Consider the following 57671-nt stretch of genomic DNA (forward strand, 5'->3'; position numbering starts at 1 on the left):
ATGCGCGCCCGACGGCTTTAAGTCGATCAGCACCGGCACCTCGCGGCCGAGCTTGTCGAAGGCTTCCAGCTCGATGCGATGCGCGGTGCGGTTGGCGATCGCCGTCAGATGAATGAGGCCGTTGGTCGACCCGCCGATCGCCTGCAGCACCACCTGCGCGTTTCTGAAAGAGGCCTTGGTCAAGAGTTCGCTGGGCTTTGGACCTTTCGCCTTCGCCATTTCGGCAGCGACCCTGCCGCTGGCTTCCGCCAGGCGAAAACGCTCGGCATGCGGGGCGGGAATCGTCGCGCTCATCGGCAGCGACAGGCCGAGCGCTTCGGTGATGCAGGCCATGGTGCTGGCGGTGCCCATCACCATGCAGGTGCCCACGGAAGGTGCGAGCCGGCTGTTGACCGCTTCGATCTCGACCTCGTCGATCTCACCGGCGCGGTGTTTGCCCCACAGTCTTCGGCAATCGGTGCAGGCCCCCAGCACCTCGCCCTTGTGGTGTCCGACCACCATCGGTCCCACCGGGATCACGACCGTCGGCAAATCGGCCGAGACCGCGGCCATGATCTGCGCCGGCAGGGTCTTGTCGCAGCCACCGATCACGATCACCGCGTCCATTGGCTGGGCGCGGATCATCTCCTCGGTATCCATCGCCATCAGATTGCGCAGATACATCGAGGTCGGGTGCGAAAAACTTTCCGCGATCGAGATGGTCGGGAACACCATCGGCATCGCGCCCGACAGCATCACGCCGCGCTTCACCGCTTCGATGATCTGGGGCACGTTGCCGTGGCAGGGATTGTAGTCGCTGTAGGTGTTGGTGATGCCGACAATCGGCCGGTTCAGCGCGTCATCCGAATAGCCCATCGCCTTGATGAAGGCCTTGCGCAGGAACAGCGAAAATCCGGCATCGCCATAACTCGTCAGTCCCTTGCGCAGTCCATCGGCCATCGTGGAAATATCCTTGCAATCCGGCGTCCCACTTATGAGGTCCGCGGCATTATTGTCAATATCTCATCATCTGGCCTCAAAATAGTATAAATCGACCTCGAAACCAGTCGTATTATTGACAATGAATTTCATGCGTGCTGATTTTACGTCATGACCCGATCCGAACGCCCATGAGCAAGCCGCTCCGCATTGGCCTGATCGGCGCCGGCATGGTGAGCCGTCATCACCTGATCGCGTGGGCCGACATCCCGGATTCTGCGCGCGTGGTCGCGATCGCCGATCCCTCCCGCGAAAATGCCGCGCGGCGCGCGGATGAATTTTCGATTTCAAAAATCTATGCCGACGCCGAAGCGATGCTGGCGACGAGCGAACTCGACGCCGTCGATATCGCAGCCCCCCGCCAGTTCCACGTGCCGCTGGTGCGGCTGGCGGCGAAACGGGGCTTGCCGGTGCTCTGCCAGAAGCCGCTCGCGCCCAATTTGCAGCAAGCGATCGACCTCGCCGCGGACGTCAAAAGCCAGACCCGGCTGATGGTTCACGAGAACTGGCGGTTCCGCGGCTATTATCGCGACGCCGCCGCGTGGCTGCGCGAGGGCCGCATCGGCGATGTCAAGCAGGCGCAACTTACCCTGCTCACCTCGGGCGTATTGCCGGGAGCGGATGGATTGCGCCCGGCGCTGCAGCGGCAACCCTTCATGCGCGGGGAAAAGCGCATGCTGGTCGCCGAGGTTCTGATCCATCACCTCGACACCCTGCGCATGCTGCTCGGGCCGTTGCGGGTCACCGCGGCGGGCCTCAGCCGAACTTACTCCGAGATGGCCGGAGAAGACGGCGCGGTGATCCAGATGAAGACCGAGGGCGGCGGCAGCGTCACCGTCTTCGCCAGCTTCGCCGCGCATGGGTTTCCCGCAGCCCAGGTCGACCGGCTCGACATTCTCGGAGCAACCGGCTCGATCCGGCTCGATGGGCCGCATCTCGTCTGCGCGGGCGCCTCGCCCGCCGAGAAGCATTACGATCTCGCCGTCGAATATCAGGGCTCATACAACCGGACCATCGCGCATTTCGTCCAGTCGCTCGCCAACAACACCCCGTTCGAGACCGCGCCGGAGGACAACATCGAGACCCTGCGCCTGGTCGAGGATTGCTACCGGCTCTCCGGCTGGGAGGCGGCACGATGAAGCCGCAGACCGCCTTGCCCGAAACGAACGCCCCCACGCGCGAAGAAGAACAGGCCGAGGTGATCCGAAGGCTGGAAGAGGACATCATCTTCGGCCGCCTGGCGCCGGGCGCGCGTCTGGTCGAGGACACGCTGATGAGCCGCTACGGCGCCAGCCGGCATTTCGTGCGCCAGGCGCTGTTTCAACTCGAGCGCCAGGGCATCGTGCTGCGCGAAAAGAATATCGGCGCCACCGTGCGGTTCTATTCCGCCGAAGAAGTACGGCAGATCTACGAGGTGCGGGAAATGCTGACGCGGCAGGCGGCGCTGATGATCGCCCTGCCCGCGCCCGCGGGTTTGATCGAACAGCTGACCGAGCTGCAGCGGCGATATTGCGCCAAGGCCGACGCGCGGGATCTGCGCGGCATCCATGAAGCCAACGACGCCTTCCACGTCGCGCTGTTTTCGGCCTGCGGCAATCCCTATCTGGTGCGCTCGCTGCAGGACTACATGAACCTGACGCTGCCGATGCGCGCCAAGAATCTCGCCGACAGGGAAGGCCTGGCGTTGTCACGCCGCCAGCATGAATTGATGATCGAATTGCTCAAGGGCCGCGACAGCTGGGCGCTGGCGCAGCTCTGCGTCGATCACATGCAATTCAGCAAGGCGGATTACCTCGGGCGGATCGCTGGAGAAAAGAGCGCCGAGTAAGGCACGTCATTCCGGGGCGATGCAAAGCATCGAACCCGGAATCTCGAGGTAATAAAGAATCGCAAAACAATATCGAGATTCCGGGTTCACGCTGACGCGCGCCCCGGAACGACGTGAATCATCACTTCAAATCAAAGATCCGGCTGCTGTCGCCGTCGAACTCCATGCCGCAGAACGCGCCGCCCTGGTAGAAATCACCGACCGGATCGGGCTTGAGCTTGGCCTGTTCGGCCATCGCGTGTTCGCGAAAGTCTTCGGCGCGCCCGGTCGGGCGATAGCCGAGGTCGTAGGCGCGGTGATTGTCCCACCATGCGCGCTCGTTATTGGACGCGCCGTAGAAAATCTCGAAATGGATGTCGGGATGCTCCAGTCCGATCCGGCACAGCTGCACCAGATCTTCCGGCTTCAGCCAGATCGCAAGCCGGCGATGATCCAGCGGCTTGTCGCCGAAATTGCCGATCCGGATGCAGGTTACCTTCATGCCGTGCTTGTCGGCATAGAGCGCGCCGACCGCTTCGCCGAACACCTTGCTCACGCCATAACGGCTGTCGGGCCGCGCCGTCACGTCGGTGCCGATCCGGTGATGGCGCGGATAGAATCCCATCGCATGGTTCGATGACGCGAAGATGATGCGTTTGACGCCCTTCTTGCGCGCCGCTTCGAACAGATTGTAGCCGCCGATGATATTGGACTGCAGGATGTTGTCCCACGGGCCCTCGACCGAATAGCCGCCAAAATGCAGGATGCCGTCGACGCCTTCGCAGATCGACTCGACCTGGGCGAGATCGGCCAGATCGGCCGCCTTGAATTTTTCGTTTTTGCCGAGATCGGCGGGCGCCTTGAGGTCGCTCAGCAGCAGGTCCGGATAGATCGGCGGCAGCAACTTGCGCAGGCTAGTGCCGATTCCCCCGGACGCGCCGGTCATCAGTATGCGTGGCATTTCATCCCTCGTTGTCGAAGCATTGCGCGGAGTATGACGCGGCGCGCGCAGTGCGGCAAGATGCGGTTCATTGTCATTGCGAGCCAACGGGTCGCGCGAACGCGCGCCCGATGACAGGCTCCGCGAAGCAATCCAGTATTAGGCTGGCAAGCTGGATTGCTTCGTCGCTACGCTCCTCGCAATGACGATGGAAATCGTGTTTGCTTGCCGCCGGAACGCACGGATGATAGCAAATGGTCCCGGCGAGGAACTCTCAGCAGCAACGAGAACAGAAAATGTCCGATAAATTCGCACGTCCCGGCTTTCAGCCGGCGACGCAATATCCCGATCCCGCAATCCATGCGCTCGATCCGCGCTTTGAAAAATACTGGCTGAAGCTCTCGGCGGTGGAGCGGCTGACCACGGGATTGCGCTGGGCCGAGGGTCCGGTGTGGTTCGGTGACGGGCGTTATCTGTTGTGCAGCGACATTCCGAACCAGCGCATCCTGAAATGGGAAGAGGAAACCGGCTCCGTCAGCATCTACCGCAAGCCGTCGAATTTCGCCAACGGCAACACCCGCGACCGCCAGGGACGCTTGGTCACCTGCGAGCATGGCGGGCGCCGCGTTGTGCGAACCGAATATGACGGTTCGATCACCGTGCTGATGGATTCGTTCGACGGCAAGCGGCTGAATTCGCCGAACGACGTCGTGGTGAAATCCGACGGCTCGATCTGGTTCACCGATCCGATTTTCGGACTGCTTGGCAATTACGAAGGTTACGTGGCGGAGTCCGAGATCGCCATGAACGTCTACCGGATCGACGGCCAGACCGGAAAGGCCACCATCGTTGCAGAGGGCATTCTCGGTCCGAACGGGCTGTGCTTCTCGCCGGACGAAAAGATCCTCTACATCATCGAATCGCGCGGCGTACCGACCCGCAAGATTCTCGCCTACGATGTCGCCGCCAGCGGCGACAGGATTTCGAACAAGCGCGTGCACGTCGACGCCGGCCCCGCCACGCCCGACGGCATGCGCTGCGACATCGACGGCAATCTGTGGTGCGGCTGGGGCATGGGCGATCCCGAGCTCGACGGCGTCGTGGTGTTTGCGCCCGACGGCGTGATGATCGGCCGCATCGCGCTGCCCGAACGCTGCGCCAACGTCTGCTTCGGCGGGCTGAAGCGCAACCGGCTGTTCATGGCCGCCAGCCAGTCGATCTATTCGCTCTATGTGAACACGCAGGGCACGCTGGGGGGATAATCGTCCCGCCGTCATTGCGAGCGAAGCGAAGCAATCCACAGACAATGGAAGTCTGGATTGCTTCGTCGCTAGCGCTCCTCGCAATGACGGCGATGTAATCCCCAAGACACAAAAACGCCGGAGCGGAAGGAATCCGCCCCGGCGTTCTCAACGTCTTCAGTCGCTTACGCGGCGTTGAAGCCGGCGACCGCTTTCACCTCGAGATATTCCTCCAGGCCGAACTTGCCCCACTCGCGGCCGTTGCCGGACTGCTTGTAGCCGCCGAACGGCGCGGTGCGGTCGTTCGGCACGCCCTGCAAATTGACGTTGCCGGCGCGGATCTTGCGGCCGACCCGGCGTGCGCTCTCGACCGTATCGGCGGAGACGTAACCGGCGAGCCCATACGGCGTGTCGTTGGCGATCCGCACGGCGTCGGCTTCATCCTTGGCGCCGAGAATGGTGAGCACGGGGCCGAAGATTTCCTCGCGCGCGATCGTCATGTCGTTGGTGACGTCGGCGAAGATGGTCGGGCGCACATAGAAGCCCTTGTTGACACCCTCAGGAAGGCCGGGACCGCCGGCAACCACCGTGGCGCCTTCCTCGATGCCTTTGTGGATCAAGGCCTGGATCTTGTCCCACTGGATGCGCGACACCACGGGGCCGATCGTGGTGCCCTCGGCGCGCGGATCGCCCGCCTTGGTCTTGTCGGCGACGCCCTTGGCGATGGCGGCGACTTCCTTCATCTTCGACAGCGGCACGATCATCCTCGATGGCGCGTTGCAGGACTGGCCGGAATTGTTGAACATGTGCATCACGCCGCCGGTGACCGCCTTGGTGAGGTCGGCGCCTTCGAGGATGACGTTCGGCGATTTGCCGCCGAGTTCCTGGCTGACGCGCTTGACGGTGGGTGCAGCGCGCTTGGCGACATCGATGCCGGCGCGGGTCGAGCCCGTAAACGAGATCATGTCGATACCCGGATGTTCGGCCATGGCGGCGCCGACTTCGGGGCCGAGCCCATTGATCAGGTTGAACACGCCCTTAGGCACGCCGGCTTCATGCAGGATCTCGGCGAAGATCAAGGCCGATGATGGCGTGAACTCCGAGGGCTTGAGGATCATGGTGCAGCCGGCGGCAAGCGCAGGCGCCACCTTGCAGGCGATCTGGTTCAGCGGCCAGTTCCACGGCGTGATCATGCCGACAACGCCGACGGGCTCGCGCAGCACCACCGCCGAACCAATGGGCTCCTCGAAATGGTAATTCTTCAGCACTTCCAGCGTCGACATGATGTGGCCGAGGCCGGCGCCGGCCTGCATCTTCTCGGCCATCGGCAATGGCGCGCCCATCTCGTCGGAGACGGCGGCGCCGATGTCCTTCATGCGGGTCTTGTAGACCTCGACGATCTTCGACAGCAGCGCGACACGCTCCTCGCGGGAGGTCTGCGAATAGGTCTCGAAGGCGCGCCTGGCCGCGGCCACAGCCTTGTCGACGTCGGCCTTGGAGCCGAGCGCAATCTCGTACATCGCCTCTTCGGTCGCCGGGTTGACGACCGGCGTGGATTTCTTGACGACGGGATCGACCCAGGCGCCGTCGATGTAGAATTGCATGCGGTTGACCATCGTAAACCTCTTGATTTCACGGGCAAATGGAGGGGGAACGGGGGCGTTCGGCAAGCATCCTTGCACGAAAGCCGCGGAAAATGAACCCGCCATATGCGGGATGCCGCATTGCGGCGGATGCGGCATATAAAGTCGGTGGTGTGACGGACGCAAGGTTGCCGCCGGGATTTTCGTTAGTTGTCGTCCCGGCGAGCGCCGGGACCCATAACCACCGGCGGTAATCGTTAAGGAAGTCGTCCCCCGGCGTGCAGGACAATGATCGCCGCGGCGTATGGGTCCCTGCTTTCGCAGGGACGACTACACCGCCATCTTGCGATGCCGCACCGGCGCGCCGGCGGTGAGGCTTTCGGCGGCGTCGATGATGGCGTTGGCATCGATGCCATAGTGCCGGTAGAGGTCATCGATCGTGCCGGTCTGGCCGAAATGCTCGACGCCGAGCGCTTCGACCCGGTGGCCGCGCACGCTGCCGAGCCAGCCCAGCGTGGCCGGGTGACCGTCGATCACGGTGACGATGCCGCAATCGCGCGGCAGCGGTGCCAGCAGTTTTTCGATGTGGCTGAGATGCGCCACGCCGCGGCGGTCGCGGCGCCCTTTTCGCGCCCCGGTCCATCCCGCATGCAGCCGGTCGGCCGACGTGATCGCCAACAGGCCGACGTCGCGGCGGCTCTCGCCCAACAGGCCGACGGCCTCGATCGCCTCGGGCGCCACCGCGCCGGTATAGGCGATCACCACTTCGGCGTTCGGCCCCGGCTTGCGCAGCCAGTAGGCGCCTTCGGTGATGCCGGCCTGCAGATCGGGCGTCATGATCCGCTGCGGCTGGTCGAGCGTGCGGGTAGATAACCTCAGATAAACCGAGCCGCCCTCGCCGCCTTCGCGTTGCATATGCTGGAAGCCGAAAGCCATGATGGCAGCGAGTTCGTCGACAAAGGCCGGCTCGAATGACGCCAGCCCATCCTGCGCCATGCCGATCAGGGGCGTCGCGATCGACTGGTGCGCGCCGCCTTCCGGCGCCAATGTGATGCCCGACGGCGTCGCCGCCACCATGAAGCGCGCGTCCTGATAGCAGGCGTAGTTGAGGGCATCGAGGCCGCGTTCGATGAAGGGATCGTATAACGTCGCCACCGGCAACAGGCGTTCGCCGTTGATGGCGTGCGACAGACCCAGCGCCGACATCAGGATGAACAGGTTCATCTCGGCGATGCCGAGCTCGATGTGCTGTCCCTTCGGCGAGGCATCCCAGTTGAAGGTCGACGGGATTTTTTCGCTGCGGAACAGATCGGCCTTTTCGGCGCGCGCGAACAGCCCGCGGCGGTTGACCCAGGCGCCAAGATTGGTCGACACCGTGACGTCGGGCGAAGCGGTCACGATGCGCGAGGCAAGCTCCGTATCGCCGCGCGCGAGTTCGTTCAGCACCAGCCCAAAGCCCTGCTGGGTCGACATTTGCGGCGACGGCGTGAACGCAAGCCGCTCGGGCACATCGATCACAGGCGCGGTCAGGCGGCGCCGGCCGTCGCGGTTGAACGGCGCCGCGCTGAGAAACGCCTCCAGCGCCGCGGGCATTTGAGAAAGTCCCTCGAACTTCTCCCACTCGTGACCGGGCCGGATGTTCTGCGTGCCGCGCCATTTTTCCATCTGGGCTGGCGTCATCAATCCCGCGTGGTTGTCCTTGTGGCCCTGGAACGGCAGGCCTATGCCCTTGATGGTGTAGGCGATGAAGCAGACCGGGCGATCGTGATCGATCGCCTCGAAGGCTTCGCACATGCTGGCCGTGTCGTGGCCACCGAGATTGGACATCAGCTCCAGCAATTCGTCGTCGCTGCGCCGCTCGATCAGTTGCGACACCGCGCCCTGGTCGCCGATCTCGTCGCGCAAATGCTTGCGGAACGCGGCCCCGCCCTGGAAACACAGCGCCGCATAGAGCTGATTCGGACAGGCATCGATCCACCTCTTCAGCGCCTCGCCGCCTGCTTCCGCGAATGCGGTTCGCATCAGCTTGCCGTATTTCACGATCACCACGTCCCAGCCGAAATTGCGGAACATGGATTCGAATTTCTCCCACAGCCCTTCGCGCACCACGGCATCGAGGCTTTGGCGGTTGTAATCGACCACCCACCAGGTGTTGCGCAGCCCGTGCTTCCAGCCCTCGAGCAGCGCCTCGAAGATATTGCCCTCATCCATCTCGGCGTCGCCGACCAGCGCGATCATGCGCCCCTCGGGGCGATCCTTGGCCCAGCCATGCGCCTTGACGTAGTCCTGCACCAGCGAGGCAAACAGCGTCTGCGCGACGCCGAGGCCGACCGAGCCGGTGGAGAAATCGACGTCGTCGGTGTCCTTGGTACGTGACGGATAGGACTGCGCGCCCTTGAAGCCGCGAAAATTCTCCAGCTTGTCGCGGGTCTGGTGCCCGAACAGATACTGGATGGCGTGAAACACCGGGCTCGCATGCGGCTTCACCGCGACGCGGTCCTGCGGCCGCAGCACCGAGAAATACAGCGCCGACATGATGGTGGCGAGCGAGGCCGAGGAGGCCTGATGGCCGCCGACCTTCAGACCGTCGACATTGGGCCGGATGTGGTTGGCGTGATGGATGGTCCACGACGACAGCCACAGCACTTTGCGCGCCAGCGCGGACAGCATCTCAAGACGTGCGGGTTCGGTCGCCATGGCGGTATTCCCTGCACCTGGATCAGGGCGGGATATTATCGCGGCAAGATTCGCTAAAAATCTCAAATTTTGGCGATATACCCTACAAAATTGGGATAAATTACCACCATAGAGCCCCACAAACAGAGTTTATCCCAATGCCTGTCCTTGACGCCATCGACCGCAAGATCCTCGGCCTGCTGCAAGCCGACAGCCGCACCACCATGGCCGAACTCGCCGACAAGGTCGGCCTGTCGGTCTCGCCCTGTCACCGCCGGGTGAAACTGCTGGAGGAGCGCGGCGTGATCACGCGCTATATCGCAACCGTCGACCAGAAATCGCTCGGCCTGCATGTCAGCGTGTTCATTTCGATCAAACTGGCGCGCCAGAAGGAAGAAGACCTCAACCGGTTTGCCCGCGCGATCTCGAAATGGGACGAGGTGCTGGAGTGCTATCTGATGACCGGCAATCGCGATTATCTCTTGCGCGTCGTCGCCGCCGACCTGTCATCGTATGAGGCATTCCTGAAGAACAAGCTGACGCGGCTCGACGGCATCGCCTCGATCGAGTCGAGCTTTGCGCTGAGCCAGGTGAAATATTCAATCGCGCTGCCGGTGTGACCCTCAGTCGCCCCCCGCGAAAGCGGCGAGACCAAAAATCAGAAGCGGTAGTTGAGACCGGCGCGCGCAATGCTGGCCTTGAGGTCGATGCTATGAAACATCGGTTGTGCCGGGAATTGTAGCAGGGCGCCGGTCGCCGATGCGGTGCCGAAATTAACATAGAGGTATTCGGCCTTGGCGCTCCATCGGCTCCACAGCGCTGCCTCGATGCCACCACCCAGTGTATATCCGGTCCTGCCATTGGAGAGCGACACGGCCTCGGTGGTGGGGTTGTTGTCGGCAAAAGAGAAACTGCCGTTCAGAGTTGTGAATGCAGCGCCCCCGGTCGCAAAGAACAGCCAATTGTTGGCGGCAACACCGACGCGCCCACGCGTGGTGGCGAGCCAGTTCGTTCCGGCTGAGGACATGACAAAGAAGCACTGATTGGGACAAGTTTTACTGGAATACGCTGCTGCCGTAGAAGTGCTGCCGCTCAAGTGGAAAGATTCGATATCGCCTTCAATGCCGAAGACGAAGTTGCCCGCCTGCCAGTTGTAGCCCGCCTCGAAGCCGCCGGTGAAACCGTTCGGCTTGATGCTCTGAACGCCGGCAGCATTCACGAGCGGCACGTTTTCGGGGAAAAAATAGCCGGCGGGACTGAACACCGTCGAGGTCGACGAGTTGGAACTTCCCCAGGCACCACCTGCGTTCACGCCAATGTACCCACCGGTCCAGGTGTAGGCCGGATCAGCGATTACCGGGGCTTTTGTGTAGGCGCGAGCCGGCAAGTCCGCCGCAGACGCTGCATCAAAGCCAGCAATTGCGATCGCCGCGGCGACCGCTGAAAAGACGAATTTAGCGTTGCTCATGATGCCTCTGAAATCGTTTTAAAATTGCGCAGAAACGGCCAGCCGCGGGCCATGAATGTAGCGATTGATCTGAGCCAGATTTTTTGGATCATTCTGCGCATCCAGACCGGTAAAGGCGTTGAAAAAGGCGTCCAGACGGTAGCTCAGGCTCGCCTTCACGTTCTGCGAGAACCAGTAGGACACGCCCACCTGAATGTCGGCGTTGAGCACCGTTGCAAATTTCTGCGCGGTGTTGACCACTGGTGGGGCGAGAGATAACCCTCCTGGGTTGGGAATGACCACCTCATTATCAAAGCTGGTTATGCTCTGAAAATTCTGCGTTCCAAACAGGGCCGCGACATCACCCAGATAGTCGAAAGTCCAGCCACGCAGCATTGGCACGGAACCTTCGACGCCGAAGCGAGGGCCGGCGCCGAGGAATTTGAGTTGTTGCGAAACATTGGTGTCGCCGCCGATAAAGAAATCATTTCCGCTACCGACGAGAGACTCGCTCACGGTTTCGCGTGAATTGGTCGTCGCGCGCAACTCGGCCATACGCATACCGAATTTGAATTGCATGGCATCGGCGCCCGATCCAATGACGTCACGTCCCAGCGCCAGATCCGCCAGCCAATGCGTCTCCTTGTGTGCAACGGATTCTGCATCTGTGAGGGTAACGGTAGACGGTGGCCCGCCGCCGGCGGAGAAGCTGTCCGAACTGGAGGAGCCGGAAATTACGCTTGTCCGTCCCTCACCGTAACGGAATTGGCCGCTCACGTGCCAAGGTGATCCGGCAAACCGGTAATCAAACCCGGTCGCGGCCTCCCAGCCGACCTTTGGCAAGAGTGGAAAAAACAGCAGCCTTGTATCGACCCCCGTTACAAACGATACCGTCGAGCGAGTATAAAAGCTGTCGATCGGATCGCCGCCGCTCCAGATCGCGCCGCCCTCTCCCCATACCCTGAACTGGCCGCGCTCCACAGGTGCGGCAACTTTCGCGTAGATCGGCAGGTCCGCCGCGTAAGCTTCACGAGGTTCCTGCCGCGTCGGGAGAAGGGCGGAGGGCGAGCGATTATTTGTAGTTGCGGTCTGTTTGACGAGGGTAGCGTTCTGTTCGCGCAGCTCCTTGACGCGGCGCAGTGCTTCATTTTCCTTCTTGATGGCGGCAATTTCCTTCTCAAGCACCTGAACCCGGGCCAGCGCCTCCTCCGCATTTTCGGCCCGTGCGCTGGTTTGCATCAGGAGCCCAACGGCGAGGCAGGTCGGTGCCAAAATTCCAAATTTGAGTCTTGAGGAAATCACACGGGTGGCGATGGCGAGGCCTCGCAGAGTGGCGCCGGATCCAGCGTGGCTCGCGAGCAACTGCGCGCGAGGAGCACCGGGATCGCGCACGACCGGGTCGCCCCCCGGGACCACAGCGAGATCGAATCCTCGGCGAATGCATCCTGATTCCATTGTGTCGCGCCCTGATCTTCTTGCGTTCTGTTTTCAGACTGTGTGGGACGAAGGCTTGCCGCACATCAGCCGTTCGGCCTACGCCGGGACCGACTTCATGCCATAACCGCCATTCTGGAGTTGCCGTCGGCAGTTTTCCGGGACGTGTTGCCTAATTGCTTCAGACGCGAGGTCGGTCGCGGTCGCGTCCGAAAGGCGGTGCGCGATTATGGCTCGTCGTCTGCTTCACGGTCGCGTTGAAGCATCAGACGGACCAGTTCGGCCTGGCGATGTGTTCCGGTCTTCTCGAAAATCCGGGCGAGATGGGTGCAGCCAGTGGATCGCGAGATATTTAATCGGTCCGCGGCCGTGGACTCAGGTCCATGATGTCTGCCGCGGCCAAGAATCAAATCAGCTGGGGCAGCACCAGAGTTTTCGTGTTCGGCTCGGGTATCGCAATCCAATTGTCGTTGCCCCATCCATGTGGCGAACCCAAAACCTTGAAGCATGACGGGTTGCCGCTTTGGAAGCCCACGACAAAAACGCTGCCGTCCTCACCAAGCTTGGAGGAAACAGGCCCCTTGAAACCCTTCAACAGCACCCAATCCGTGTTCGAAAGGTCGGGGTGCAAAGGTGTCCACTGCCGATAGAACACTCCGCGATCGGCATCCGACACGAAGACATGGAATCGATCTTCTTGCGGCGTGACGCTCAACGAGCCGGTGAAAGAGCCTCCGAGCGTTTGCCAGCCGGAAGGGCGAACGGCGTTTGCGCCTGAAGGGTCGAGCGTCAAATGACAAACCGCGCCCGACCGGTCGAAGCCGAATAGATGCGCCGAGCCGTCCCGGCTTCTGATCGCCAGCACATCGTGATCCCTGATTTCACCCAGGTTCTGCCAAACCGGTTTGGCGTCGGATTTTTCGGGCTGCTCCAGCCTTCCGTGCAAGAGCAACCCGTCCTCCCCACCGGCAAAGACATCGATACTTCCGGACGCAGAGCCCAACACCGTCAACGGCCCCGACAGCTGTTCGCCGACCAGTTGCCAGTTTGATTGTCCCAAGCCGGACCGGATAACCTTTCGATACGCGGTTAGATCGGGGCCCAAGGAAAACATGTGGGCGTGGCCCGGTGTTCCTCCAACCGCGACCGCGTGACCGACCGTCATTGACGTCGCAGAACCGATCACCGCGCGAAGCTGATCGGCGACGCGTCTGCGCCGCGCGGTCTCGGGATGATCCGTCACCTGAAAAATGATCCGGCCATGGATACCATAGCCAAATCGCACATTTATCGAGTTGAGGTTAAAGTCGATCGTTTGGGCGCTCTGTGTTGCAAATTGCCCAAGCTCGTGCGTCTGCACGATCCCGGTAATGATGGCCTGATCGTTATCGGCATAGGTGTTGCCGTCGGGCACGTCGGGCAGCAGGGTGTCCGGGCCCGGCCCATGGGCGAAGCCTTCAAAGCCGTCGAGGAAGGGAAAACTGGGAGAGTCCTCATCGTATCCAAGAATGGAAAATCTCAGAGAATCGGGAGCGAAATCCAGGTCGATGGTGGGAAAGGGTTGGTTGTAGGTACCACCGTCCAAAAAACGGTGGTCGGTCAGGAAGCGGGACAAGATGCCGTAATCATTGCCGCCGTCATAAACTTCGATATTGAAGTACATGTCTTCGTTGGCACGAGTGAGGATTGTCAGTGTATCGAAGAAGACATGAGCCGAGCGCGTCGCCGTAAAGAGGTCGCCGGTAACCTTGGCGAGACCAAGAGCCTGATCGAGGCCACCGGCGGCCTTTATGACAAACTCATAGTGAGTGAACGGCTCCAGGCCATCGAATTCGACTTTGTGCACCTGTTGCAACCCGTCAAAAATCGGAAATCGCACAAAGGTGGGGTTAGGCACCTGCTCCGCGATACGATCGGCCCTTGAGAGTTCGACGACCGGCACGGTCGCGAACGGCGTCGTGAACCGGATGACGGCGGTCGTGACACCCGGAATGGCGACGACATTGTCGATCCTCTGCATCGCCTTCGGAGGATCGATCGTAGGAATGATGTATGGGATCGACTGCGGCATAGCTGTCTCCTTAAGGCCGGATCATCCGAATATTTCGCCCCGCGCAGGCGAGCAGCAGCTGTTGCCGAATTGCTTGAGACGCGAGACCGTTGGAGCCCGCGCCCGAAAGGCGGCGCGCGATCACGGCTCGCCGCCTGCTTCACGGTTGCGTTGAAGAATCAGACGGACCAGTTCCGCCTGGCGATGTGTTCCGGTCTTCTCGAAAATCCGGGCAAGATGGGTGCGGCCGGTGGATCGCGAGATCTGTAACCGATCCGCGGCCGCCTGGATCCCCGCGCCAGCCACGATCTCGCCCGCGAAGGCCGCTTCCGCTGCCGTCAGACCAAAGCGCCGCTGAAGCCACGCGATCGGCGACCTGGTCTTGCGGTCAGGGTCAGTGACGAACAGGATCGCCACCGGACGTCCCGTCATCGAGAACAGAGGCACTTCGGAGCGAAGCGGCGCCACCTGCAACGAGATCGGAGACCGGTCTGGTCTACGCGACAGCCGCAGCGAACCGCCGGTACCTGCCTCGGCTCCGTGGCGCGCGCACCCGGCAACGAGCGCGTGCAGGAGCGCCGTGTCAGCGGCCGAATTGGCACAAAGGACGCCTTCCGTAACTCGCAGGCCGTCACCGGCCGCAAACAGGCGCTCGGCTTCCTGACTGGCGAATACCACGCCAACGCACTCATCGACGAGCAGCGCGCCTTGCTCCAGCCGGTTCAAGGCCTCGGCGGACGCCTCGCACCGCGTCTCAAGACCGGCGAGCCTGGTGTTAAGCTGCACTGCCCGTCGCAGGTGCGGCGAAAGAAGTTGAAAGAGTTGGATATGCTCGGGGTCGAACTCATCCTTTCGGTGTGTGGCGATAACGGTCTGCTGTCCTCGCTCGACGAGGGTAACCGCGTTGAGCATTGATCCGAGGCGCTGCGGCGCGAGGAAATCGTTGTAGAATTCGGTGCGGACAAGCTCGCTTTTCGGCATGATCATGGAGTCGGTCTGTATGGTGCCGGCCGGAGCCGAGGCCGCCCGTTGCCACAGCGGATTCACGCCGTGATAGTAGCTGCAGTAGCTTTCGTAATAGGCCGGCTCGCATTGAGGTGCGAGGCTCCAGGACTCGGCGGGGCTGGCGCCCTGTCGCGTCAGCACGGTGGAGTGTGAAGCGCATACGCTGGAAATCAAACGAAGGGCGTCCGGCCAACGGCTGAAATCGATTGCGGCATCATAGATCGCGTTGATCAAAGCAGCGAACGTACTCTCGTCAATCATGTTTCGGCCCGCTACACCGCAAGCGGGCGTGAGCCTGGCGCCTCCTCGATGGCGGTGCGCCGTGGATAAAGAACGACATTGGAACGCGATCGTCCGTTGCGCATGGCTTCGTGACAGGAGTGGTTCCGCCCCACCCATCAACGCTGCGCGGGGGGATTTCCATGTCGAACTCCAGGCAAAAACGTCAGCTATTGATCAATGGATCGATATGGTGCGATATAAAAGCCCCCAAATTCGACTAACAGTGTAAGCTTTTATGATACAAAAGCGGAGCGTGCGGAGGTCGCTGAACCTCAATCGGCTGGTTGTGTTCGCCGCTGTGGTCGAGGCCGGCTCCCTCACGGGGGCAGCGAAGCGATTGAGGCTGACCAAGACTGTTGTCAGCTCGCACCTCAAGAAACTGGAAGAGGAATTGGGGGTGACGCTGATCGGGCGCACCACCCGAAGAATGCGGCTCACCGACATTGGAAGAGAACTCCATGAGCGAACTCAAGGGCCTCTGATTGAATTGATGGCAGGGGCTGCTGCGGCGCGCGACCACGCGCGCGCGCCGCGCGGCTCGGTACGCGTGACGGCGCCCATCGATTATGGCTCGGAGATCCTGGCTCCGCTGCTGGTTCGCATCCAGCAGGAAAACCCCGGACTCGTGATCGATCTCATTTTGGATGACCATCCGCTGGATTTCATCGCAGAAGGCATCGACATCGCCATCCGCATCGGATGGGTGCTGCAGGATTCCAGTTATCGCACTGTCAGACTGGGAGCGTTCAAGACGTGGGTCGTTGCGCCGGCGTCCTGGGCCTCCTCAGCTCCCTCAATCAGGACGCCGACCGATCTTCTTGGCCGCCCGTTCATCGCCGGCTCGATGCTCAAGAGCCCCGCGCGCTGGGAATTTGGGAGCGCAGATGGCATCCATACAGCGCAAATCTTCGACATCACGATGTTCGCCAACACGAACGTGGCCGTCAGGGCCGCTGTCGAAAGCGGCGGAGGATTCACCATTCTTCCGGACTTCGCCGTTCGCTCCCGGCTGGAGAGCGGCAGCCTGATCCGGCTGCTCGACAATTGGAGCCTGCCATCAGGTGATATCCAGGCGATCATGCCCGCGGCGCGTCACCAGAGCGCCGTGGCGCGGATGTTGTTTTCGTCCCTGCAGACCCTGCTCCGCCAAGCTGCAAACTAGGTTCTCGTTGTCCCGTGATCTCCCGGCGCAGCTGCGCAACGCTCGGCTAGTCCCATGAGTGCCTGATTGCTCCGCCTGAGACCGGCTTATGCATTCGGGGATGGCTCAGCCTGAACCAAAAGCTGCGATCGCCGCACGCGCTCGCGGTGGGCGGTATAGAGGCCGCTGGCGACGATGAACATGGCGCCGGTCACGGTCCAGCCGTCAGGCACTTCGCCGAACACCAGAAAGCCGAGGATGCTGGCCCACAAAAGCTGGGTGTAGGAAAACGGCGCCAGCACCGAGGCGTCCGCATAGCGAAAGGCGAGCACGACGATCCACTGCCCCGCCGTCGACGCAACGCCGATGAAAATCCCGAACCAGATGTCGTGCCAGCTCGGCGCGACCCAGACCAACGGCACCAGCGCCGACAGAATGCAAACGCCCGCGATCGACGAATAGGTCATGGTGGTGGCGGCGCGCTCCCTGCCGCTCATCATCCGCGTCATGATCAGCGTGCAGGCCCAGGCCAGCGCCGACACCAGCGGGAAGAAAACGGCGGGATGAAACGCGCTGGTGCCCGGCCGCAGGATGATCAGCACGCCGATCAATCCGACGGCGGTCGCGAGCCAGCGGCGCAGGCCGACGCTCTCGCCGAGAAACATGATCGACAGCGCGGTGACGAACAGCGGCGAGACGAATCCGGTGGCGGAGGCTTCGGCGATGGGAAGAAACCGCAGGCCGGAAATGAACAGCAGCGACGACGACAACAGCGCCACGCCGCGCAGCAGCTGCAGGCCGGGCCGTTCGGTGCGCAAGGCAAACAGCGGCGAGCCCGGCAGCATCGCCGGAACCATGACCAATGCGAACACCAGAAACCTGATCCAGGCGATCTCGATCGAGGGCAGCGTCGCCGACAGATACTTCGCGGTGACATCGGAAGCCCCGAGAAACACCGTCGATGCCAGGATCAGCGCGATACCGCGAAACGGCCGATCGGCGCGCGCGGGCGCAGCACGGCCGGCCGACTTTTTCTCGGGCAAGGGCAATGACGTACTGTCCAGCCTGTGGGCTGCGGCGGGTGGGGTCACGGGTGAACTCGGGCGGAGGAAATGATCGAATCGGACGAGATGTCAAAAACGACAATCGCCTGAGATGAACAAGGCCGGAAAACAGGCAGCGGATATGCGCAAACAGAGCGTTTTCGAGCGAAAGCCTGCCCCGCACTTGATGCGGGGTGGAGAGCGGTTCGCGTCAGGAAAACGCGTCAGGACGAAAGACCGCGGCCGTGTTGCCGCAGCGCAGCTAAAGCATTGGCAGGCTTCGAGGTCTCGGCCCGCGCGGAAAGGCCTTATCGAGCGCTGCATTTTCCTCAATGCCCAGCACCAGCTCGCCGGCCGCGGCGTTGTCGGCGGCGTGCTCGGGCGTGGAGGCCTTGGGTATGGCAAACAGCCGGGGTTCACGGATCAGGAAACTCAAGGCGACCTGGCGTGGCGAAGCGCCATGGCGTTTTGCGATCATCTGCAAAAGCTCGCCGCCCTTGCTGCGCGGGTCCGGAAATTCGCTGTGACCGAACGGGGAATAGGCGACCACCGCGACGCCGTGTTTCGCACACCATGGAATCACCGCGTGCTCGATGGCGCGTTCCTGCAGATGATAGAGAACCTGGTTGCAGGCGATCCTGCCGTCGCCCGCGACGGCCAGCATCTCATCGAGATCGTCGGCATCGAAATTGCTGACGCCCCATGACCGGATTTTTCCGGCGTCTACCAGTTGCTCGAATGCCGCGACGGTTTCGGCCAAAAGATACGAGCCGCGCCAGTGCAACAGATAGCAATCGAGCCGGTCGGTCTTCAGCCGCGCCAGCGAGCGCTCGCACGCGGCAATGGTGTCGCGCCGCGAGGCGTTGCTCGGCAGCACCTTCGAGACCAGAAAAATCTCATCACGCTGCCCGGCGATGGCTTCGGCGATCACCAGCTCCGCATCGCCATACATTTCGGCGGTGTCGATGTGGCTCATGCCGAGATCGATGCCGCGGCGTAGCGCGGCGACCGCACTTCTGCGATCCCCGCGATCGATGTACCAGGTGCCCTGCCCGATCGCGGATACTTGCTTGCCGGTGCTGCCGAATTCCTTCTGCCTCAAGATTTCCTCGCAAACTTTGGAGGCCTGGAGAATACTTATCGTCATTGCGAGCGCAAGCGAAGCAATCATACATAGAGGACGCAATAACCGACGTCGATTGCCTCCCCGAACTGAACCGTCATTTCCTGCGACAAACGCGAAGCGTTTGCGCTAGGGAGCCAACGGGTCGCGCGAATGCGCGCCCGATGACAGGCTCCGCGACGAAGCAATCCATTCTTCGTGGTGAAATGGATTGCTTCGCTTCGCTCGCAATGACGGTTGAGAAACCAGTTCGACCTAGTTGGCCGTCGCCAGCTTTCGCTGTTCGCCGCCGTCGACGCCCGCCTGCGCGATCAGGAGCTTCAATTCGGGAATGCACGAACCGCAATTGGTGCCGGCCTTGAGACGCAAGCCGAGTTCCGCAGCGGAGCGTGCCCCCGACGCGATCGCGTCGCAAATCGTGTTGCGGCCGACGCCGAAACAGGCGCAGACGACGGGGCCGGCACTGGCCAACCCGTCCATCGATTTACCCGACAGCAGCATCCTTCGCTGATCGTCGCTGAGCGCACCCGCGGCGAACAGGTCTTTCACCACGTTCCAGTCGCCGGCATCCCGCGCCGGGCCCAGGAACAGGCAGGTTTCGATTCCGTCCGCGGCAAAGCATGCCGCGCGGTAAACGCCGCCGCCAAAATCCCTGTATTCGGCGAGATCCTCGCCCGCGACCGAACGCAACCAGCTTGACCATCCCATAAGGTCGGCGTTGTCGGCAAGCAGATAGCCGTGACCGGCGCCGACCGTCACGCGCGCCCACCACGCGTGATCCGGCAAGTTAAGCGGCGCGCGGGAGAGCGCAAAACCGCGAAAGACATATTCATAGGGCGTGATCGACGCCGGCGTCGCCTTGTTCTCGGGCTGGCCGGAATACGGATCGGTGAACGGCGCCACCAGCGCGCCGACCCGTGCGGAGGACGCCGTCGCCTCGCTCCAGTGGATCGGCGCGAACAGCATGCCGCGCTGCTGCCGTTCGCTGACCACGACCTTGAGAATGCATTGGCCGTAATCGGTGACGACGCGGGCGAAGCCGCCATCGACCACCCCGGTGATGGCCGCATCGTCGGGATGAACCTCGACGAACGGCTCGGGCAGATGCTGGCCCAGCCGGGGGCTGGTGCCGCTGCGGGTCATGGTGTGCCATTGGTCGCGGATACGGCCGGTGTTGAGCCGCAGCGGCCGTCCCGCCGTGGTTTCGGTTCGCAACGCGGGGACTTCGGGCGCGATGAAGCGCGCTCTGTGGTCGTTGGAAAAAAACCTGCCGTCAGCGAAGAAGCGCTGCTGCGGCTCGGTATCGCCAAGGCGGAGCGGCCACAGCACCGGAGCCATCGCCTCGAACGCGTCGTCCGACAGCAATTTCAACGCGCCGATATCGAAATCGCGGTCGCCATTGTTCTCAAACGCCGACAGCGCGGCATGCTCGCGAAACACCTCTGCCGCTGAATGGAAATCGAACGCCGCGCCGAAGCCGAGACGTTTCGCCACCTCGCCGACGATCCACCAGTCCGGCCTGGTTTCTCCCGGCGGCGTCAGGAACGCACGCTGCCGCGAAATGCGCCGCTCCGAATTGGTCACGGTTCCGGATTTCTCTCCCCAGGCCTGCGCGGGCAACAGCACATGGGCGCCGGCATTGACGGTGTCGTTGGAAATAACGTTCTCCGAGACCACGAACAACTCGAGGTTCTTCAGCGCGGCGCGCGCGGCATCCGCATCCGGCAGCGACACCGCCGGGTTGGTGCCCATCACCCACAACGCCTTGATCTCGCCGCGCGCGATCGCCTCGAACAGCTGGACCGCTTTCAGCCCCTCATGGGTCGCGATGCGCGGCGCTTTCCAGAACCGGCGGACGCGGTCGATGTCCGGTGGCGTGAAACCCATATGTGCCGCGAGTTGGTTGGCGAGCCCGCCGACCTCGCGCCCGCCCATCGCATTGGGCTGGCCGGTGAGCGAGAAAGGCGACGCCCCCGGCTTGCCGATCCGCCCGGTGGCGAGGTGGCAATTGAGGATGGCGTTGACCTTGTCGGTGCCCTGCGCCGACTGGTTGACGCCTTGCGAATACAAGGTGACGACGCGTGGCGTATCGCCAAACATCCGGAAAAACGCCGCGACATCCGGCTCGGAGAGACCGGTAGCCAGCGCGGTTGCGGCCGTGCTGCCGGCGATGCTCCGCGCCCGCGCCAGCGCTTCGTCGAATCCGCCGGTATGGTTGTCGATGTAGCCGCGATCCAGCGCGCCGGTATCGGCGAGATGGACCAGCAACCCTGCGAACAGCGCGGTGTCGGTGCCGGGCCTCAGGCCCAGGAACAGATCGGCATCACCGGCGGTATCGGTCCGGCGCGGGTCGATCACCACGATACGCGCACCACGCCGCTGCTTGTTGGCGAGCATGCGCTGGAACAGGACCGGATGGCACCATGCCGCGTTGGAGCCGACCAGAACCAAGAGATCGGCCTCATCGAGATCTTCGTAGCAGCCGGGCACGGTGTCGGCGCCGAAGGCGCGGCGATGGCCGGCGACCGACGAGGACATGCACAGCCGCGAATTGGTGTCGACATTGGCGCTGCCGATGAACCCCTTCATCAGCTTGTTGGCGACGTAATAATCCTCGGTCAGCAGTTGCCCGGAGAGATAAAACGCCACCGCGCCGGGGCCGTCGCGCTTGATGATATGGGCAAGGCGATGGGCGACATGGTCGAGCGCGTCGGGCCAGGCCACCTGCTCCATCGAGCCCTTGCGGCAGCGGATCATCGGAAACAGCAAGCGGCCCTCAAGCCCCAGCGTTTCGCCGAGCGCCGAGCCTTTCGAACACAGCCGTCCGAAGTTGGCGGGGTGCTCGGGATCGCCCGATATCGCCGCCCCGCCGCGACCGTCAGGCGTCGCCAGCACGCCGCAACCGACGCCGCAATACGGACAGGCGGTGCGCGTGGTGCGCAGCGCGGGATCGACGGCGGTCATCGAAATAATCCGGTCATGCCGCCTCTGCCACGATCGCAACCGAGCGGCCGAACATCATATCCTTGCGAATTCTCGCAACCGATTGCCGGCTGCGGATCAATTCCAGATACCAGAGCGCATCGCCGACATCGCCGACCAGCACCGCGCCGGTGAGCCGGCCGTCGGATATCACGAGCTTCTTGTAGGTACCGCGCCTGATATCGCTGAGCACGATGGCCTCGCTGCCATCGCTCCCGAGAAAATCGCCCGCCGAAAACACACTGACGCCGGAGACCTTGAGATTGGTCGCGACCACGCTGCCGCCATAAGCGACCGGCCGGCCGGCCAGATGCTGGGCCAGGACGCGCGCCTGCTCGTAGGCCGGCTCGACCAGGCCGTAACAGATGCCGCGATGCTCGGCGCATTCGCCGAGGGCGAAGATATCCGGCGCCCCGGTTTGCAGATGGTCGTCAACGATGACGCCGCGATTGACGGCAATGCCGGCGTCTCGGGCGAGCGCAATATTGGGCCGGATGCCGGCGGCGAAAATCACCGCATCGGCCTCGATCTGGCGTCCATCCGTCAGTTCGACGCCCTCGACGCGGCTCTCGCCAAGGATCCGCGCGGTGTTGGCATCGAGCAGAACTTCGATGCCCTTGGGCTCGACGAGAGATTTCAGCAGCGCCGCCGCCGCTGCGTCAAGCTGGCGCTCCATCAAGCGGTCCATCAGGTGGATCAGGGTTACCGGCGCTCCCGCCTTGGCGAGGCCGTAGGCGGCTTCCAGTCCCAATAGTCCGCCGCCGACCACCACGACGCGCTTCCTCGATGCGGCGAGCGTCAGCAATAGATCGACATCCCGGCTGTCGCGAAAGGTATGGACGCCGGCGAGTTCGGCGCCGGGCACGTTGAGCCGCAGCGGCGTCGAGCCGGTGGCAAGCACCAGCCTGGAAAACGCGACGCTCTCCTCATTTGCGATCTTGAGTTCGCGGCGGCCGACGTCGATCTCGGTGACGGCGCAGCCATATTTCAGGGTAACGCCGCGGTCGCGCCACCAATCGGCCGGCCTGAGTTCGATATCATGGGAGGCGGTCTCGCCCGCCAGCACCGAGGACAGCAGCACCCGATTGTAGGCGAGCCGCGGTTCGTCCCCGATCACGGCGATGGCGTAGCGCCCGAGCGCCACCTTCGCCAGTTCGTCGACCAGACGCGCCGCGGCCATTCCGTTGCCGACGATAACCAGCGGTTCGCTCACGGCGTATCCTTTACTCGGCTGCCTGGGACCTGCCGTAGGCCTCGGAAATCATGAAGCCGGCGAGCGTGCCATAGGCCGTGGTCCATGCATCCGCGACCGCAGGGGTCCAGCCATCGCCGAGTCCCTTTTCCAAGGTCCACAGCAACGCTGCGCCGACCACCGGATAGTGCTCGGCCTTGGCGCCGTAACCGACGTGACGCTTGGCCAGCGCACTTGCCGCGGGCAGTATCGATTCAAGATTGCCGAGGCCGTTGACCACGGCGGCCAGCATCGTCATCAGCTTCTTGCGCTGCTCGGTCATATCCGCGGGAAACATCGATTTGACCTGTGGCGCGATCTCGAACAGGCGATCGTAGAACATCACCGCCGCCTGTTCCGAAATCGGCGCCACCTTCGAGAAGCTCGACTGCACGAGTTTGACCTGATCCGGTGTCATTTTTGCCTCCTGAATCTTCTCCTGAACTTCGCCGCGCAAGCGCGGCGAAGTTTCATGGTGCCGCTCAAACACGCGCCTCGGCGAGGCTCGTCGCGCCCGCTGTCGCCGGGCTCCTGCGCAGGTAGAACCACCAGGTCATCGCCAGACAGACCGCGTAGAACGCCAGATAGATTTCCAGCGCCAGCTGCGGACCGCCGGTGATGGCGATCGACTTGCCGAAGCCGCTCGGGATCAGGTAGCCGCCGCAGGCGCCAATTGCGCCGATGAATCCGACCGCCGCGCCGCTTTCGATGCTGGCCGTCTTCAGCGCGAGCGCCCGGCCGGCTTCACCCGTACCCTTTGCCTTTCGAAGATTCTCCTCGCGGAAAATCGAGGGAATCATCCGGTAGGTCGATCCGTTGCCGATTCCGGTCGTCACGAAAATGATGAGAAACATCGTCAGGAATCCGGCGAAGTCCTTGATCCCCACGAAGTACAGGACGCCGATCGTTGCGGCGCCCATCGCGATGAAATTCCAGAACGTGATGATCGCGCCGCCAACCTTGTCGGCGAGCAGGCCGCCCAGCGGACGGGACAGCGAACCGACCAGCGGTCCGAGAAACGCGATCGCCACGGTGACCGCCGGGAACTGGGTCTTGATCAGCAGCGGGAACGCGGCCGAGTAGCCGATGAAGGAGCCGAACGTCCCGATATAGATGAAGGACATGATCCAGGTATGCTTGCGGCCGACGATGGCGAGCTGGTCCTTGAATGAGGACTTGGCCGAAGTGAGGTTGTTCATGAAGAAAATCGCGCCGAAGATCGCGACTACGAGCGGCAGGATCCACATCAGTCCGGCATTCTGGAGATAGACCCCCGAGACCGGCGTGGCCTGGTAGAGATTGAAAATGCCAAAACCCATCAGAATGGGCGTCAACAACTGTACGCTGCTGACGCCGATATTGCCGCCGGCCGCGTTGAGGCCGAGCGCCCAGCCCTTCATGCGGTCGGGAAAGAAGAAAGAGATGTTGGCCATGCTCGAGGCGAAGTTACCGCCGCCGAGGCCTGCGGTGGAAGCAACCAGCAGCATCAGCCAGAACGGGGTATTGGGCTCGCTCACGAAATAGGCCAGCCCAAAGGTCGGGATGAAAAGCACCGCAGCGCTGAAGATGGTCCAGTTGCGACCGCCGAACGTCGTCACCGCAAAGGTGTAGGGAAATCGCATCAGCGAGCCGATCAATCCGGGGATCGCCACCAGCTGAAACAGCTGGTCGGTCGTGTAATTGAAGCCGGCGGCCGGCAATTTGGTGGCGACGATGCTCCAGATCAGCCAGACCGAAAATCCGATGTGCTCCGCAACGATCGACCAGATGAGGTTGCGCCGGGCGATGACTTTGCCCTTGGAATTCCAAAACGTCTCATCTTCCGGCTTCCAGTCCGAAATCCAGGTCGAGTCTTGCGTGCTCATCAGCAACTTCCTTTTCTGAACGGGTGCAGCCACGGTGATTGCGCTCTAAAGGCATAGGGGCGCGCTCTGGGGAGGCCCCAGTTTGGCGGTCGCAATTGGGATGATTGTTCCGACGGCATCGGTGGCGTCGGCACTAGCTATTCAAGCTTCGTGCCAAGCCGCCACGACAAGAAATATATTGAAATTAGAATAAGTTATGGAGACATGCCGGGACCGGCGGCCGGTGCCGGCACGCCGCGAAAATTTGCGATTCGCTTATTTCTTGTGCGTCGCACAATAAATAAGCAGACGATTCAAGCCGCGGTTTCAGGCGTCCTCGGTCACCGCCGCCATCATCGGCTTGGGCGCAATTCCCTGACCGGGCCTCATGCGGAATTCGTAGGTCATCAGATGCCAGGGCGTGGCCGCCGGCTTGCCGTCGGGCATCGTTGCATCGGTCCGCTTCTCGATTTTGGAGACCAGTTCGTCCTTCACCCCGAACACGACGTCGGTGTCGAGGTACTTGTCGCCTTCCATGAAGACGTGGGTGATCAGCGGTTCGTAGCCGGGAGCGTCGACGAGGAAGTGGACATGCGCCGGCCGCATCGGATGGCGCCGGGTCTGCAGGATCATCTCCCCGACCGGACCATCGGTCGGGATCGGGTAGCTGCACGGCAGAATGGTGCGAAAGAAGAAGCGGCCATCGGCATCGGTGATGAATCGCGCCCGCGATGACGGACCCTGGGTTTCGTATTCCGGCTTTTGCGAATCGTAATAGCCCTCGTCGTCGGCGTGCCAGACGTCGACCGGAACCCCCGCCAGCGGTTTACCCGCGAGATCCGTGACCCTGCTCTGCACAAACATCCGATCTCCCTGCAGATTGGCCGAGATGTCGGTGCCATGCGGCATCGGCTTGTGTTCGCCGACATAGAACGGGCCAAGCACGGTGGTCTCGGTCGCGCCTTCGCGTTCGCGATGGTTCACGGCATCGACCAGCATTGAGACCCCGAGCACGTCGGACAGCAGGATGAACTCCTGGCGGCTCGGCGTGCATTTCTGGCCGACACGGGTCAGAAAGTCGATCGCGTATTCCCATTCGCCGAAGGTGAGGTCGGTCCGGCGCACGAAATCGTGCAGCGACTTTACCAGTTCCTCCAACAGGAATTTGACACGCGGGTCCGGCGTCTCGTCGAAACTGCGGATAACGGCGGCGGTCAGTTCGGTGTCGTTGAATTGGGGCATTGTTGCTGTCCTGGGGGTTACGCCATTGCCGCATAAGCCTACACTAGCGATCCCGCCGAGGTAAACGCACCACGGTTGGAACAGGGCACACTTTTCGGCTATCAAGGCCGCCTCTGCCTGGCTCTCCGGAGACCGTTTCCGATGTTAACCGCTGCCCCCGCCTCGCCCGAATCCGCCGGCATGTCCAAGGCCGCCTTCGATCGTATCGAGGACCATCTGAAGACCCGCTACATCGATGCCGGCCGCTTTCCGGGAACGCAGCTGCTGGTCTATCGCCGCGGCAAGGTCGTCCACAGCGCGGTGCAGGGTTTTGCCGACATCGAACGCAAAGCCGCGATGAAGCACGACAGCATTTTCCGCATCTATTCGATGACCAAGCCGATCACCAGCGTGGCCTTCATGATGCTGTTCGAGGAAGGCCGCGTCGCGCTCGACGAGCCCGTCCACAAATATATCCCGGAATGGAAGAACCTCGGCGTTTTCCAGGCCGGCACCGCGCCGGCATTTCTGACCAGGCCGCCGTCGCGGCCGATGCTGATCGTGGATCTCCTGCGGCACACCTCCGGCCTGACCTACGGCTTCCAACAACGCTCCAACGTGGACGCGGCCTATCGCGAAATGAAGATCGGCGAGGTCGAGAAGGCCGGGACGCTGCAATCGATGATCGAGGATCTGGCCAAAGTTCCGCTGGAATTTTCACCCGGCGAGGCCTGGAATTATTCGGTCTCCACCGATGTGATCGGTTACCTGATCGGCAAGATCAGCGGCCAGCCGTTCGAACGGTTTCTGCGAGAACGCATCTTCGCTCCGCTTGGCATGAATGATACCGACTTCTTCGTGCCGGCCGACAAGGCCCATCGCTTCGCGGCCTGTTATTCGGCAAGCCCGCAAGGCGGCATGACGTTTCACGCGACCGACCGCAAGGGCGGCCTGACCTTGCAGGATGACCCGGCCACGAGCTCCTTTCTGTCCCCGCCGGCGTTCATTTCCGGTGGCGGCGGCCTGTGTTCGACCGCGGCTGATTATCTCGCCTTCTGCCGGGCGCTGCTCAATGGCGGCGAACTCGACGGCGTCAGGCTGATCGGCCCGAAAACGCTGGCCTTGATGACTGCAAATCATTTGCCCGGCGGACGCGACCTGCCGGAAATGTCGCGATCGCTGTTCTCCGAGGCGACCTATAACGGCATCGGTTTTGGGCTCGGCTTCTCGGTGACGATGAACCCCGCGCAGACCCTGATTCCCGGCAGCCGCGGCGAGTATGCATGGGGAGGTGCAGCGACGACATCGTTCTGGATCGATCCCGCCGAAGAGCTGATCGCGATCTTCATGACCCAGGTGCTGCCGTCGACCGCCACCGCGATCCGGCGCGAACTTCGCACCATGGTTTACGCCGGAATTACCGACAGCAATCTTTAGAGCGGTTTCGAGCGAAGGCCCTGTCCCGGACTCCGGAGTACGGGCTCGATCAACTCGGCTGCGAAGCCACCGTCGACTTTTTGCCGCACGGCGTGGTCTATACCATCACCTGTTCGCTCGAAGACGAAGGCTGAACCGATCGCGTCCGCGAGCAAGATTCAACAAAGTTGAATCTTGCTCGTCGTTCATCTTGTTGTTTGAGCATGATCTTTGCGCAAACGCTTTCGCGTTTGTCGCGAGGGAAAACCGGTATCCACTTTTCCGGATCATGCTCTAAAGCGTTTTCAAGCGAAGTGGAGACCGGTTCGCGTCAAGAAAACGCGTCAAACCAAGAACCTAGAGCCCCGTTTCAATTCAATCGAAACGGAAAAGGCTCTAGCCGAAATTCTGCAAACCCGGGAACGTCTCCAATAGCCAGATGCTGACCGCCGAGACGCTGCCAGTGAGAAACCCGATGCCGGTGACGATCAGCAGCACGCCCATCGCCCGCTCGACGCTCGCGAGGTGCCGCTTCATCCGCGCAAACAGCGAAGAGAACTGTTCCACCATCAACGCCGCGATCAGAAACGGTATCCCGAGCCCGGCGGAATAGACCGCGAGCAGACCCGCACCCTTCGTCACCGTGGCCTCGGCGGCCGCGACCGAGAGGATCGCCGCCAGGATCGGGCCGATACAGGGCGTCCAGCCGAACGCAAAGGCGAGCCCCATCGCATAGGCGCCCCAGAGACCCACCGGCTTGGGAATTGGCAGCCGCCCTTCCCGCATCAGCAGGCCAATCCGCGTCAATCCGAGGAAATGCAGACCCATGATGATGATGACGACGCCGGCCACGATCGAGAGCTCGGCCGACCATGCACGGATCAGGCTTCCGATCAGCGAGGCGCTGGCGCCGAGCGCCACGAACACGGTGGAAAAGCCGAGCACGAACATGAGGGCCGAGGTCATCACCGCGCGCTTGGAGGACGACACCGTCTCGTCGTTGGCGACGTGTTCGATGGTCGCGCCGGTCAGATAGATCAGATAGGGCGGCACCAAGGGCAGCACGCATGGTGACAGAAAGCTGACCAGACCGGCAATCAGGGCCGCGGGAATCGAGACGTCGTGAATCATGCAATCGTCGCCATGGTTGGTCGTTGTGCCGTTCGGCCTGCCGAACCCTGCACCGGGGGGCGTTGGGTCGGTGCGCCCTCATGTAGCGGATGGGTGAGAATGCGCAAATAGCACAGCGGCCGCTCCGGCGTGCCTAGCCGAATTTTCTCTTCAAACGTTGGAAAAAACATCGTGAAGACAAATCGCGCAGCTTCGGCGCATCGCCGATATCAGGCGCTCGTAAGGCGGCGTTGCTATTTGACCAGCTTCAACGAGACCGGGGAACGCCCGCGCTGACCGTCGTGCGAATTCGGATGGTGCGGCTTTTCCGGCGGCTCCCGATCCCGCACCATTGCATCGCACAAAGCTTTCAATTCCGCGTCTTCAATTCGATTGAGTTTGATCCGAAGTTCGAGAATTGCCACCGATACCACTTGCGCGATGTCCCGGTCGCCGCCGAGGACGAGGGCCGTCTGGCACTGCTCGAGAGTTGCCAGCACCGCCTGCAATCTTTCTTCCGAGTTAGCCACCAGGGTTTCTTCCGTTAGCGAGCTTGCCAGGTAGAGCCGAAGAGATCCAATCGGTCGCTTCATAAACCCCTCCGTTCCCCAAAAAGTCCGGCAATTCAAGATCCGGCACGTCTTTTTTGGTCGCCCAACAAACTTGTGACATTGCTGTTCGCTCGGACCGGCCGACGGTGGACCAACTCGCCTGCAATTCCGCCGAGCACCATGCTCGTCGCCGCAATGGTTCACCAACGCGGTAACGCAAGCGTAGCACGGCGGAAGGCCGCGTTCGAATGCCATTCGTTGCAGGACGTCAAAAAACGGCGCGTGGCGCGATTGAGGGCGAATTGTCCCATTTCCGAAGGCATGCGCCCGAGGTGGCGCGGCTGCCTTTCGACGGAGCAATTGCCGTCAGGCCGAAGCTTCTGGTCTCCCCGGCGCGCGCCTAGCCGAGGCTAGGCCTACGCGTCAAAAAGTCCCGGCCTGAACCCGCCAGGGTTGTGTTTTGCTCAATAGTCTGCCAAAGCTGGCGGGCGGCCTGTTGGAGCCGGTGCGGGCGCTGGAGAGGGCGTCCCCCGGAGTAATGCCTTTGTAGGATTTTCGCCGACTCGCGGTGGAATGCGGAATATCGTACCTCCAAACATTGAGTATTGCCGTTAGGCATATCCTCGATTTCGGCCGGGTCCCCGCGTCATCAACCAGCTTGCGAGGGCCTGGATTGCCGGTAAATTTCCGTGGTTTATGAAAAATTCGTTCACTTAAGCAAGCTCAAGGCGTTATATAAGGAGCAGTTCCTGGCCTTATATCCATACGCTTCACGAGCGAAGGACGGTAAAAACAGTATGAATAAATCAGCAGCAAAGAAGATGAAACAGCGCAGCGCCGGAAAGCCGGACATCGAACTTGGCAAGCGAATCCGCCTGCGTCGGGTCGAGCAGCGCATCTCTCAGGCCGAACTCGGCGACCAGCTCGGCGTCAGTTTCCAGCAGGTTCAGAAATACGAGAAGGGTGTCAACCGCGTCGGGGCAGCCCGTCTTCAGCAAATCGCCACCGCGCTCGATGTCCCCGTCACATTCTTCTACGACGGCGATGGCAAGGCCCGAGAGGTCGAGAGCCTGCTGTTTCTGGACAGCGCGTTCAGCCTGAGATTGCTGCGCGCCTACAGCAAGATCAAGGATCAGACCGTCCAGCGTCAGCTGGTGTCCCTGATGGAATCGATCGCCGCCAACGAAGACTAGGCCTCTGGCTGGATCGCCCCGGATCGATCCGAGGCCCGCTGGCCCGGAAGTCCGGTTTGAAGCGCCACGAACGTGGTCGATCAACGCAAGCGGATCGGCCGGCAAGCGCGATCGCCGCGCCAGGCCACATGCTGGTCCGGCCGCGACAACAGCAGCGGACCGTCAAGAGTGGCGGTCGCCGGCCGCTCGACGCCGAGGACCTTGAGCGGTCCGCGCCTGTCGCGCGCAGCTCGCTCAAGGGCAGCTGCATCCACCGCGGAACACGACATGGTTGCGTGTTGGCTCGGGAGGCTCGGCCGGCGCGCGCGCCGGCGCGGCCGCACCATGGCTTCTCTTGCAGGCAGTTTATCTTTCCTGACCGCGCGCCCTGACGAACCGGATCAGCCGCGCCCGCGACATACCGAAAGCAGCCAACATCCAATCCGGGGATTGCGGTGCGATAGCCGCAATACCTACTTAATCAGTAGGCAACCCTCTTGGAGTAAATTTGCAAAACCTCATTGCGGATCAGGTCCGATCCCGTCCGGCTCCGCCGGCCAAAGCTGTTGATTTGACGCCGCCGCCGTCGGCGCATCCCGGGGGGACATCACCCATGCGAAGTATGACCATCATTGCCATCGCCGTGATGCTTGCGGCCGCGCCGGCGCTCGGCCAAAGCGCGGGGCAAGCCGGCGCGGCACCGCCCGCGGCCGGGCCGACAACCGCGGCGACGACCGGGGCAAATTCGGCGCATGTTGCGCCCGCCAAGCCTGCGGTGGCCGCGTCCACCCCTGAATCGCGTTCCGCCGCAGCCTTGGCGCTATCGCACGAGCCGACCTTCGATGAAGGAACCGCGCAGCGGATCAGGGAGGCCGCGCTGAGCTATTCGGATCTGGCGGTGCGCGGCGGCTGGCCTGTGATTCCAGCGGACGCCAAATTCGCAGTCGGCGTAGCGGGACCCCACGATGAATTGCTGCGCCAGCGTCTGATCGTCGGCGACGATCTTGCGGCCGACAAGGCATTCGGACCGTTTGACGAGGTGGTCGCCGAGGCCGTCAAGCGCTTCCAGGTGCGCCATGGCCTTGCCGCCACGGCAACGGTCACCCCGCGCACCCTCGCCGCCCTCAACGTCCCGGTTCAGAAGCGGATCAGGCAGCTAGAGGCCTCGCTCGAACGCATCGAAAACATGAATTTCCAGTTTGGACAGCGTTACGTGGTCGTGAACCTGCCCGCGACCTTCGCCGAGGCCGTCGAAAATGACAAGGTGGTGCGGCGCTATCGCGTGATCGTCGGCAAGACCGAAAAGCCGTCGCCGACGCTGACCGCCGAAATCACCGGCGTCGTGCTCAACCCAACCTGGACCGTGCCGTCATCGATCGCGAAAACCGAAATCTCGGCGCATATGCGCAAGGATCCGAGCTACCTTTCGCGCATGCACATGGACGTGCTCGACGGGCATGACAATCCGATCGATCCCCATGCAGTGGATTGGTCCGGCACGCACGCGCCGAACTTCACCGTGCGCCAGCAAAACGGCGCGTTTAACGCGCTGGGCGCGGTCAAGATCGACATGCCCAATCCCTATTCGGTCTACATGCACGACACCAATCAGCGCAATCTGTTCAGCGACGACTACCGTTTCGACTCGCATGGCTGCTCGCGGGTCGACAATGTCCGCGACCTCGCGACCTGGCTGTTGCAGGAGGAGATGCCGAAATGGAACCGCGTCGCGGTCGACACGGCAATCGCCACCGGCCAGCATCAGGAGGTCGCCTTGCCGAAAAAGGTTCCGGTGGCCTGGATCTACCTGACGGCATGGATGACCAGGGACCAGACCATCCAGTTCCGCAACGACATCTACGACCAGGACGAACAGCTGCTCGAAGCCACCGCCGAGGAAGCGGCCTTCTTCAACCAGGCCGGCAGTCATCCGCTGACGGCGCATCTGGCGCGGTAGGGCGGGCGCGGCGACGGCCAGCCGGCCCGCAACGATAAATCTGGAGTTAGGCGATCCTGCTCTTTCCGAGCGTACCGCCGTTGCGGTAACGGCGAAGCAATGCTTCAGTGCAGCAGCATCGAGACTCCATCCCCGAAAGCCGCACCCATGCTTGACGTCGCCAAAACAACCGACAAATCCTATGCCGATGGCAGGATCCTGCAGAGCGTCACCGACGGCGTCGGCGTCATCACCTTCAACAACCCGGACAAGCGCAACGCCATGTCGCTCGACATGTGGGAAGGGCTGGGCCACGCCTTGATTGAACTGCGCGAGGATGCCGACGTGCGCGTGGTGATCCTGACCGGCGCCGGCGACAAGGCGTTTATGTCGGGCGCCGATATCAGCCAGTTCGAGAAAACCCGGCACAACGCGCAGGCTTCGGAAGAATATTCGAAAAAGAGCGCCGCGCAGCGCGCGCTGCTGGCGGACTACCCGAAACCGATCATCGCCTGCATCCGCGGCTTTTGCCTGGGCGGCGGCATGCAGGTCGCGATGGCGGCGGACATCCGCCTCGCCTCGGAAAACAGCCAGTTCGGCATTCCCGCCGCCAAACTCGGCATCGCCTATGGCTATGACGGCCTCAAGCACCTGGTCTCGCTGGTAGGTCCGTCCTGGGCGCGGCTTCTGATGTATACGGGCGTGCGGATCGATTCCGCCGAGGCCCTCAGGATCGGGCTGGTCGATCGCGTGGTGGCCGATGCGGAATTGTGGAACGCGACCACCGAGATCGCCCGCACCATTGCCGGCAATGCGCCGCTGGCGGTTCATGCTGCCAAGATCACCATCGCGCAGGTGTTGAAGGACCCCGACGCGCGCGACATGGACGCGATCAAGGCGATCGGCACCGCCTGCATGAACTCGGAGGATTTCCGCGAGGGACGCACCGCGTTCATGGAAAAGCGCAAGCCGAAATTCAAGGGGCGGTAGCGCGGCCACTTATGCCGCCCTTATAAAACAGCGCGCCGTTCCAAATTGCATTTATAGGGCTCGGAGAGCATCTGATAGCTTAGTCGAAACTACTTCGAGCACGACGATGAGGCATATTTTCTGGCGAGTGGCCACGGCAGGCGGCTGGCAGCAGGCGCGCCGGCGCTGGCGACACCTGCGCGATCGGCACGGCAACGCCAGCAATCCCTACTCGCCGGTATTGTCCATGGGACTGCTGTTGATCATCGCGGTGTTCGCGTTTGCTGCGGTTCCCGCATAACGCCAACGCTGACACGGACAACGCGCTGATTTGCGCTGCCGTCCAGCCCCTTTTGCAAAAATATTCTGATTTTCCGAATACCCAAATCACCTCTATAACCACCGCCGTCCCGTCCCACAGAGGGGCGGCTCGCGATCGTCACGGACGCGGGGCGGGATGCGATGGACGCGAATGCGCTCTTGACGAATGGCGCTTGATGCGGACGGCGAAGTCGTGTGGTCCTGACGCCTCGGCGCTGGCGTCAAGTTGGCGGAGGTAACTTCGCCAGTGACGGTGTCAATAAACCGATCACCGGGGAGAGCACGAAATAAGCCGCAAAACCATTGCGCGGGGAATGCCGGGTGTTTCCGGTGTGGCCGCGGTGACTAACGCGCGTGTTTACTACACTACACGCGCGGCTGCGGGCGCTCCGGGCGCCCGGCATTCCCCGCGCCCTCTGAATGAGAGGGCGGGACGTTTGAGAGCAAAACTCGGGCCGATCGCGCCGCGAGATCGCGAAGCTGTGGCTGGTGCCATGACGCTATTCGAAAGCTTAATCTGTACCCCGTACGCGATTGCCGTAAGGTGGGCAAAGCCGCATTTTCGCCCCGTGCCCACCTGTCGATCCAAACTAAAATGGTGGGCGCGCTTGCGCTTTGCCCACGATGCGTTTCTCGTTCGTCATTGCGAGGAGCAAAGCGACGAAGCAACCCATTCTTTCTTGTTGTGGTGCTATGGATTGCTTCGCGGAGCCTGTCATCGGGCGCGCATTCGCGCGACCCGTTGGCTCGCAATGACGGCCCCCTACAACGCCTCCAGCACCGCCCTGGCGATATCCGCGGTGCCGTTGCGGCCACCGAACTCCATCGGCTTGATGCCGTCGGCATAGACCTTGTCGACGGCGCGTTCGATCCGCTCACCGGCTTCCGCCGCGCCCTCGAGGCCGTGCTTGTCGGCGAGCCAGTCCAGCATCATCGCGGCGGACAGAATCATGCCGGTCGGATTGGCCTTGCCCTGCCCCATGATGTCGGGAGCGGTGCCGTGGCACGGCTGAAACACCGCATGATGATCCCCGACGTCGGCCGACGGCGCCATGCCCATGCCGCCGATCAGGCCCGCCGTCATGTCGGAGAGGATATCGCCGAACATGTTCTCCATCACCATGACGTCGAAGTCCCAGGGACGCTTGACCAGCATCGCCGAGCAGGCATCGACATAAAGGTGGTCGGCCTTCACTTTCGGATGACGGTGAGCGGCCTCATCAAACATCTCGCGAAAGAACGCGAACGCCTTGAACACATTGGCCTTATCGACGCAGGTCAACGCGCCGGGCCGGCCGCGCGCCTTGCGGCGTTCGGCAAGCCTGAAGGAAAACTCGAACAATCGCTCCGAGGTCTTTCGGGTGATGACCAAGGTCTCGCGCGCATCGTCATGGGTAACCACGCCTTTTCCCATCGAGGCAAACAGGCCTTCGGTGGATTCCCGGATCACGACCAGATCGATGCCGCGCGCATCGGCGCCCACGATCGGGCTCGGCACGCCCGGAATGAGACGCGCCGGACGCACGCCGGCATAAAGGTCGAAATGGAAACGCAGCTCGACCTGCGGCATGATTTCGGTGTTGTCGGGATAGCGCACCGACGGCAGACCGCAGGCGCCGAGCAGGATGGCGTCGGCCTCGTCGCACAGCCTGACCGTCGAGTCCGGCATCGACTTGCCGGTCTCGCGATAATGGTTGGCGCCGGCCGGCGCATCGGTGAAGCGAAACTTCAGATCGGTGGTCGCCTCGATCTTGCGCAGGACTTCAAGCGCCGGCGCCATGACTTCGGGGCCAATGCCGTCACCGGCAAGCACGGCAATGTGGAGCGCATCGTTGGCTGACATGGGGTTTCCTTGAATGAGTCGAGAGAATAATGACCGTCATTGCGAGCGAAGCGAAGCAATCCATGGCACCGCAAAAAGAAAGAACGGATTGCTTCGTCGCTTTGCTCCTCGCAATGACGGTGGAAGGTGATTTACGGCGTCAGCACCGCGCGGCCGACCAGCCTGCCGTTCTGCAGATCGATCAGCGCCTGATTGGCTTTCGCAAGCGGCATCGGTGTCACCGGGATCGGCGCGATCTTCCTGGCGCGCACGAGATCGAGCAACTCCTGGGTCTCCCGGAGATTGCCGACATAGCTGCCCTGGATGGTGATGGCCTTGATCGGTATCAGCGGCAATGCCCACGGCGCGCCGCCGCCGAACAGGCCGACGATGACCAGCTTGCCGCCCTTGGTCAGGCAGTCGAAGCCGAGCTGCGTGGTCTTGGCATTGCCGACCAGATCGATCACGGCGCGGATCGGCCCGCCGGCTTTTTTGGCCAGCTGTTCCAGCGCGTCGGGCGCCGAGCCATCGACGGTCGCGAGTGCGCCGGCCTGCTCGGCCGCTTCGCGCTTGCGCGCGTCGATATCGACGACGATGGCACCCTTGCCGCCCATCGCCTTGAGCAGCGACAGCGCCATCAGCCCCAGCCCGCCGGCGCCGAAAATAACGATCGACGTGTTGAAGGCGGACTCCACTTTCTTCAGGGCGCTGTAGGTGGTGACGCCGGAGCACGCGTAAGGCGCGGCCGTCACGGGATCAAGGCCCTTCAGGTCCAGGAGATATTTTGGATGCGGCACGATCATGTGGTCGGCATAGCCCCCATCGCAGTAGACGCCGAGCGAGTTGGGCTTCAGACACATATTCTCGTCGCCGGCGAGACAGGTCTCGCATTTGCCGCAGCCAAGCCAGGGATAGACCAGCGCGACGTCGCCGATCTGGAGGCCGACGGCGTCGACCTTGGCCTCGGGTCCGAACGCCAGCACTTCGCCGACGGTCTCATGCCCCATGGTGCGCGGCAGCGACACGCCGCGATCTTTCAAGGAGAGCGGTTTTCGTCCATGGCCGAGATCGTAGCCGCCTTCCCAGATATGCAGATCGCTGTGACAGACGCCGGCCGCCTTCACCTTGATCAGGACCTGCGTTCCCGACGGCTGCGGCGTCGGCTGATCCACCTCTTTCAATGGGGCATTGAAATCGGCGACCTGGAAACTCTTCATCGCTTCTCTCCCGTCGATGACTTGCCTTTTCACATAGGCTGGAAACACGCGCTCCGGCAAGCCCGCTCAGCAGCGCTCGACCAGCGGCGAACGTCCGACCAGGGTCGCGATCTGATCTTCGGAAAGGCCGCTCTGGCGAAGCAGCGAAACCGTATGTTCCCCCAGCGTCGCGGCGCGCTTTCCCGCAGCGATACGGGTTCCGGACATCTGGAACGGCAAATTCATCACCTTGAACGTACCGGCTCCGTCTTCCACCTCGGCCAGCGCGCGGCGATGGGCGATCTGCGGATCGCTCAATGCTTCGGCTACCGTGCGATAGGCGGAACAGGGAACGCCGTGCGCATTCAGCTCAGTGAGGCATTTTGCGGTCGTGATGGTGCGCGACCAGGTCTCGACGCCGTCCATCAAATCCTTCCAGTGGTTGCGCCGATCGCCATATTTCGCAAAACGAGGATCGCCGATCCATTCCGGATGTCCGGAAGCGCTCACGAGACCCTGGAACGTCTTTTCGCTGGCGATCGCCACCATGACATATCCGTCGGCGGTCTCGAGCGGGCCGAACATCGGGCGGCTCGCCGGCGTCACCGCAAATTGCGACCACTGCACTTCGTTCAGCGTCAGGCTGAGCATCGATTCCAGCATCGACACATCGATGTGCTGACCTTTCCGGCTGTGCTCGCGCTGGTACAGGGCCGCCGAGATGGCGCCAAAGGCATAGACACCCGTGAGAACGTCGGCGTGATAAATTCCGCAGTAATCCGGCCGGTTTCGGCCAGGCTGGTACGACATATGGGCCACATCGTAACCCGCGGCGGCATGGATGACCGGCGCATAGGCCGGCAATTCCGCCGACGGCCCGGTCTGGCCGTATCCGGAAATCGAACAATAGATCAGCTTCGGATTGAGTGGCTGCAGCGAGGCGTAATCGAGCTTCAGTCGCCGCATCACGCCGGGGCGGAAATTTTCCACGACGATGTCCGAAGCCGTCACAAGCCGGCCAATCGCGTCGACCGCATCGGGTGATTTCAGATCGAGCACGAGGCTTTTCTTGCCGGCGTTGAGCTGGCCGAACACGCTGCTGAAGCCGTTGCGAAGCGGCGGACGGGTTCGCATCGTCTCGCCTCCAACCGACTCGATCTTGATGACCTCCGCTCCCATGTCGGCAAGCATCCGCGTGCAATGCGGGCCGGCGATCGTGGTTGAGAAATCGAGAACGCGGAGGCCCTGGAAGCTCCCTGTCGTATTGCCCTCATCGTTTCCCGCTATGGTCATTGTAGAACTCCATTCGGCCTGCGTAGCTTCGGCCACGGCCGTAACCCTAGATTGGGCTTTCCCGCCGGGAAAGCATTCTCCCGGGCGTCGGCGTCCGAACCGCCAGCGGCTTCGAACGGGCCTCCCGTCTAACCCAAGGAAAAACTGGAACTATTCTTGCATAGCTCGATTAGCACTCGGTGCGAGGGCGTTTCTTGAGGGTATTGTTCGTCACCACGGAAATGGATGACTTCGTCCGGGTGGGCGGCCTCGCAGCCGTTTCAGCAGCCCTCCCCCGGGCACTGCGCCGCTGGGGCGATGTCCGGATTTTGCTACCGGGATATCGTGAGGTCGTCGAACAATTCACGCATCTCGAAATCGTTGGCCAGTCAGCGGCTTTGGCGGAAATGCCGGCCTGTTCGCTCGGGCTCGGATCGACCAAAGACGGCCTGCCGGTCTACGTCCTGCTCTGCCCGCAACTGTATGACCGTCCCGGCAACCCCTATGGCGATGCGGCGGGCCGCGACTGGCCCGACAATGACGTACGCTTCGGGCGATTTGCCTCCGTCGCTGCCCAGCTCGCAGCAGGCACTCTGGACAAGAATTGGGCAGCCGACCTGGTTCACGCCAATGACTGGCAAGCCGCACTGGTGCCGGCCTACCTCGCCTGGAACGCGGTCAAGATCCCCACCATTCTGACCATCCACAACCTGGCCTATCAGGGCCTGTTCGCGAAGGAATCGCTGCGACGGATCGGTGCCCCCGAGGACTCCTTCCATATCGACGGCCTTGAGTTCTACGACAAATTGTCCTTCCTCAAGGGCGGCATCGTCTACGCTTCCCATCTGACGACGGTCAGCGAGACCTATGCCAGGGAGATCACCACCCCCGAACTCGGCTGCGGGCTCGAGGGTCTGCTTCGCCGCCGCTCCGACGCCGAGCAACTGACCGGCATATTGAACGGCATCGACGAAAGCTGGGATCCCCGCGTCTGCGCCCAGCTTGCCCATCCGTTCGGTGCGGGAGACTGGGAAGGCAAGCGAGCCAACTCGGATTACGTCCGCCAGCAATTTGGCCTCGCAGTGTCCCGCGGTCCGATCTTCGGCCTTGTCGCCCGTCTCGTGCACCAGAAAGGCATCGACCTTGTGCTTTCAGCCGCGGACGAGATCATTGAGGCCGGCGGCCAGATCATCGTGACCGGCAGCGGCGAGCCCGCGATCGAACAGGCACTGATCGAGGCGCGCCGCCGCAGGCCGGACGCGATCGGAGTCATCATCGGATTCAACGACGGCCAGGCGCGGCGGATTTTCGCCGGCAGCGATTTTACGCTGATGCCTTCGCGCTTTGAACCATGCGGGCTGAGCCAGATGTACGCGCAGAGGTTTGGATCGCTCCCGATCGGCCATCAAACCGGCGGGTTGGCGGAAACCATCACCGACGGCGAAACCGGCTTCCTGTTTCCTCAACCATCGACCGAGTCCTTCCTCGGCGGCATCCGGCGCGCGTTTTCGACCTTCGTCGCCAAGGATCGCCTCGATTTGATGCGCCGCCGCGCGATGTCCCGATCCTTCAGCTGGGATATTGCGGCAGCCTGCTACGGCGCGCTTTATCGGAAAGCTGTGTCGCCGTAGACGCGATTGCCGCAGATCAAGCCGCCGATCCGGAATGCGATTGCCATTCAATCCGGCGGAGGGTTCGGCGCCGGCTCGTCATCCGCGATGGCGCGCCAGGCGGCCCCCTCGAGATCGTCGTACTGCCCGCTCTTCAGCGACCAGAGAAATCCGAGCAGGCCGACCAGCCCGAGACCAAGCGCCAGCGGCACCAGGATGACCATTACTTCCATGACGGCCCTCCATGCGAGACGCGGCGCGCCCGAAGCGCGTTCAGCATGACCAGAAGCGACGAGCCGGACATCGCTGCCGCTGCGATCAGGGGCGTCACCACCCCGCTGATCGCGATCGGAACCGCCAGAGCATTGTACCCGACCGCAAGCCAGAGGTTCTGTCGCATCAGACGCAGCGCCTTGCGCGCGAAATCGATGGCCGCGACCACCGGGGCCAACGGCTTGCCGAGGAAAACCAGATCGGCCGTCGCCTGGCTCAAATGCGCCGAGCTGATCGGTGACATCGAGACGTGCGCCGCAGCCAGCGCCGGCGCGTCGTTCAGCCCGTCGCCGACCATCATCACCTTGAATCCCCTGCCTTTCAGATCTTCGATGCGAGCGATCTTGTCGGCCGGTGTCACCCCCGCCCGCCACTCTGCCACCCCAAGCGCGCGCGCCGCGGCCAGAACCGCCTGCTCCCGATCGCCCGAGAGAATCTCAACCGCGATGTTGCGCTTTTTCAGTTCCGAAATCATCGCGCCTGCATCCGGGCGCAGCGCCTGGCGCACGGAAAACACGTAGTTCGCTTCACCGAAGCTGAAAGCAACGATGGACGCTTCCGGATCGAGGCCCGCGTGGGCTTCCGCCAACCGTTCCGCCCCGCAGAATGAGGGCCGTCCAAGCCGCACCTCTATCCCGCCGATTTGGCCGCGCACGCCTTGCCCGGGCTCTTCGATCGCACCCACCAGCGGCGATTTTGCGTTTGAAGCCCGCGCCACCGCGGCCGCGACCGGATGATGGCTCGCAAGCGCGAGCTGTCCGGCAAGCGAGAGTGCAAATTCGGGGATATCAGTCCCGTTGACGACTTCGAGATCGGGTAAAGTCAGGGTTCCGGTCTTGTCGAAAATGACGTGGTCGACATCGGCCAGACGTTCGATGGAGTCACCGGAATTGAGCAAGACACCTGCCCTGAACATCGCACCGGACGCAACGGTCTGCACGGTAGGAATGGCCAGACCCAGCGCGCAGGGACAGGTGATGATGAGAACAGCGACACCTGTGACAATGGCATCGTGCCAGCTCGCACCAAACAAGACCCAGCCAAGCACAGTCAGCAAAGCGGTCGCGTGCACTACCGGCGCGTAGAGGCGTGATGCCCGGTCGGCAAGGCGAACATAGCGCGAGCGCGCCTGCAACGCATTGTCGAGCAGCCGGGTGATCTCCGCCAGCAGCGTGCCTTCCGACGCTGCGGAGACCCGAACGCGCAACGTGCCCGATATGTTGAGCGAGCCGGCATAGACCGCGGTGCCGGCGTCCGCCGCGACGTAGCTGGTCTCGCCCGTAATCAGGCTCTGGTCGATCTCGGACCGCCCTTCGATGACCGTGCCATCGACCGCGCAACGCTCCCCCGGGCGCAACAGGACGATGTCGCCAGGGTCGATGGCCGCCACCGGCACTTCGGAAATCTCATCGGTCCCGACGAACTTGGTGGCGGTCTCGGCCTTGAGCGCGGCGAGATTTCCGGCGACCGCCCGCGTTCGCCGCCGCATGCTTTGATCGAGATAGCGCCCGACCAGCAGAAACGTCAGCAGCATGATCGCCGCATCGAAATAGGTGTGCTCGGCATGGTGCACGGTCTCGACGACCGACAGCGCAAGCGCAAGCAAAACACCGATGCTGATCGGAACGTCCATATTGACATTGCGCGTGCTCAACGCCCGATACGCCGATCGGAAGAAAGGCTGGCCCGCATAGGCCGCGGCCGGCAGCGCGATCAGCGCCGACAGCCAATGAAAGAAGTCGCGCTGTTCGGGGATCATGTCGCTGACGTTGCCGGACCACACCGGAACCGAAAGCATCATGACGTTCATCGTGGCGAATGCCGCGACACCGAGGCAGCGCAACAGAAAGCGCGACTGCTCGCTCTCCGCGGCCTCCGCACTGGCGGTTTCGAACGGGTAGGCCTTGTATCCAAGCTCGGCGAGCCGGTCGATGAAGTTGGCGGGATCGAGTGCGCCCTCCTTCCATTCCAGCGCGACGCGGCGGTCGGTGAGGTTGACGCGTGCAAGCGTTACGTCAGGCAGCGCCGAGAGCCCGCGTTCGATTTTTGACATGCAGCCTGCGCAATTGACGCCCTCGACCGCCAGATCGATGTGCTGCAGGCCTGAGCCGATATCCTTTACAAAGTGCGAGAAGTCGCGCGTCGCTTGCATGATGCGGCCCTTCTAATTCAACAACACGCGGTTTTTCGACAGGAACATCCGCTGTCCGGCGGCATCGCCTTCGAGAACCAGATCCCATTGTCCCGGCGCGACCAGCGGCGCGCTCCCGCGATAAATGCCGCGTCCTACTTCCCCGAGCTCAACCGGCCGATCGGCCCGCCGGTCGGTAGGCCGCTCGAGACGGCCCTGAAACTTCAAGCCCGATAGCAGCGCGCCGCCATTGTCGCGGGCCTCGACCTGCAGCGTCGCGCCGCCCTCCGGGCCACGCTGAATATGCGCGTCGACCCGCCAGTTTCGCGTGTTCTGATCGCGAGCTGCCGCGATCTCCTTCTCGTAACCGAGACTCGCGCTATAGGCGCTGTCCACCTCGGTCCCCGGCAAGGTGTCGATCGCGAGCTTCATCAAGAGGAAGTTCACGCCAAACACCACGCCAAAGAACCCAATCAGCACAAAGAGCACAGTACGCCCGGTCAACGGCTTCGGTGAAACAAGCGGCCTGTTCATACAAAGCTCCTTTGGGATTTTCACGGGGAGACGAAGTTGTCGGTCGCCGATGCAATCTCGCCCAGTCCGATATCGGTTACGCGGAATTTCACGGGGATCGATTTTTCGAGGTTGTCTTCGGAGGGCGCGGTAACCAGAACCCTCAGTTCGGTGGTGGCGTCGCGGCCGAGGATGATCATGGGTCGGTCCGGCGTGACGGAATCGGCACCGACAACGTGGACGGTTGCGTTGTTGGGGCCATCGATGTCGATCGCCACCACGCGGTCGAATGCCCGCTTGTTCAGGAAGCGAACCGTGTAGGCGTTGCGAATTGAGCCGTCGCTCAGCCTCACCGCAACCGGATTGCGGTCGTGCAGCACATTGACGTCGAGCAGCGACCGCGTCAGCAGCGCATACAGCATGATCGCGCCGACCCCGGCGATCATCGCGGAGTAGACCAGGGTGCGCGGTCTTACGATACGGTAGATCGGCGGCTTGCCGGCCTGGCGCCGCTGTATATTGATGTCGTTGTCGTATCCGATCAGGCGGGGTTCTCGGCCGACCTTTTTCATCACGGTATCGCAGGCATCGATGCACAGGCCGCACTGGATGCACTCAAGCTGAGCGCCGTCGCGGATGTCAATTCCGGTCGGGCAGACCGCGACGCATTGATAGCAATCGATGCAGTCACCGGCGGCTTCGCCGTGGGCCCGCAATTCGCTCGCCTTCTTCAGGGATGTACGCTTTTCGCCACGGTCGTATTTGTAGGTGACGTTGAGCGCCCACTCATCGGTGAGAGCGGCCTGGATACGCGGCCACGGGCACATGTAGACGCAAACCTGTTCGCGCATGAAGCCCGCGAGCAGATAGGTCGTCGCTGTCAATATCGCGATCCAGATATAGGCCAGCATCGGTGCCTGGAAGGTCACAAGCTCCTGGACCAGCGTCGGCGCGTCGTTGAAGTAGAGCACCCAGGCGCCCCCCGTCCACCACGCGATCAACAGCCAGATCGAATGCTTGAGCGTGATCTCCGCGAAACGTTCCAGTTTCATCGTGCCGCGCGCTGCCGCTTTCTGCATACGCTCGCGGCGGTCACCCTCGACCATGCGCTCGACGGCATAGAACAAATCCGTCCACACCGTTTGCGGACAGAGATATCCGCACCAGATGCGGCCGCCCAGTGAATTCATCAGAAACAGCGCAATGGCGGCGACGATCAGCAGCCCGGTGAAATAGTACACCTCCTGCGGCCACAGCTCGATGAAGAAGAAATAGAAGCGGCTGTTGGGGAGATCCACCAAGACCGCCTGACTTGGCGCGCCCAAGCCGCGATCCCAGCGCACGAACGGCAGCAGGTAGTAGACGCCGAGACAAAAGGCCATCAGGCCCCATTTGATGCGGCGGAATGTCCCCGAGACGCTTTGTGGATAGACCTGCTTACGCGCCGCATAAAGCGGCCCGTCGGCATCAAGTTCCACGGCAGCTGGGAGCACAGGCTGGTTCATCGGCGGGATTGATCTCGCATCCTCGCTTGAACGTAGACCCCACTTCAGACGCAGGGTTGATCCACCTCAAACAGAATCCAGATTCCAGGGTTCCCCTGCCCGCTGGCGGTCACTTTCCCCCGCCGAGCGAGTGAACATAGACCGCCATGACCTTGATGGTGGAGGGATCGAGACGCCCCACCCATGCCGGCATGACGCCGGTGCGGCCGTTGGTGATGGTCTCGACGACAGTCGCCTCGTCGGAGCCGTAGAGCCAGATCTTGTCGGTGAGATTGGGCGCGCCAAGTTCCTGATTTCCCTTCCCCGCGTCTCCGTGACACACTGTGCAGTTCTCCGCGAAGATTTTTGCACCAGCGCCCGCATCATATCCCTGCCTGGTGGGCAGGCCGGACAACGATCGAACGTAATTGGCGACCGTGACGATCTGCTCCGGCTTGAGGGTTCCATCCTTGCCGAAAGCAAGCATGGCGCTGTCGTGGGTCTTCGCATGCCCTGAGCGCACACCGAACTGAATCGTCTGCATGATCTGGTCGAGTGTGCCGCCCCAAAGCCAGTCGTCATCGTTCAGGTTAGGATAGCCCTTGGCACCGGCCGCGCCGCTGCCATGGCACGGCGCGCAGTTATCGCCGAACACCGTCTTGCCGCGGGCGCGCGCCAGCGCAAGCAACGCCGGGTCCTTTTCGATATCCGCGAGCGAGGCCGCGCCAAGCGCAACCATTTTCTCGCCGCGACTCTTCTCGAGGTTTGCGAGCTCAACGGCGACGTCCGCGCGGGACGAGTAATGCATCACGCCGGGCAAGTAGCTCGACAGCAACGGCCACGACGGATACACGACCCAGTACCCAACCGCCCAGATAATGCAGGCATAGAAGGTCAGCACCCACCAGCGCGGCAGCGGCGTGTTCAGTTCCTTGATGCCATCCCACTCGTGACCCGTGGTCGTTTTGCCGGAGACGTGGTCGAAATCGTTCTGCTCAGCCATGATCCTATCATTCCTCCCGCAACGGTATCTTCGACGCCTCGTCGAAAGCTGACTTGTTGCGAGGCCAAAGCGCATAAGCCACGATTGCCAGGAATATTCCGACGAAGATCGGGGTCCAGAATGTCGTGACAAAATTCGAGGTGAAATTCTGAACCGTCAGGATTGCGCGCATCGTTCTGCCTTCTCAGCGAAGATTGGCTTTTTCATTGTAAAGTTTGAAATCGACCAGTGTGCCGAGCACCTGCAGGTAGGCGATCAGCGCGTCCATTTCGGTGGGAGCGCCGGCCTTGCCGTCGAAATTGCGCACGACGGCTTTCGGGTAGCGCTTCGTAAACGCGTCCGCCCCGGCATTGTCCGGATCCGCCTGCGCCGTCAGATCGGCGACGGCATTGGCAATCTGGTCGTCCGTATAGGGCACCCCGACGATGCGGCTGGTTCGCAGATGATCGGCGATGGTCGCGGGATCAACCTCGGTCTGGGCCAGAAATGAATAACCGGGCATAACCGACTGCGGAACGATCGCGCGCGGATTGGTCAGATGCGTGACATGCCAATCGTCCGAATATTTGGCGCCAACGCGCGCAAGATCGGGCCCCGTTCGCTTTGATCCCCACTGAAACGGGTGGTCGTACATGCTTTCGGCGGCAAGCGAAAAGTGGCCGTATCGCTCGACCTCGTCGCGCAACGGCCGGATCATCTGCGAGTGACACAGATAACATCCCTCGCGGACGTAGATATTGCGGCCGGTCAATTCCAGCGGTGTATAGGGCCTGACGCCATCGACTACCTCGATGGTGCTCTTCAGGTAGAACAGCGGGGTGATTTCCACCAGGCCGCCGATCGCAATGACCGCAAGAATTCCGACGATCAGAACGATCGAATTCTTTTCGAAAATTTGATGCCGTGTCCAGAATGACATTGGTCAGCTCCTCATTCCGCCGGTTGAAGAGCGACTGGCGACTGCACTTCGGCCTCACCGACGCGCACCGTCATCCAGAGATTATAGGCCATGATCAGGGATCCGATCAGGAACAACGCGCCGCCCGCCGCGCGGATCATGTAGAAAGGATGCATCGCTTCGACGGACTCGATGAAGGAATATTCCAGGAAGCCGAGCGAGGTGTAGGCGCGCCACATCAGGCCTTGCAAAATACCGGACACCCACATCGCAGAGATGTAGAGCACGATTCCGATGGTCGCGATCCAGAAGTGCCAGTTGACGAGCTTAAGGCTGTAAAGTCCCTTGCGGTCCCACAACCAGGGCACCATGCAATAGAGCGCACCGAATGAGACGAATCCAACCCAGCCCAGCGCGCCTGAGTGGACATGCCCAATGGTCCAGTCGGTATAGTGGCTAAGCGAATTCACGACCTTGATCGACATCATCGGACCTTCGAAGGTCGACATCCCATAGAAGGCAACCGACACCACGAGCATGCGCAGCACCGGATCGGTGCGCAGCTTGTCCCAGGCGCCCGACAGCGTCATCAGCCCGTTGATCATGCCGCCCCAGGACGGCATCCAGAGCATGATGGAGAAGGTCATACCAAGGGTCTGGGCCCAGTCCGGAAGTGCGGTGTAGTGCAGATGATGCGGGCCTGCCCAGATGTAGAGAAATATCAGCGCCCAGAAGTGAATGATCGACAGGCGGTACGAATAGATCGGCCGCTCGGCGCGCTTCGGGATGAAGTAGTACATGATGGCGAGAAAACCGGCGGTCAGGAAGAACCCGACGGCATTGTGGCCGTACCACCACTGGAACATCGCGTCCTGGACGCCGCCCCAAACGATGTATGACTTCGAGCCGAACACCGACACCGGCACTGCGGGATTATTTCCGAGATGAAGCACCGCGATGGTGACGATGAAGGCAAGATAAAACCAGTTCGCGACGAAGATGTGCGGCTCCTTGCGCTTCACAAGCGTCATCAGGAACACCAGCAGATAGGTAACCCAGACAATCGTCAGCCACAGATCGGCGTACCATTCGGGTTCGGCATATTCCTTCGATTGGGTCACCCCGAGCAGGTAGCCGGTGCCCGCAATGAGAATGAAGAAATTGTAGCCGAGCACGACAAACCACGGCGCAAGATCGCCGGCCAAGCGAACCCGCGATGTCTTTTGCACGACATAGAATGACGTTGCGATCAACACATTGCCGCCGAACGCAAAGATCACGGCCGAAGTATGCAGCGGCCGCAGCCGGCCAAAACTGGTCCACGGCAGATCGAAATTGAGCGCCGGCCAGGCGAGCTGGCTGGCAATCAACAGCCCGACGGTGAAGCCGGCGATTCCCCAGAACACGGACATGACGGTGGCGAACTTGATCGGGCCCATGTTGTAGTTGGGCCGGCCGTTGATCTCCTGCGGCGGCAGCAAGGAAGGACGATCGAAATACCGGTTGAGGATGACAAAAACCGACGCCAGGCTCGCGGCCGCACCGAGCGCGGCATGGAAGCCGAATGCGACGTCGACGGCTTTGGCTGCGCCGATCAAGCAGAGAAAGGCAGCTGCCGCAAAGAATACCGCCAAGCCACTCTCACCAATGGTCATCGACTTCGAATTAAGGGGCTGGCTCATGCGGAATCTCTCTCAAGGACACGATTCAAAGAACCACAGCCTGGCGCGCGGCGATTTGATCGAGATCAACTTCATTCCACTGAAAATCGCCGCCAGAGCCGACAGGCTGCGACATTTGGATTTTCGTCGCCGACAGCAATGGCTTGGCGCGTACCGGGGTTTGGCAAAACCGGCCATTGGAAAGCTGTGGACGGCGGGGTCGCGCCGTCGGCCCGAGGCGGGTCTATGCGTCCCCTTGGGCAGAGGCGGCAAGCGCCTTGATGACATCCTCGCGGGCAATGATGCCCACCAGTCGATTGTCGTTGTCGATCGCGGGAATGCTCCTGATTCGGTGCTCGACCATGAGCTGCAGCACCCGCGTCAATTTGGTGTCGGCGCCGACGTAGATGTATGCCGACGTCATGATATCGGCGACGGTCCGGTTCATCAAATCATCATAGCGCGGAACCATCTGACTCGGCGTAAAGGCAAAGCACTTCAGCAAGTCAAACTTGGTCACAAGTCCGACCACTTGGCCGTCTGCTTCGACCGGATAGGTATTGAAATCGTCGCGCTCAAACATCTGGTTCAGATCACGCACCGTGAGTTCGCGACTCACGGTCGTGACCGTGCGCGTCATGTATTCGGCGACAGTCTGCTGGAGAAATCTGTACACGGCGCGATCCAATCGATCTTTGTTTGCAACCTGACTGCTAATGCGACAGCAACACGCAACGCTCGGTCTGTGTGATCAGATGTTGGGTCATGCCGCCGAGAACCATTTCGCGAAACCGCGAATGACCGTACGCGCCAGCGACGACAACTCCCGCGCCAACATCGGCCGCCATTGCGTCAAGCTGAACCGTCGCATCCCGGTCCTGATTCTGCTCCGCAACAAGCTCCGAGGCGGAAACACCGTGACGCGACAGCCACGTGATGACATCGCGGACCCGTGAGACAGCGAGCGGCTGGCTGCCGCCGGCTTCCACTATCTCTGCGACGGCGACGTCCTTGGCCTTGCGCAGCATCGGCAACGAATCAACGATCGCCCGCCTCGCTTCCGGCGTGTCTTTCCACGCCACGAGCATGCTTCGCAAATCGAGCCAATCGACGGAATCGGGCACAACGAGCAGCGGCCGGCCCGCCTCCATCACGAGGTCTTTCGGGGTGACAAGCGCGAACGGATCGGAAAACGCATCACTGTGTCCGCCGCTCACGATAATGTCGGCGCAACGTGCTTGCTGCAGCGTATATCGCGCCGGGAAGTCGATCGCGCAGCGCCATTCGATATGCTTGGCACGATTCTTTGTCGCCTCGCGAAATTGGGCTTCCAGTTCCGACATCCGTCTCTTGATCGATGCCTGACCCTGGTCGATCAGAGTCTGGGCTTGCTCCCCCGTAGTAAAGTACAGCGGGGGACTGAATACCGACGCCACAATTCCGATTAATCCGGCGTCGAACCTTTCGGCGATCTGGCCGGCGACGGCCAAACGGGCTTCATTGGGCTGATCAAGCGCCAAACTGACCATAACGGTCGCGTATGTCATCCAAGCTCTCCACGATTTCAAAGGAAATTCTAGGGCTGAAATCGGAAAGCAGGATGAGATAGATCAAAGTGCCAAAGCGCCGTAGAATCAACCGATCACGGGTCGGGCCCGGCTCGCCGAATTTTGGCCCCGGAAGAACTTGCATCCGCAACCCTGTTCGGCGAAATTATGTGTCCTTTACAATAGTTTGAGGCCTTTTCGTACGTCAATCTCGTGTAGGGTACCGGATCGAAACACGCCGGTTGAGATGGCGGGTGTAAAGTGAATTAAGCGGAACTGAAGGCTTGAGCGTGCCCGGCACAATTCGACGATCGCCAGACGACCCGGTCCGTAACGAGCATCTGAGGCTCCGAATCGAAGGATTTGGCGTCGGGACCTGGGACCTCGATCTCACCACTCAAAAACTGGAGTGGTCCGATACGGCCAAGGGCTTGTTCGGCGTCGCCCCCGATCAGCCGATCACCTACGGGCTGTTTCTCTCGCTGCTTGAACCGGTGGATCGCGAGCGCACCGAACAGGCGATCAAGAGGGTTACCGAGATCGGCGGCAATGTGGATCTTTCCTTCAAGATTGCTGGAAATGCCGGCTCCAGTCACTGGATTCGCACCCGCGGCGGCCTCGTCAGGGACGACACCGGCGCCCCGCGCCATATCAGTGGAATTGTTCTGGATATCGATGAAGAGAAGCAGCTCGAAGACGCCCTGAGAACGCGCGAGAGTCACCTTCGCTCGATCCTCGATACGGTGCCGGATGCCATGATCGTCATCAACGGATACGGCGTCGTGCAATTTTTCAGCACCGCGGCCGAGAGGCTGTTTGGCTATGCCGAACAGGAGGCCATCGGCAAGAACGTCAGTGAGTTGATGCCGATGCCGGATCGCGCGCGTCACGACGGCTACCTGGCGCGCTACCGTTCCACGGGCGAACGGCACATCATCGGGATCGGACGAATTGTGACGGGCATGCGCAGGGATGGAACGACGTTCCCGATGCACCTCTCGATCGGTGAAATGCAGTCCGGCGGCGTGCCCTATTTTACCGGATTCGTGCGCGATCTGACCGAGCATCAGCAAACGCAGGCGCGGCTGCAGGAACTGCAATCCGAGCTGGTCCACATTTCCCGCCTGAGCGCGATGGGCGAAATGGCGTCCGCGCTGGCGCACGAGCTCAATCAGCCGCTCGCAGCCATCAGCAACTACATGAAGGGCTCGCGCAGGCTGCTGGCGGACAGCGTGGATCCCAATGCGCCGAAAATTGAAAGCGCCATGGACCGCGCCGCCGAGCAGGCGCTTCGCGCCGGCCAGATCATTCGCCGTCTGCGCGACTTCGTTTCGCGCGGAGAATCCGAAAAGCGGGTCGAAAGCCTCTCAAAACTGATCGAGGAAGCCGGCGCGCTCGGCCTGTCGGGCGCTCGTGACCAGAACATTCAGCTTCGTTTCAACCTGAACCCGGAGTTCGACCTCGTGCTGGTGGACCGGGTTCAGATTCAGCAGGTTCTGGTCAACCTGTTTCGCAATGCGCTTGAGGCGATGGCGCAATCGCGACAACGGGAACTTATTGTAGCAAACGCCGGGGACGCGGATGACATGATCGAAGTTGCGGTGTCCGACACCGGATCGGGCTTCCACGATGACGTCCAGTCCAATCTGTTTCGGACGTTCTTTACGACGAAGGAGACGGGAATGGGGGTGGGACTTTCCATCAGCCGCTCGATTATAGAGGCCCATGGCGGCCGGATGTGGGCGGAAAGCAATGCGTCGGGAGGCGCGACTTTTCGCTTCACATTGCCCGCAGCAGCCGGCGAGAGTTGACACATGTCGGGCAAGGCAAAGATTTACGTCATCGACGACGATGTGGCGATGCGGGATTCGCTCAGCTTCCTGCTCGATGCGGCGGGCTTCGATGTCACAATATTCGAAACTGCCGTGAAGTTTCTCGAGGTCCTCCCGGGCCTTGAATTCGGCTGCGTCGTCTCCGACGTGCGCATGCCCGGCCTTGACGGAATCGAACTCCTGAAACGCATGAAGTCAGGCCAAAGCCCCTTTCCGATTGTGATCATGACCGGGCACGGCGACATTCCGCTTGCCGTCGAGGCGATGAAGCTCGGGGCGGTCGATTTTCTGGAGAAGCCCTTCGAAGACGATCGCCTGATCGCCATGATTGAAGCCGCGATCCGGCAGGGAGAACCCGCCGCGAAGAACGAGGCGGTTACTCGCGATATCGCGTCGCGGATCGCAACCCTCAGCCCCCGCGAGCGCCAGGTGATGGAGGGTCTGATCGCAGGGCTTTCCAACAAACTAATCGCTCGCGACTACGATATCAGCCCCCGGACCATTGAGGTATATCGGGCCAACGTGATGACCAAGATGCAGGCCAATAGCCTGTCGGAGCTGGTGCGGCTTGCGATGCGCGCCGGGCTACTGAAGGATTGAGCTAAATCAAGACGCCGTATTCCTGATGCGTGTTATCTGGACGATGCCCTATCCAGATCAGCACGAGCCACACGGCCTTTTGTGATGCCTTCATCCGCAAAATCTACCGTCTATGTAGTCGACGACGATGCGGACGTCCTCGGCTCACTGCGATTTCTTCTTGAGACGGACGGGTTCAACGTTCGGACGTTCAGAAACGCCGAGGCGCTGCTGAAAACCGTCCGTTCGACCGGCGTCGACTGCTTCGTGATTGACTACAAAATGCCCGATATGAACGGCATCGAACTGGCTCGCCGGTTGCGGAACCGCGATATCGCCGCGCCGGTTGTACTCATCACGGGTTATCCTGACGAAAATATCACGGCGCGGGCTGAAGCGGCGGGCGTACGGTATGTTCTGCTCAAGCCGCTGCTCGAGGACAGCCTCGTCACGCGTATCCGGGGGGCGATTCAGGAGGATCGCGCCAGCCATCAGCCAGGGGCGTAGGACGTGACCTCCGGAATTATACGTAGGTAAACCTCCCTAAGATATCACGCGAAATTTCCAGACCGAGCCGGCTCAAATAGTAAATGGCCATCCGCCGCAAAGGAGATGGTCATGCTCACCCAGTCGCTCAGCCCTTCGGTTCCTTCCGTCATTGGCAAAAAGATCAGCCCGCTTCCCCATCCTGTTCCCGACCAGTTTGGCGCCGTGACCGGGCATGCCGGCCTCGTTGCCACCGAGTTCTCGTACCGGAAGGATGAGGAAATCTATGGCGAGGATGAACCTGCGGAATACGTTTACCAGGTGATTTCGGGGGCGGTTCGCAGCTACAAGCTGCTCTCCGACGGACGGCGTCAGATCGGCGCATTCCACCTGCCCGGCGACGTGTTCGGGCTGGAATCCGGAACGATCCACCGGCTCGCCGCGGAAGCCATCATCGATACCACGGTGCGGCTGGTAAAGCGGCGAAGCCTCGAGCAAGCCGCCGGGATCGACGTTCAGGTCGCGCGCAAGCTCTGGGCGATGACCGCCGGCGATCTCCGGCATGCGGAAGATCATATGCTGCTTCTCGGACGCAAAACCGCAATGGAGCGTGTGGCCACCTTCCTGCTGGAGATGGATCGCCGCCTTGCGGTCACGGGCATGATGGCGCTGCCGATGTGCCGCCGGGATATCGGCGATTACCTCGGCCTTACGCTGGAAACCGTCTCAAGAGCGCTTTCCCAACTCCACGCGCAAGGCGTGCTCGGGTTTTCCGGCGCCCGCCAGATCGTGCTTCGCAACCGCCAATGCCTGCGCAATATGGACGCATGAACGCTACGGTCGCGCGCTCCGGCGCGTTTCCGGCATTGCAAACCAGATCACGGCGAGGCCTGCCGTTGCAACGACGGCAAGCCCGCTAAAGGCAATGCTGCTGCCGAATCTGTCACTGACGTAACCGGCGAGCACCGTGCTAAGGGAAGCGCCGATGCCGGTTGCGGTGCCGACAATGCCCTGCGCAAGATTGAAGTGACCACTTCCGAATGCGACGTCGGCGACAATCAACGGAATCATGACGCTGAAGACGGCCGCGGTGATACCGTCGAACACCTGGACCGCGACCAGCAAATACGGATCGCGGACAGTGGCAAACAGCACGCCGCGAATCGCCAGCGCGGCAAAGCCCATGAGCAGCAGCGGACGCCTCCCCCATCGCTGGGCCTTGCGTCCGACCGACGGAGACGTCAGCGCGACGATGGCCTGCGGCACGATGATGCACGCGGCGATCAGGACCGGCGCCCACTGGCTTGACCGGGTCGTTACCACACCCGCCATCAAAGGAAGCATCGCCCCGTTGGCGAGTTGAAGCAGCAATATGCTGCCGGCGAAGATCAGCAGGGTGCGCTGGCGCATCAAACCAAGAACGCTGGTTGATTCGGCATCGGGCGCCGCGCGCAGCAGGGCTCCGTGGGCCCGGGCTGCGTCAATCTCGCGCTCGCGGATACGCGCGAGCGAAAGCAGGGTCGGAATTGCCAGAATGAAGGTGACCAGAAACACCGAACGACTCGACAGCAGATAGCCGCAGGTGCCCATCACGGCAGCGGCAACCCCGTTTCCGAGCGATGCAAAGCGGGCGTTGCGTCCGAAGCGCTCGCCGATCGCCAGCGGCCCGACCAGACCGAGACTGATCGCGGCAATCGCCGGACCGAGCACGCAGCTGGCGGCAGCATGCAGGGTCGCGGCGGCCACCACCACCGGAAAGATCGGCCACGCCGCATATCCCAGCGCACTGACGCCGATTGTCGCGATCGCAAGGCCGGCGACGAGCCGCTCGGACCGGGCCGCATCGACGATGGCTCCGCCGGGCATCTGCCCGATCAACGCGACCAAGCCGCCGATCGACAGCACAAAGCCGATTTCCACCTGCGTCCATTTCTGCGTCGTCAAATAGACCGCAACGAATGGACCAAATCCGGTTTGCACATCCGCCAGAAAGAAGATGAACCAGTCGAGGCCGCGCAAGCTCTCACGCGAGGGAGTGGGCGCCGCCTCAATCGCCGCCGGTTCCGATACGAATGGCGGATTTCGATCGTCACCCGTCGGCAACCCACGGCCATCACCGTTGGTCTGGTCAATCTTGTGTCTGGATGAGCGCGCGAACAGGATATCTCTCCGCTTCTCTGGCGTCGTTACCCAATGGGGAAACTAAATGGGAAACTAAATCAATTTGTTGCTTCCGTGCCGAGCTCTGAAAATGAGTCGGATCAATGACTTGCGCATTATCGAGCCGGACCCTAGTGATCAAATTGCAGTGGCTGCAGGCTGCCGGAGGCACCGAGCACCACGATAGGCGTATCCTCCTTGTATTCGGGCGCTGCCGTGACTTGCGCCTTGGTCAATTCGAGCGTGATGCTGTCGCTCTTGCTGGCGATGCGTCCGAAATGCAGCGCGTTCCAGTCGACGACAATTTTCCGGCTGCCGACGCCGAGAAATCCGCCGAAATCGATCACTGCCGCGCGCACCATGCCGGCGCGATCGACGATCACGTCGACGATGCGTCCCATGTCCTCGTCAGTCGAGCTGCGAACCTCGCGTCCCAGCACGCCGTGCGCGTCCTGTGCGCCGATAATCGTGACCGATGGCGGTGGCGCGGGCTCTTTCGGCGCCGCCGGCGGAGCCGTGCCTTGCTGTTGAGACGGCTGCGGCTCGGTTGCATCGGCTTGCGCCCGGGATGGCGCAGCCAGCAACGCCGCAAGACTGGCGGCAACGAGGGTAAATAAGGGTCTAGCGCGCATGTCGTCTCCTCAATGCAAGGGGCGGCGCCAGCCGCGTCGCGGCGTCGCGGAGCGGTGGCCGCAAAATGCCGGTGCTAATGCGTCAGCACGATGGAAACCTGGATATGGCCACGCGTACCCATCACCTCCAGCGACACGTCATCGCCGTGCCGGCGAACGCAAAGATCGACGCTCGAGGGGCCCAGCCGCAGTTCGCGAAGGATCACTTCGTTGAGGAACGTCGGCAGGCGCGGGTTGCGCAGGCGAATTTCGCCGCGCTGATCGTCGAATTCAAGCCCGAGTGCGGCCTCCAGCAACGTGAACGGCGTCGCGCTCGCCCAGGCCTGCGGCGCGCAGGCTACCGGGTACAGCGTCGGTCCGCGTCCCTTCTCCCGCCGAAAGCCGCAGAACAACTCCGGAAGTCGCCGCAAATCCATATAGGTCGCGGCGTCGAACAGAGCGCCGAACACCTGTTCGACCGAATGTTTGAGGCCGTAACGCGCAAGCCCGAGCGCGATCAGCGCATTGTCGTGCGGCCAGATCGAACCGTCGTGATAGGACATCGGATTGTAACGCGCTTCGCCGCGCGCCACGGTGCGGATACCCCAGCCCGTGAAAAAATGCGGGCGCATCAGGTCGGCTGCTACCATGCGGGCGCGATCGGCGCGCACGATTCCGGTGAACAGCAGTTGCCCAGCATTCGAGGTGCGCACCCTGCACGGCTGTTTGCTGCCGTCGAGCGCGAGCGCATAGGTGCCGAGTTCGTCACACCAGAACGCTTCTTCAAAATGCCCGGCGAGTTGTTGCGCCTGGACCTCGAGCTGCCGCGCCCTGTCCGGCAGCCCCATGCGCATGGCGCAACGTGCCGCCAGCTGCTTGGCGGCAAACACATAGCCCTGGACTTCCGCGAGCGCGATATAGCCTTCGGCGAGCCGCCCGTCGGCATGGAAGATCGCGTCGTAGGAATCCTTCCAGCCCTGGTTCGCCAAGCCCTGCTCCGACGCGCGCTTATATTCGACAAATCCGTCCCGGTCGGGATCACCCGGCCCGTCGATCCAGTCTAACGCGGCTTCGATCGACGGCCATAACTCGGCGAGCGTCTCATTGTCGCCCGTGCGTTCGACATAAAGACCGGCCAGCAGAACGAATAGCGGGGTGGCATCGACGCTGCCATAATATTGCGCGAATGGCACCTCGCGCAGCGAAGCCATTTCGCCGCCCCGCATTTCGTGCAGGATCTTCCCGGGTTCCGCGTCGGCAAGCGGATCGGTGGTTTTGGCCTGATACAAGGCGAGCCGCTTCAACACGCCGCGCGCGACCCGCGGGTCGATCCACAGCATCTGCAGTGCAGTAATGATGCCGTCGCGACCGAATGTCGTTGAATACCAGGGGATCCCCGCATAGGGATACCGCCCCTGCGGCGTATCCGTCATCAACATGTTGAGGTCCGCCATCGACTGGCACAGCACCTCGTTGAAGATATTGTTCGACGTTTCGATGCTGGTGGCGCCTTTCGTGGACTGGCGCATCTCGCGGCGATGCGCGAGCAGGCCGCGAAAGAACGGCACCGATCTCGGCGCCGCCGGCTTGTTGCAGGACGCAACAACGAACAGCGACCTCGCCTGTTGTGGCGCCAGATCGAGATGATAGGTCGCGGCGTTCGCCGCAAGCCGTGTCGGGCGCGGCTCGAACTGAAGCGCCGTACCGCGGGATTTGCCGTCGAGCCCGGTGTATTCGAGCACGACGTCGGCAGCACCGAGCAATTTGCTGGAGCCGATGCCGCGGCGCGGCCGACGCTCGCCCCGGACCTCAAACAGATCGGCGAAGTCGTTATCGAACAGCAGCGTCAGCTCGAAGCTAGCCGGATTTTCACTGTGATTCTGCACGCCAATGCGCTGATAGGCCGATCCGCGCCACAGGAAGATCGTGCGCACGATGTGCAGCATGTCCTTCGGCAGCACGATCCGGCCGTTGCGATAGACGTCGGGATTGGTGAGATCTACCGTCAGCGCGGAATTGTCGTCACGCAGATTCGAGCCCAATAACAACGGCTGCACCTGGTCGAGCACGAGTTCGAGCCGGGCAAGATAGCGGGTGTCCGCGTTGAACAGGCCATCGGGTCCGCCGGCGGAAGCGCCGATGTCGCCATGGCTGTCGAGCACGATGAACGTGTCGTCGTGCTTGAGCGAGCGGCGCGGTCGCGCCGCCGGCCCGGTCATCGGGATGTAGAACGGCGATTCCGTGACCGTCTCCATGGTCCGGATCGTCGTGATTTGGGTCACGGCTTCAGCTGACATTTGACCTCGATCGCCTCCCCGAGCGTTAAGATGAGTGCACTCAACGCTACTATCGCAGATCAGGCCGCGTGCTGCGCAAGGCGGCTCATTTCCAGCGTTACCAGTTCACGGTAGGGACCCTGGCCCTGCATCAGGCGATCTGGCGGGCCGTCTTCGATGATCTTGCCGGCTTTCAGCATCACCACCCGGTCGAAATTCCGCAGGGTCGCAAGACGGTGGGCAATGGCGATGACGGTTCGTCCACGCATCAGTCGGCCGAGCGCCTCGCGTATCGCCTCCTCTGATTCACCGTCGAGCGCCGCGGTCGCTTCATCCAGCAGCAGAATCGGCGCGTCCTTGAGGAACGCACGCGCGATCGCGATACGCTGCCGCTGGCCGCCCGAAAATTTCACACCGCGATCCCCGACCATGGTCGCAAGCCCCTCCGGCAGGGTCTCGACGAAATCGCAGCGCGCCGCGATCGCCGCGCGCAATACCTCGTCGTCGGTCGCATTCGGGCGCCCGTATCGGATGTTTTCCATGATCGACCGATGAAACAGCGAAATGTCCTGCGGCACAACTGAAATCGCCGCGCGCAGACTTTGCTGCGTGACACGCGCAATATCCTGACCGTCGATGGTGATACTGCCGTGCTGGACGTCGTAGAATCGCTGCAGGAGAACAAACAGGCTGGATTTTCCGCCGCCGGATTGACCGACCAGACCGACCCGCTGCCCCGGCTGGATGCGGAGGCTGAATCTGTCGAACACCCCCAGTCCGCCGGGATAGCGAAACGAAATGTTGTTAAAGGCAA

Annotated in this window: 50 protein-coding genes (2 of these 50 cut by a window edge); 15 read left to right on the forward strand and 35 right to left on the reverse strand. The window is 62.0% G+C overall.

Annotation, left to right across the window (positions count from 1 at the left end):
- Window positions 1–939 carry the 5' portion of an IlvD/Edd family dehydratase gene (locus E8A46_RS25250; RefSeq protein ID WP_291567024.1) on the reverse strand. It extends 768 nt beyond the left edge of the window, so the window shows 939 of its 1707 coding nt (coding positions 1–939); it begins with the start codon at window positions 937–939; the stop codon falls past the left edge of the window.
- A 170-nt stretch (window positions 940–1109) separates the two neighbouring features.
- Here E8A46_RS25250 and E8A46_RS25255 point away from each other — a divergent pair, with 170 nt between their 5' ends.
- Together E8A46_RS25255 and E8A46_RS25260 are read left to right on the forward strand one after the other, a co-directional pair.
- A complete protein-coding gene (locus E8A46_RS25255) occupies window positions 1110–2117 on the forward strand; it encodes a Gfo/Idh/MocA family oxidoreductase (protein WP_291567027.1) in 1008 nt (335 codons plus the stop codon).
- Window positions 2114–2806, forward strand: coding sequence for a GntR family transcriptional regulator (locus tag E8A46_RS25260; protein ID WP_291567029.1), 693 nt, complete (start codon window positions 2114–2116; stop codon window positions 2804–2806). Before E8A46_RS25255 ends, E8A46_RS25260 begins: the two co-directional genes overlap by 4 nt.
- Window positions 2807–2927: 121 nt before the next feature.
- Here E8A46_RS25260 and E8A46_RS25265 read toward each other — a convergent pair whose 3' ends face one another.
- Window positions 2928–3746, reverse strand: coding sequence for an NAD(P)-dependent oxidoreductase (locus E8A46_RS25265; RefSeq protein ID WP_291567031.1), 819 nt, complete (start codon window positions 3744–3746; stop codon window positions 2928–2930).
- 275 nt (window positions 3747–4021) lie between these two features.
- Here E8A46_RS25265 and E8A46_RS25270 point away from each other — a divergent pair, with 275 nt between their 5' ends.
- Window positions 4022–4987 (forward strand): SMP-30/gluconolactonase/LRE family protein, encoded by a 966-nt coding sequence (locus tag E8A46_RS25270; RefSeq protein ID WP_291567033.1) that lies wholly within the window; start codon window positions 4022–4024, stop codon window positions 4985–4987.
- Window positions 4988–5151: 164 nt separating this feature from the next.
- Here the strand turns inward: E8A46_RS25270 and E8A46_RS25275 are convergent, their stop codons facing one another.
- Complete coding sequence (locus E8A46_RS25275) at window positions 5152–6582, reverse strand: aldehyde dehydrogenase family protein (protein ID WP_291567036.1); 1431 nt, start codon at window positions 6580–6582, stop codon at window positions 5152–5154.
- A gap of 297 nt (window positions 6583–6879) precedes the next feature.
- Window positions 6880–9246 carry a transketolase gene (locus tag E8A46_RS25280; protein ID WP_291567038.1) on the reverse strand — a complete coding sequence of 789 codons (2367 nt, stop codon included), beginning with the start codon at window positions 9244–9246 and terminating at the stop codon, window positions 6880–6882.
- 137 nt (window positions 9247–9383) lie between these two features.
- Here E8A46_RS25280 and E8A46_RS25285 point away from each other — a divergent pair, with 137 nt between their 5' ends.
- On the forward strand, window positions 9384–9845 hold the full coding sequence (locus E8A46_RS25285; RefSeq protein ID WP_291567040.1) for an Lrp/AsnC family transcriptional regulator: 462 nt from the start codon (window positions 9384–9386) through the stop codon (window positions 9843–9845).
- A 38-nt stretch (window positions 9846–9883) separates the two neighbouring features.
- On the opposite strand, the gene E8A46_RS25290 is transcribed toward E8A46_RS25285, so the two are convergent.
- From E8A46_RS25290 to E8A46_RS25305, 4 genes are all read right to left on the reverse strand, one after another.
- Window positions 9884–10693: an outer membrane beta-barrel protein gene (locus E8A46_RS25290; RefSeq protein ID WP_291567042.1), complete on the reverse strand. Its 810-nt coding sequence runs from the start codon at window positions 10691–10693 to the stop codon at window positions 9884–9886.
- Window positions 10694–10711: 18 nt separating this feature from the next.
- On the reverse strand, window positions 10712–12127 hold the full coding sequence (locus E8A46_RS25295; protein WP_291567044.1) for an Lpg1974 family pore-forming outer membrane protein: 1416 nt from the start codon (window positions 12125–12127) through the stop codon (window positions 10712–10714).
- A 385-nt stretch (window positions 12128–12512) separates the two neighbouring features.
- A complete protein-coding gene (locus tag E8A46_RS25300) occupies window positions 12513–14177 on the reverse strand; it encodes a hypothetical protein (protein WP_291567047.1) in 1665 nt (554 codons plus the stop codon).
- A 120-nt stretch (window positions 14178–14297) separates the two neighbouring features.
- Window positions 14298–15422: a helix-turn-helix transcriptional regulator gene (locus E8A46_RS25305; RefSeq protein ID WP_291567049.1), complete on the reverse strand. Its 1125-nt coding sequence runs from the start codon at window positions 15420–15422 to the stop codon at window positions 14298–14300.
- 274 nt (window positions 15423–15696) lie between these two features.
- Between E8A46_RS25305 and E8A46_RS25310 the strand changes: the two genes are divergently transcribed.
- Window positions 15697–16605, forward strand: coding sequence for a LysR family transcriptional regulator (locus E8A46_RS25310; protein ID WP_291567051.1), 909 nt, complete (start codon window positions 15697–15699; stop codon window positions 16603–16605).
- A gap of 86 nt (window positions 16606–16691) precedes the next feature.
- Here the strand turns inward: E8A46_RS25310 and E8A46_RS25315 are convergent, their stop codons facing one another.
- The 7 genes from E8A46_RS25315 to E8A46_RS25345 form a co-directional block, all read right to left on the reverse strand.
- Window positions 16692–17633 carry a DMT family transporter gene (locus E8A46_RS25315; protein WP_291567149.1) on the reverse strand — a complete coding sequence of 314 codons (942 nt, stop codon included), beginning with the start codon at window positions 17631–17633 and terminating at the stop codon, window positions 16692–16694.
- A 256-nt stretch (window positions 17634–17889) separates the two neighbouring features.
- Window positions 17890–18729 carry an aldo/keto reductase gene (locus E8A46_RS25320; protein ID WP_291567053.1) on the reverse strand — a complete coding sequence of 280 codons (840 nt, stop codon included), beginning with the start codon at window positions 18727–18729 and terminating at the stop codon, window positions 17890–17892.
- A 276-nt stretch (window positions 18730–19005) separates the two neighbouring features.
- A complete protein-coding gene (locus E8A46_RS25325) occupies window positions 19006–21714 on the reverse strand; it encodes a nitrate reductase (protein WP_291567055.1) in 2709 nt (902 codons plus the stop codon).
- Window positions 21715–21727: 13 nt separating this feature from the next.
- Window positions 21728–22945 carry an FAD-dependent oxidoreductase gene (locus E8A46_RS25330; RefSeq protein WP_291567057.1) on the reverse strand — a complete coding sequence of 406 codons (1218 nt, stop codon included), beginning with the start codon at window positions 22943–22945 and terminating at the stop codon, window positions 21728–21730.
- Between the two features lie 10 nt (window positions 22946–22955).
- On the reverse strand, window positions 22956–23381 hold the full coding sequence (locus E8A46_RS25335) for a globin family protein (protein WP_291567059.1): 426 nt from the start codon (window positions 23379–23381) through the stop codon (window positions 22956–22958).
- 64 nt (window positions 23382–23445) lie between these two features.
- On the reverse strand, window positions 23446–24828 hold the full coding sequence (locus E8A46_RS25340) for an MFS transporter (protein WP_291567061.1): 1383 nt from the start codon (window positions 24826–24828) through the stop codon (window positions 23446–23448).
- A 306-nt stretch (window positions 24829–25134) separates the two neighbouring features.
- Complete coding sequence (locus E8A46_RS25345; protein ID WP_291567063.1) at window positions 25135–26049, reverse strand: intradiol ring-cleavage dioxygenase; 915 nt, start codon at window positions 26047–26049, stop codon at window positions 25135–25137.
- A 141-nt stretch (window positions 26050–26190) separates the two neighbouring features.
- Between E8A46_RS25345 and E8A46_RS25350 the strand changes: the two genes are divergently transcribed.
- Window positions 26191–27465, forward strand: coding sequence for a serine hydrolase domain-containing protein (locus E8A46_RS25350; RefSeq protein ID WP_291567065.1), 1275 nt, complete (start codon window positions 26191–26193; stop codon window positions 27463–27465).
- A gap of 375 nt (window positions 27466–27840) precedes the next feature.
- Here E8A46_RS25350 and E8A46_RS25355 read toward each other — a convergent pair whose 3' ends face one another.
- Window positions 27841–28575: a cytochrome c biogenesis protein CcdA gene (locus E8A46_RS25355; RefSeq protein WP_291567066.1), complete on the reverse strand. Its 735-nt coding sequence runs from the start codon at window positions 28573–28575 to the stop codon at window positions 27841–27843.
- 233 nt (window positions 28576–28808) lie between these two features.
- Window positions 28809–29147, reverse strand: a complete 339-nt coding sequence (locus E8A46_RS25360) for a hypothetical protein (protein WP_291567069.1) — start codon at window positions 29145–29147, stop codon at window positions 28809–28811.
- A gap of 755 nt (window positions 29148–29902) precedes the next feature.
- On the opposite strand from E8A46_RS25360, the gene E8A46_RS25365 reads away from it, so the two are divergent.
- Window positions 29903–30298: a helix-turn-helix transcriptional regulator gene (locus E8A46_RS25365; protein WP_291567151.1), complete on the forward strand. Its 396-nt coding sequence runs from the start codon at window positions 29903–29905 to the stop codon at window positions 30296–30298.
- An 80-nt stretch (window positions 30299–30378) separates the two neighbouring features.
- Here E8A46_RS25365 and E8A46_RS25370 read toward each other — a convergent pair whose 3' ends face one another.
- Window positions 30379–30552, reverse strand: a complete 174-nt coding sequence (locus E8A46_RS25370; RefSeq protein ID WP_291567071.1) for a hypothetical protein — start codon at window positions 30550–30552, stop codon at window positions 30379–30381.
- A gap of 338 nt (window positions 30553–30890) precedes the next feature.
- Between E8A46_RS25370 and E8A46_RS25375 the strand changes: the two genes are divergently transcribed.
- From E8A46_RS25375 to E8A46_RS25385, 3 genes are all read left to right on the forward strand, one after another.
- Window positions 30891–32234 (forward strand): L,D-transpeptidase family protein, encoded by a 1344-nt coding sequence (locus E8A46_RS25375; protein WP_291567073.1) that lies wholly within the window; start codon window positions 30891–30893, stop codon window positions 32232–32234.
- Between the two features lie 147 nt (window positions 32235–32381).
- Window positions 32382–33203, forward strand: coding sequence for an enoyl-CoA hydratase (locus E8A46_RS25380; protein WP_291567075.1), 822 nt, complete (start codon window positions 32382–32384; stop codon window positions 33201–33203).
- 106 nt (window positions 33204–33309) lie between these two features.
- On the forward strand, window positions 33310–33483 hold the full coding sequence (locus E8A46_RS25385; protein WP_291567078.1) for a hypothetical protein: 174 nt from the start codon (window positions 33310–33312) through the stop codon (window positions 33481–33483).
- Window positions 33484–34266: 783 nt separating this feature from the next.
- Here E8A46_RS25385 and E8A46_RS25390 read toward each other — a convergent pair.
- The 3 genes from E8A46_RS25390 to E8A46_RS25400 all read right to left on the reverse strand — a co-directional run bounded on the left by E8A46_RS25390 (window position 34267) and on the right by E8A46_RS25400 (window position 37814).
- Window positions 34267–35346, reverse strand: coding sequence for an isocitrate/isopropylmalate dehydrogenase family protein (locus E8A46_RS25390; RefSeq protein ID WP_291567080.1), 1080 nt, complete (start codon window positions 35344–35346; stop codon window positions 34267–34269).
- Window positions 35347–35477: 131 nt separating this feature from the next.
- Window positions 35478–36542, reverse strand: coding sequence for an alcohol dehydrogenase (locus E8A46_RS25395; protein WP_291567082.1), 1065 nt, complete (start codon window positions 36540–36542; stop codon window positions 35478–35480).
- Between the two features lie 66 nt (window positions 36543–36608).
- Entirely contained in the window at window positions 36609–37814 is a 1206-nt protein-coding gene (locus E8A46_RS25400) for a CaiB/BaiF CoA-transferase family protein (RefSeq protein ID WP_291567084.1), read from the reverse strand.
- A gap of 194 nt (window positions 37815–38008) precedes the next feature.
- On the opposite strand from E8A46_RS25400, the gene glgA reads away from it, so the two are divergent.
- Window positions 38009–39424, forward strand: a complete 1416-nt coding sequence (gene glgA, locus E8A46_RS25405) for a glycogen synthase GlgA (RefSeq protein ID WP_291567086.1) — start codon at window positions 38009–38011, stop codon at window positions 39422–39424.
- 47 nt (window positions 39425–39471) lie between these two features.
- Here glgA and ccoS read toward each other — a convergent pair whose 3' ends face one another.
- From ccoS to E8A46_RS25455, 10 genes are all read right to left on the reverse strand, one after another.
- Window positions 39472–39636, reverse strand: coding sequence for a cbb3-type cytochrome oxidase assembly protein CcoS (ccoS, locus tag E8A46_RS25410; RefSeq protein WP_291567088.1), 165 nt, complete (start codon window positions 39634–39636; stop codon window positions 39472–39474).
- Window positions 39627–41828, reverse strand: a complete 2202-nt coding sequence (locus E8A46_RS25415) for a cation-translocating P-type ATPase (protein ID WP_291567091.1) — start codon at window positions 41826–41828, stop codon at window positions 39627–39629. Before E8A46_RS25415 ends, ccoS begins: the two co-directional genes overlap by 10 nt.
- 12 nt (window positions 41829–41840) lie before the next feature.
- Window positions 41841–42341 carry a FixH family protein gene (locus E8A46_RS25420; protein ID WP_291567093.1) on the reverse strand — a complete coding sequence of 167 codons (501 nt, stop codon included), beginning with the start codon at window positions 42339–42341 and terminating at the stop codon, window positions 41841–41843.
- A 20-nt stretch (window positions 42342–42361) separates the two neighbouring features.
- A complete protein-coding gene (ccoG, locus tag E8A46_RS25425) occupies window positions 42362–43825 on the reverse strand; it encodes a cytochrome c oxidase accessory protein CcoG (protein WP_291567095.1) in 1464 nt (487 codons plus the stop codon).
- A gap of 109 nt (window positions 43826–43934) precedes the next feature.
- Entirely contained in the window at window positions 43935–44807 is an 873-nt protein-coding gene (gene ccoP / locus E8A46_RS25430; RefSeq protein ID WP_291567097.1) for a cytochrome-c oxidase, cbb3-type subunit III, read from the reverse strand.
- A gap of 7 nt (window positions 44808–44814) precedes the next feature.
- Window positions 44815–44979, reverse strand: coding sequence for a cbb3-type cytochrome c oxidase subunit 3 (locus tag E8A46_RS25435; RefSeq protein ID WP_291567099.1), 165 nt, complete (start codon window positions 44977–44979; stop codon window positions 44815–44817).
- A 12-nt stretch (window positions 44980–44991) separates the two neighbouring features.
- On the reverse strand, window positions 44992–45726 hold the full coding sequence (gene ccoO, locus E8A46_RS25440; protein WP_291567101.1) for a cytochrome-c oxidase, cbb3-type subunit II: 735 nt from the start codon (window positions 45724–45726) through the stop codon (window positions 44992–44994).
- Between the two features lie 11 nt (window positions 45727–45737).
- Window positions 45738–47387 (reverse strand): cytochrome-c oxidase, cbb3-type subunit I, encoded by a 1650-nt coding sequence (gene ccoN, locus E8A46_RS25445; protein ID WP_291567103.1) that lies wholly within the window; start codon window positions 47385–47387, stop codon window positions 45738–45740.
- Window positions 47388–47610: 223 nt separating this feature from the next.
- On the reverse strand, window positions 47611–48042 hold the full coding sequence (locus tag E8A46_RS25450; protein WP_291567153.1) for a CBS domain-containing protein: 432 nt from the start codon (window positions 48040–48042) through the stop codon (window positions 47611–47613).
- A gap of 37 nt (window positions 48043–48079) precedes the next feature.
- Window positions 48080–48913, reverse strand: a complete 834-nt coding sequence (locus E8A46_RS25455; RefSeq protein WP_291567105.1) for a universal stress protein — start codon at window positions 48911–48913, stop codon at window positions 48080–48082.
- Window positions 48914–49203: 290 nt separating this feature from the next.
- Between E8A46_RS25455 and fixL the strand changes: the two genes are divergently transcribed.
- The 4 genes from fixL to E8A46_RS25475 all read left to right on the forward strand — a co-directional run bounded on the left by fixL (window position 49204) and on the right by E8A46_RS25475 (window position 52641).
- Entirely contained in the window at window positions 49204–50724 is a 1521-nt protein-coding gene (gene fixL, locus E8A46_RS25460) for a sensor protein FixL (protein ID WP_291567107.1), read from the forward strand.
- A gap of 3 nt (window positions 50725–50727) precedes the next feature.
- The gene (gene fixJ, locus E8A46_RS25465; protein ID WP_291567109.1) at window positions 50728–51345 is read left to right on the forward strand and encodes a response regulator FixJ; all 618 of its coding nucleotides are present in this window, start codon (window positions 50728–50730) and stop codon (window positions 51343–51345) included.
- Between the two features lie 84 nt (window positions 51346–51429).
- Window positions 51430–51831 (forward strand): response regulator, encoded by a 402-nt coding sequence (locus E8A46_RS25470; RefSeq protein WP_291567112.1) that lies wholly within the window; start codon window positions 51430–51432, stop codon window positions 51829–51831.
- A 111-nt stretch (window positions 51832–51942) separates the two neighbouring features.
- On the forward strand, window positions 51943–52641 hold the full coding sequence (locus E8A46_RS25475; protein ID WP_291567114.1) for a helix-turn-helix domain-containing protein: 699 nt from the start codon (window positions 51943–51945) through the stop codon (window positions 52639–52641).
- Between the two features lie 3 nt (window positions 52642–52644).
- Here the strand turns inward: E8A46_RS25475 and E8A46_RS25480 are convergent, their stop codons facing one another.
- The 4 genes from E8A46_RS25480 to E8A46_RS25495 all read right to left on the reverse strand — a co-directional run.
- Window positions 52645–53862 carry an MFS transporter gene (locus E8A46_RS25480; protein ID WP_291567156.1) on the reverse strand — a complete coding sequence of 406 codons (1218 nt, stop codon included), beginning with the start codon at window positions 53860–53862 and terminating at the stop codon, window positions 52645–52647.
- A 239-nt stretch (window positions 53863–54101) separates the two neighbouring features.
- Window positions 54102–54602, reverse strand: coding sequence for a PRC-barrel domain-containing protein (locus tag E8A46_RS25485; protein WP_291567116.1), 501 nt, complete (start codon window positions 54600–54602; stop codon window positions 54102–54104).
- A gap of 74 nt (window positions 54603–54676) precedes the next feature.
- Window positions 54677–56878: an amylo-alpha-1,6-glucosidase gene (locus E8A46_RS25490; protein ID WP_291567118.1), complete on the reverse strand. Its 2202-nt coding sequence runs from the start codon at window positions 56876–56878 to the stop codon at window positions 54677–54679.
- A gap of 59 nt (window positions 56879–56937) precedes the next feature.
- Window positions 56938–57671, reverse strand: the final stretch of a protein-coding gene (locus tag E8A46_RS25495) for an ABC transporter ATP-binding protein (RefSeq protein WP_291567119.1). The gene runs 1030 nt beyond the window's last position; 734 of the gene's 1764 nt are visible here — the last part of the coding sequence; its start codon lies off the right edge, out of view; its stop codon occupies window positions 56938–56940.

Source organism: Bradyrhizobium sp., assembly GCF_004799445.1.
Lineage (GTDB): Bacteria > Pseudomonadota > Alphaproteobacteria > Rhizobiales > Xanthobacteraceae > Bradyrhizobium.

What these genes read in the sequence shown, in the direction of transcription:
- E8A46_RS25255 (WP_291567027.1), top strand. Translation starts at nt 1,110, where the DNA reads ATGAGCAAGCCGCTCCGCATTGGCCTGATCGGCGCCGGCATGGTGAGC.
- E8A46_RS25260 (WP_291567029.1), top strand. Translation starts at nt 2,114, where the DNA reads ATGAAGCCGCAGACCGCCTTGCCCGAAACGAACGCCCCCACGCGCGAA.
- E8A46_RS25265 (WP_291567031.1), bottom strand. Translation starts at nt 3,746, where the DNA reads ATGCCACGCATACTGATGACCGGCGCGTCCGGGGGAATCGGCACTAGC.
- E8A46_RS25270 (WP_291567033.1), top strand. Translation starts at nt 4,022, where the DNA reads ATGTCCGATAAATTCGCACGTCCCGGCTTTCAGCCGGCGACGCAATAT.
- E8A46_RS25275 (WP_291567036.1), bottom strand. Translation starts at nt 6,582, where the DNA reads ATGGTCAACCGCATGCAATTCTACATCGACGGCGCCTGGGTCGATCCC.
- E8A46_RS25280 (WP_291567038.1), bottom strand. Translation starts at nt 9,246, where the DNA reads ATGGCGACCGAACCCGCACGTCTTGAGATGCTGTCCGCGCTGGCGCGC.
- E8A46_RS25285 (WP_291567040.1), top strand. Translation starts at nt 9,384, where the DNA reads ATGCCTGTCCTTGACGCCATCGACCGCAAGATCCTCGGCCTGCTGCAA.
- E8A46_RS25290 (WP_291567042.1), bottom strand. Translation starts at nt 10,693, where the DNA reads ATGAGCAACGCTAAATTCGTCTTTTCAGCGGTCGCCGCGGCGATCGCA.
- E8A46_RS25295 (WP_291567044.1), bottom strand. Translation starts at nt 12,127, where the DNA reads ATGGAATCAGGATGCATTCGCCGAGGATTCGATCTCGCTGTGGTCCCG.
- E8A46_RS25300 (WP_291567047.1), bottom strand. Translation starts at nt 14,177, where the DNA reads ATGCCGCAGTCGATCCCATACATCATTCCTACGATCGATCCTCCGAAG.
- E8A46_RS25305 (WP_291567049.1), bottom strand. Translation starts at nt 15,422, where the DNA reads ATGATTGACGAGAGTACGTTCGCTGCTTTGATCAACGCGATCTATGAT.
- E8A46_RS25325 (WP_291567055.1), bottom strand. Translation starts at nt 21,714, where the DNA reads ATGACCGCCGTCGATCCCGCGCTGCGCACCACGCGCACCGCCTGTCCG.
- E8A46_RS25335 (WP_291567059.1), bottom strand. Translation starts at nt 23,381, where the DNA reads ATGACACCGGATCAGGTCAAACTCGTGCAGTCGAGCTTCTCGAAGGTG.
- E8A46_RS25340 (WP_291567061.1), bottom strand. Translation starts at nt 24,828, where the DNA reads ATGAGCACGCAAGACTCGACCTGGATTTCGGACTGGAAGCCGGAAGAT.
- E8A46_RS25345 (WP_291567063.1), bottom strand. Translation starts at nt 26,049, where the DNA reads ATGCCCCAATTCAACGACACCGAACTGACCGCCGCCGTTATCCGCAGT.
- E8A46_RS25350 (WP_291567065.1), top strand. Translation starts at nt 26,191, where the DNA reads ATGTTAACCGCTGCCCCCGCCTCGCCCGAATCCGCCGGCATGTCCAAG.
- E8A46_RS25355 (WP_291567066.1), bottom strand. Translation starts at nt 28,575, where the DNA reads ATGATTCACGACGTCTCGATTCCCGCGGCCCTGATTGCCGGTCTGGTC.
- E8A46_RS25360 (WP_291567069.1), bottom strand. Translation starts at nt 29,147, where the DNA reads ATGAAGCGACCGATTGGATCTCTTCGGCTCTACCTGGCAAGCTCGCTA.
- E8A46_RS25365 (WP_291567151.1), top strand. Translation starts at nt 29,903, where the DNA reads ATGAATAAATCAGCAGCAAAGAAGATGAAACAGCGCAGCGCCGGAAAG.
- E8A46_RS25375 (WP_291567073.1), top strand. Translation starts at nt 30,891, where the DNA reads ATGCGAAGTATGACCATCATTGCCATCGCCGTGATGCTTGCGGCCGCG.
- E8A46_RS25380 (WP_291567075.1), top strand. Translation starts at nt 32,382, where the DNA reads ATGCTTGACGTCGCCAAAACAACCGACAAATCCTATGCCGATGGCAGG.
- E8A46_RS25385 (WP_291567078.1), top strand. Translation starts at nt 33,310, where the DNA reads ATGAGGCATATTTTCTGGCGAGTGGCCACGGCAGGCGGCTGGCAGCAG.
- E8A46_RS25390 (WP_291567080.1), bottom strand. Translation starts at nt 35,346, where the DNA reads ATGTCAGCCAACGATGCGCTCCACATTGCCGTGCTTGCCGGTGACGGC.
- E8A46_RS25395 (WP_291567082.1), bottom strand. Translation starts at nt 36,542, where the DNA reads ATGAAGAGTTTCCAGGTCGCCGATTTCAATGCCCCATTGAAAGAGGTG.
- E8A46_RS25400 (WP_291567084.1), bottom strand. Translation starts at nt 37,814, where the DNA reads ATGACCATAGCGGGAAACGATGAGGGCAATACGACAGGGAGCTTCCAG.
- ccoS (WP_291567088.1), bottom strand. Translation starts at nt 39,636, where the DNA reads ATGGAAGTAATGGTCATCCTGGTGCCGCTGGCGCTTGGTCTCGGGCTG.
- E8A46_RS25415 (WP_291567091.1), bottom strand. Translation starts at nt 41,828, where the DNA reads ATGCAAGCGACGCGCGACTTCTCGCACTTTGTAAAGGATATCGGCTCA.
- E8A46_RS25420 (WP_291567093.1), bottom strand. Translation starts at nt 42,341, where the DNA reads ATGAACAGGCCGCTTGTTTCACCGAAGCCGTTGACCGGGCGTACTGTG.
- ccoG (WP_291567095.1), bottom strand. Translation starts at nt 43,825, where the DNA reads ATGAACCAGCCTGTGCTCCCAGCTGCCGTGGAACTTGATGCCGACGGG.
- ccoP (WP_291567097.1), bottom strand. Translation starts at nt 44,807, where the DNA reads ATGGCTGAGCAGAACGATTTCGACCACGTCTCCGGCAAAACGACCACG.
- E8A46_RS25435 (WP_291567099.1), bottom strand. Translation starts at nt 44,979, where the DNA reads ATGCGCGCAATCCTGACGGTTCAGAATTTCACCTCGAATTTTGTCACG.
- ccoO (WP_291567101.1), bottom strand. Translation starts at nt 45,726, where the DNA reads ATGTCATTCTGGACACGGCATCAAATTTTCGAAAAGAATTCGATCGTT.
- ccoN (WP_291567103.1), bottom strand. Translation starts at nt 47,387, where the DNA reads ATGAGCCAGCCCCTTAATTCGAAGTCGATGACCATTGGTGAGAGTGGC.
- E8A46_RS25455 (WP_291567105.1), bottom strand. Translation starts at nt 48,913, where the DNA reads ATGACATACGCGACCGTTATGGTCAGTTTGGCGCTTGATCAGCCCAAT.
- fixJ (WP_291567109.1), top strand. Translation starts at nt 50,728, where the DNA reads ATGTCGGGCAAGGCAAAGATTTACGTCATCGACGACGATGTGGCGATG.
- E8A46_RS25470 (WP_291567112.1), top strand. Translation starts at nt 51,430, where the DNA reads ATGCCTTCATCCGCAAAATCTACCGTCTATGTAGTCGACGACGATGCG.
- E8A46_RS25475 (WP_291567114.1), top strand. Translation starts at nt 51,943, where the DNA reads ATGCTCACCCAGTCGCTCAGCCCTTCGGTTCCTTCCGTCATTGGCAAA.
- E8A46_RS25485 (WP_291567116.1), bottom strand. Translation starts at nt 54,602, where the DNA reads ATGCGCGCTAGACCCTTATTTACCCTCGTTGCCGCCAGTCTTGCGGCG.
- E8A46_RS25490 (WP_291567118.1), bottom strand. Translation starts at nt 56,878, where the DNA reads ATGTCAGCTGAAGCCGTGACCCAAATCACGACGATCCGGACCATGGAG.